At 51.3% G+C, this 57671-nt stretch carries 40 protein-coding genes and 1 riboswitch (2 of these 41 only partly in view); of the genes, 32 read left to right on the top strand and 8 right to left on the bottom strand.

The window, feature by feature from the left end:
- The 9 genes from tssG to DHN43_RS13825 form a co-directional block, all read left to right on the top strand.
- A protein-coding gene (gene tssG / locus DHN43_RS13865) for a type VI secretion system baseplate subunit TssG (RefSeq protein WP_108818976.1) crosses the window boundary here: on the top strand, positions 1 to 161 show its 3' end. Its footprint begins 874 nt before the window's first position; only the last 161 of its 1035 coding nucleotides appear in the window; its start codon lies off the left edge, out of view; it ends in the stop codon at positions 159 to 161.
- 9 nt (positions 162 to 170) lie between these two features.
- Positions 171 to 1670, top strand: coding sequence for a type VI secretion system-associated FHA domain protein TagH (gene tagH, locus DHN43_RS13860; RefSeq protein ID WP_108818975.1), 1500 nt, complete (start codon positions 171 to 173; stop codon positions 1668 to 1670).
- 65 nt (positions 1671 to 1735) lie between these two features.
- A complete protein-coding gene (gene tssJ, locus DHN43_RS13855; RefSeq protein ID WP_057462090.1) occupies positions 1736 to 2296 on the top strand; it encodes a type VI secretion system lipoprotein TssJ in 561 nt (186 codons plus the stop codon).
- A 29-nt stretch (positions 2297 to 2325) separates the two neighbouring features.
- Positions 2326 to 3675, top strand: coding sequence for a type VI secretion system baseplate subunit TssK (tssK, locus tag DHN43_RS13850; protein WP_082596636.1), 1350 nt, complete (start codon positions 2326 to 2328; stop codon positions 3673 to 3675).
- Complete coding sequence (gene icmH, locus DHN43_RS13845; RefSeq protein ID WP_208980635.1) at positions 3675 to 4493, top strand: type IVB secretion system protein IcmH/DotU; 819 nt, start codon at positions 3675 to 3677, stop codon at positions 4491 to 4493. Before tssK ends, icmH begins: the two co-directional genes overlap by 1 nt.
- 15 nt (positions 4494 to 4508) lie before the next feature.
- Positions 4509 to 7211, top strand: coding sequence for a type VI secretion system ATPase TssH (gene tssH / locus DHN43_RS13840; RefSeq protein WP_108818974.1), 2703 nt, complete (start codon positions 4509 to 4511; stop codon positions 7209 to 7211).
- 37 nt (positions 7212 to 7248) lie between these two features.
- Positions 7249 to 8820, top strand: coding sequence for a sigma 54-interacting transcriptional regulator (locus DHN43_RS13835; protein ID WP_108819050.1), 1572 nt, complete (start codon positions 7249 to 7251; stop codon positions 8818 to 8820).
- Positions 8810 to 9685: a type VI secretion system-associated protein TagO gene (locus DHN43_RS13830; RefSeq protein ID WP_108818973.1), complete on the top strand. Its 876-nt coding sequence runs from the start codon at positions 8810 to 8812 to the stop codon at positions 9683 to 9685. The genes DHN43_RS13835 and DHN43_RS13830 overlap by 11 nt, the downstream gene beginning before the upstream one ends.
- Before the next feature lie 32 nt (positions 9686 to 9717).
- Positions 9718 to 10617 (top strand): pentapeptide repeat-containing protein, encoded by a 900-nt coding sequence (locus DHN43_RS13825; protein ID WP_108818972.1) that lies wholly within the window; start codon positions 9718 to 9720, stop codon positions 10615 to 10617.
- A gap of 70 nt (positions 10618 to 10687) precedes the next feature.
- Here the strand turns inward: DHN43_RS13825 and torT are convergent, their stop codons facing one another.
- Entirely contained in the window at positions 10688 to 11761 is a 1074-nt protein-coding gene (torT, locus tag DHN43_RS13820) for a TMAO reductase system periplasmic protein TorT (RefSeq protein WP_108818971.1), read from the bottom strand.
- A 19-nt stretch (positions 11762 to 11780) separates the two neighbouring features.
- Here torT and DHN43_RS13815 point away from each other — a divergent pair, with 19 nt between their 5' ends.
- Positions 11781 to 14627: an ATP-binding protein gene (locus DHN43_RS13815; RefSeq protein ID WP_108818970.1), complete on the top strand. Its 2847-nt coding sequence runs from the start codon at positions 11781 to 11783 to the stop codon at positions 14625 to 14627.
- A gap of 12 nt (positions 14628 to 14639) precedes the next feature.
- Here the strand turns inward: DHN43_RS13815 and DHN43_RS13810 are convergent, their stop codons facing one another.
- The gene (locus DHN43_RS13810) at positions 14640 to 15353 is read right to left on the bottom strand and encodes a response regulator (RefSeq protein ID WP_108818969.1); all 714 of its coding nucleotides are present in this window, start codon (positions 15351 to 15353) and stop codon (positions 14640 to 14642) included.
- 152 nt (positions 15354 to 15505) lie between these two features.
- On the opposite strand from DHN43_RS13810, the gene DHN43_RS13805 reads away from it, so the two are divergent.
- Complete coding sequence (locus DHN43_RS13805; protein WP_108818968.1) at positions 15506 to 18166, top strand: molybdopterin-dependent oxidoreductase; 2661 nt, start codon at positions 15506 to 15508, stop codon at positions 18164 to 18166.
- A gap of 550 nt (positions 18167 to 18716) precedes the next feature.
- The gene (locus DHN43_RS13800) at positions 18717 to 21554 is read left to right on the top strand and encodes a valine--tRNA ligase (RefSeq protein WP_108818967.1); all 2838 of its coding nucleotides are present in this window, start codon (positions 18717 to 18719) and stop codon (positions 21552 to 21554) included.
- A 73-nt stretch (positions 21555 to 21627) separates the two neighbouring features.
- Here DHN43_RS13800 and DHN43_RS13795 read toward each other — a convergent pair whose 3' ends face one another.
- Positions 21628 to 26937 carry an autotransporter domain-containing protein gene (locus DHN43_RS13795; protein WP_108818966.1) on the bottom strand — a complete coding sequence of 1770 codons (5310 nt, stop codon included), beginning with the start codon at positions 26935 to 26937 and terminating at the stop codon, positions 21628 to 21630.
- Positions 26938 to 27278: 341 nt separating this feature from the next.
- The gene (locus DHN43_RS13790) at positions 27279 to 27725 is read right to left on the bottom strand and encodes an RrF2 family transcriptional regulator (protein WP_108818965.1); all 447 of its coding nucleotides are present in this window, start codon (positions 27723 to 27725) and stop codon (positions 27279 to 27281) included.
- A gap of 352 nt (positions 27726 to 28077) precedes the next feature.
- Between DHN43_RS13790 and DHN43_RS13785 the strand changes: the two genes are divergently transcribed.
- Positions 28078 to 28299: a hypothetical protein gene (locus tag DHN43_RS13785; RefSeq protein WP_063287743.1), complete on the top strand. Its 222-nt coding sequence runs from the start codon at positions 28078 to 28080 to the stop codon at positions 28297 to 28299.
- A 445-nt stretch (positions 28300 to 28744) separates the two neighbouring features.
- Here the strand turns inward: DHN43_RS13785 and DHN43_RS13780 are convergent, their stop codons facing one another.
- The gene (locus DHN43_RS13780; RefSeq protein WP_108818964.1) at positions 28745 to 30304 is read right to left on the bottom strand and encodes an L-serine ammonia-lyase, iron-sulfur-dependent, subunit alpha; all 1560 of its coding nucleotides are present in this window, start codon (positions 30302 to 30304) and stop codon (positions 28745 to 28747) included.
- 326 nt (positions 30305 to 30630) lie between these two features.
- On the opposite strand from DHN43_RS13780, the gene katG reads away from it, so the two are divergent.
- The 4 genes from katG (at position 30631) to DHN43_RS13760 (ending at position 36247) form a co-directional block, all read left to right on the top strand.
- Positions 30631 to 32808, top strand: a complete 2178-nt coding sequence (gene katG / locus DHN43_RS13775) for a catalase/peroxidase HPI (RefSeq protein ID WP_108818963.1) — start codon at positions 30631 to 30633, stop codon at positions 32806 to 32808.
- Positions 32809 to 32924: 116 nt separating this feature from the next.
- Positions 32925 to 33031, top strand: a riboswitch (TPP riboswitch).
- Between the two features lie 21 nt (positions 33032 to 33052).
- Entirely contained in the window at positions 33053 to 34045 is a 993-nt protein-coding gene (gene thiB, locus DHN43_RS13770) for a thiamine ABC transporter substrate binding subunit (protein ID WP_208995409.1), read from the top strand.
- On the top strand, positions 34021 to 35568 hold the full coding sequence (locus tag DHN43_RS13765; RefSeq protein WP_108818962.1) for an ABC transporter permease subunit: 1548 nt from the start codon (positions 34021 to 34023) through the stop codon (positions 35566 to 35568). The genes thiB and DHN43_RS13765 overlap by 25 nt, the downstream gene beginning before the upstream one ends.
- The gene (locus DHN43_RS13760) at positions 35555 to 36247 is read left to right on the top strand and encodes a thiamine ABC transporter ATP-binding protein (RefSeq protein WP_108818961.1); all 693 of its coding nucleotides are present in this window, start codon (positions 35555 to 35557) and stop codon (positions 36245 to 36247) included. Before DHN43_RS13765 ends, DHN43_RS13760 begins: the two co-directional genes overlap by 14 nt.
- A 6-nt stretch (positions 36248 to 36253) precedes the next feature.
- On the opposite strand, the gene DHN43_RS13755 is transcribed toward DHN43_RS13760, so the two are convergent.
- On the bottom strand, positions 36254 to 36544 hold the full coding sequence (locus DHN43_RS13755) for a DUF1330 domain-containing protein (protein ID WP_108818960.1): 291 nt from the start codon (positions 36542 to 36544) through the stop codon (positions 36254 to 36256).
- Entirely contained in the window at positions 36544 to 37242 is a 699-nt protein-coding gene (locus tag DHN43_RS13750; RefSeq protein ID WP_063292218.1) for a GntR family transcriptional regulator, read from the bottom strand. The genes DHN43_RS13755 and DHN43_RS13750 overlap by 1 nt, the downstream gene beginning before the upstream one ends.
- A gap of 111 nt (positions 37243 to 37353) precedes the next feature.
- Between DHN43_RS13750 and DHN43_RS13745 the strand changes: the two genes are divergently transcribed.
- The 15 genes from DHN43_RS13745 (at position 37354) to DHN43_RS13680 (ending at position 56842) form a co-directional block, all read left to right on the top strand.
- Positions 37354 to 37962 carry an amino acid synthesis family protein gene (locus tag DHN43_RS13745; protein ID WP_057464621.1) on the top strand — a complete coding sequence of 203 codons (609 nt, stop codon included), beginning with the start codon at positions 37354 to 37356 and terminating at the stop codon, positions 37960 to 37962.
- A complete protein-coding gene (locus tag DHN43_RS13740) occupies positions 37928 to 38734 on the top strand; it encodes an alpha/beta fold hydrolase (RefSeq protein WP_063287747.1) in 807 nt (268 codons plus the stop codon). The genes DHN43_RS13745 and DHN43_RS13740 overlap by 35 nt, the downstream gene beginning before the upstream one ends.
- Before the next feature lie 17 nt (positions 38735 to 38751).
- A complete protein-coding gene (locus DHN43_RS13735; RefSeq protein WP_108818959.1) occupies positions 38752 to 39669 on the top strand; it encodes a flavin reductase family protein in 918 nt (305 codons plus the stop codon).
- Between the two features lie 3 nt (positions 39670 to 39672).
- Positions 39673 to 40719, top strand: a complete 1047-nt coding sequence (locus DHN43_RS13730) for an LLM class flavin-dependent oxidoreductase (RefSeq protein ID WP_108818958.1) — start codon at positions 39673 to 39675, stop codon at positions 40717 to 40719.
- Positions 40719 to 42185: an aldehyde dehydrogenase gene (locus DHN43_RS13725; RefSeq protein ID WP_108818957.1), complete on the top strand. Its 1467-nt coding sequence runs from the start codon at positions 40719 to 40721 to the stop codon at positions 42183 to 42185. The genes DHN43_RS13730 and DHN43_RS13725 overlap by 1 nt, the downstream gene beginning before the upstream one ends.
- 110 nt (positions 42186 to 42295) lie before the next feature.
- Complete coding sequence (locus DHN43_RS13720; RefSeq protein WP_063287751.1) at positions 42296 to 43969, top strand: BCCT family transporter; 1674 nt, start codon at positions 42296 to 42298, stop codon at positions 43967 to 43969.
- 108 nt (positions 43970 to 44077) lie between these two features.
- Complete coding sequence (locus DHN43_RS13715) at positions 44078 to 45529, top strand: NAD-dependent succinate-semialdehyde dehydrogenase (RefSeq protein WP_108818956.1); 1452 nt, start codon at positions 44078 to 44080, stop codon at positions 45527 to 45529.
- Positions 45530 to 45543: 14 nt separating this feature from the next.
- Positions 45544 to 45921 carry a carboxymuconolactone decarboxylase family protein gene (locus DHN43_RS13710; protein WP_108818955.1) on the top strand — a complete coding sequence of 126 codons (378 nt, stop codon included), beginning with the start codon at positions 45544 to 45546 and terminating at the stop codon, positions 45919 to 45921.
- Between the two features lie 123 nt (positions 45922 to 46044).
- Positions 46045 to 46182, top strand: coding sequence for a hypothetical protein (locus DHN43_RS27045; protein WP_159096855.1), 138 nt, complete (start codon positions 46045 to 46047; stop codon positions 46180 to 46182).
- A gap of 15 nt (positions 46183 to 46197) precedes the next feature.
- Complete coding sequence (locus DHN43_RS13705; RefSeq protein ID WP_108818954.1) at positions 46198 to 47706, top strand: efflux RND transporter periplasmic adaptor subunit; 1509 nt, start codon at positions 46198 to 46200, stop codon at positions 47704 to 47706.
- A complete protein-coding gene (locus tag DHN43_RS13700; protein ID WP_108818953.1) occupies positions 47703 to 50882 on the top strand; it encodes an efflux RND transporter permease subunit in 3180 nt (1059 codons plus the stop codon). The genes DHN43_RS13705 and DHN43_RS13700 overlap by 4 nt, the downstream gene beginning before the upstream one ends.
- A gap of 120 nt (positions 50883 to 51002) precedes the next feature.
- Positions 51003 to 53462: a heavy metal translocating P-type ATPase gene (locus DHN43_RS13695; RefSeq protein WP_208995408.1), complete on the top strand. Its 2460-nt coding sequence runs from the start codon at positions 51003 to 51005 to the stop codon at positions 53460 to 53462.
- 16 nt (positions 53463 to 53478) lie between these two features.
- Positions 53479 to 53880, top strand: a complete 402-nt coding sequence (cueR, locus tag DHN43_RS13690) for a Cu(I)-responsive transcriptional regulator (protein ID WP_108818952.1) — start codon at positions 53479 to 53481, stop codon at positions 53878 to 53880.
- Between the two features lie 108 nt (positions 53881 to 53988).
- Complete coding sequence (locus DHN43_RS13685) at positions 53989 to 54537, top strand: thioredoxin family protein (protein WP_108818951.1); 549 nt, start codon at positions 53989 to 53991, stop codon at positions 54535 to 54537.
- A 172-nt stretch (positions 54538 to 54709) separates the two neighbouring features.
- The gene (locus DHN43_RS13680) at positions 54710 to 56842 is read left to right on the top strand and encodes a protein kinase domain-containing protein (protein ID WP_159096853.1); all 2133 of its coding nucleotides are present in this window, start codon (positions 54710 to 54712) and stop codon (positions 56840 to 56842) included.
- Between the two features lie 119 nt (positions 56843 to 56961).
- On the opposite strand, the gene DHN43_RS13675 is transcribed toward DHN43_RS13680, so the two are convergent.
- Positions 56962 to 57671, bottom strand: partial view of a TRAP transporter large permease gene (locus tag DHN43_RS13675; RefSeq protein WP_057462465.1) — the 3' portion only. Its footprint extends 619 nt past the window's final position; only the last 710 of its 1329 coding nucleotides appear in the window; its start codon lies beyond the right edge, outside the window; its stop codon occupies positions 56962 to 56964.

The following is a 57671-nucleotide window of genomic DNA, read 5'->3' as shown; positions in this document are numbered from 1 at the left end:
TGCGTGATCAACATGCCTACGACATCAAGTTGGAACTGGCGGAAAACCAAGCTTCACCGGTCATGCTTACCGACGAATATGAAGGACGACTGGGTTGGTCAACCTTTCTTGACAAGGGTGATGGACGCTCGCGCGAAGTCCTGATCTCTGCGCGGTTGTAGGAGGGTGGTATGAAACTTGTCCTGGTCATCAACAACACGTCTACGCTTGAAAACGGCAGTAAAGCCACTGCCACATTTGACAAGGCAGGCGGAAATATCGGTTCTGGTGAACAGTGTCACTGGCAGCTGCTGGATAGGCGCAACTCTGTTTCTCGCGAGCATGTACGCGTGTTTTTTCAAGACGGTGTTTATTGTGCCGAAGCCGTGAGTGATGAAGGCATCATCGTAAATGGTTCCAATCGGCCAATCCCGACGGGTCAGAGATTTCGTGTCTCTGACGGTGATGTCTGGAAGGTTGGGGCATTCAAGTTGACCACTTATGTGGTTGCTGAAGGCAGCGAACTGGAAGACCAAAGCGAGCAGTGGGCTGGTCGCTTTGCAGCCATAGACACAATTGTGTCCGGACGCTTGCAGGATGAAGACGAGCACACACAAGATAACATCGAATACATCCTCGCGGACCGATTAGAAAGTGACCTCAGTGAGGATTTCTTCGCAGGCAATCAGCGGGCAGGGGTCCTTGCATGCGATCCTGTAGAGGTTCTTGACCAGCAGGATGATGAAGGCCTGCCAGGCAATCAAGATCCGCTCTCTCAATTAAATCATGACAGCAAGCCCGACCAACAAGAGTTGGACGAGGACTTATTGAGCACTCTGGGGCTACAGCCTGAAAACAGCGGTAAGGCACTGGGTGTGGATGATCCTCAAGCACATCACCGTTTGATGATCATGCCCCAAGCAAAAGGAAACCATACTATGACCAATACAGGTACAGAGCCGGTTGATCCGGATATGGACAGCTATCTTGAGTCTCTGACGAACTCGGGCGGGCAAGAAATGTTGGTCAGCGATATTCAGGAGACCGAAAGTTGGCATGGTTCCGTTGCTCTTTCTGAATCCGGAGAAGAGGGCATGGTAGATCATGTGGTGCTGCGACCTCTTCTGACTGCACTGGGACTACCGGCCGGCAATATGAGTTTGCCTGAAGCGAACCGTATCACTCAGGATGTTGGTGCTGCCTTGAAAACGGCAATTGCTGGGTTGATGGCCATTCATACGCAGCAGTGGGAAGACCGTTCGTCAATGAACGACACTCACCTGCATCCGGTGGAAGATAATCCGATCCGACTGGCTCAAAGCCCTGAGCAGGCGATTGAGGACCTTTTGCTTGTTCAAAGCCCTGTTCATTTGAATGCTCCCTCTGCCATTGAAGAGAGTCTGATGCAGATTGAACTGCATGAGAAGGCAAGCCGTATTGCGGCGGATGAAGCTCTGGAAGCGGTTCTTCTCGGCCTTTCTCCTGAGAACCTGAAAAACCGGTTTGCACGCTACAAAGGACATGCCCCGCGGACAGGCGATCTGGATGGCTGGAATTGGCAGATGTACGAGCATTACTACCAAGAAATGCGCTCTGGTCGCCAACGCGGATTGACGCGCATGTTCTGGGAGATTTTCCGGCAAGTCTATGACCGCGAAATGCGGAGCCAGCACTTGTATGCAGCTGAGTGACGTTTGATGGCTAGCGAAGATTTGAAAGTGTCCAGCTTTGAGAAGAATGAGGCGGTAGGCATACGATGAACTGGGGTTGGACACTAAACGCGCTCCTGCAAAAGGGCTTCCATCTTGCCTTTGCACTAGTTGCACTGCTGGCGTTGAGTGCATGCGAAGCACAGAAAATTCCTGAGAAGGTTTTCAAGGTTGTCATGGACCCAGGCATTCCGGTTGGAGAGCCTAAGGACCAGCCGACACTGATTGATGTGACCATTTTCTCAGAGCCAGGATCGAACAAGAATGATCTGGGTGAGAGCGTGCCGATTGATGTCTGGGTCTTCCAATTGGGTGACGATGGCAAGTTACTGCAATCCTCTTTTGAAGAGGCAACCGAAGACTATGAAAACGCTCTTGGAACCACTTTCATTGATGTGAAGGAAGTTCAAGTCATGCCCGGTGAATCCAAGGTCGTGAGCGAACTGGAGCTGGACGAAGACACTGTTTTCATTGGTCTTGTGGGTGGCTATGCGAAGCCTGAAAAAGTCGATTGGCGCGTCGTCGAGCAGGTCAAGCCCAAGGGAGAAACTTACAAGCTGCTTGCTGTCATCAGCAGAAAAAAAATTATCACGAACCTTCATCGGTAGGTTTGAGAGCAAATAGGTTTATTTAGATTATGTCACTGCGAAACCATGTAATTTGGCGGGATGGTCTGTTTTTGAAGCCCCACCATTTTCAGCAGCAACAACGATATTTAGAGCATCTTATCCGCTCTCGCAGCGAGGCGATTGATCCTTATCAGCACGGGGTGAGCCGGTTGGAGATCAATAAGGAAAGCCTGCTGCACGGTAAGTTGCTGGTTGACTATGCGCTGGGAATTTTCCCCGACGGTACAACGATTGATGTGCCTGGCGAAACAATGGCGCCTGCACCTTTAGATGTGAGCGGTGAAAACGTCGTCGGGCAGATGGTGTATCTGGCTTTGCCATTGCGCTCAAACGGTGTTCCCGAAGTAGAAGACCCGCTCAACCCTCAGGATGCGACGCGGATGCGTGCGTTCTCTCAGGATGTGCGCAACAACACCAGTTCAGATTCAGAGGCGTTTCTGGTGGATGTGGCTCAGTACCGCCTGCGATTGATGCTCGAACGTGAAGACCGTTCTGCTTTCACGTGTCTGCCCCTAACGCGTATCCGGAACAAGAACTCAGACGGCAGCGTGGTGCTGGATGATGAGTTTCTACCAATGGCCTCAACCATTGATGCTCAACCCCGCCTGCGTAAAACCCTTGATGATCTCGTAGGACTGCTGCGCCAGCGTGCCTCACACATTTCAAGCCGCATGGGTACACCGGGTCAGCGAGGCGTCTCGGATGTTTCTGACTTCCTGATGCTGCAAACAATCAACCGTTTATGGCCGGAATTCCGGCACATGTCCTCCCTCAAAGGCGTGCACCCAAAAGAGCTCTATAAGATGTTCTCTGGGGCGGCCGGAGAGTTGGCAACGTTTACGCATGAACAACGCATGCCAACAACGTGGCCGGCCTACCATCACGAGGAACCGCAGATTTGTTTTGACCCTGTGATTAGCTCTTTACGCCAGTCGCTATCGACGATCTTTGAAGCAAACGCAATCGCACTACCGTTGAACAAGCAGAAGTACGGCATCATCACGTCACCGCTCAGTGATCGGTCGCTTCTGAACTCAGCAATTTTTGTTGTTGCAGTGAAAGCCAGTATGGAGCTGGAAGAACTGGCAAAGTCGTTCCCGGCGCAAACCAAGGTGTCGTCCATTGAGCGAATTCGCGAGTTGATCCATCTGCATTTGCCCGGGGTCGTGCTTCAAAGGCTTCCTTCTCCGCCACGGCAACTGCCGTATCATGCAGGGTTCTCCTACTTCCAGCTGGATGCCAACTCCGCAGGTTGGCAATACATTGAAAACGCGAGTGGTTTTGCCTTCCACATCGCGGGTGAATTTGCTGATTTGCAGCTGCAGTTCTGGGCTATCCGCAATGAAAGGACGACATGATGAGTGAAGTTGCAAATCTGTTTGACTCTGGTGATCCTGAAGTTGTTGAAGACGCGCCAATTGCAAGTGCTGAAACAGTGCCTCAGAATTTGAAGGATGTTTCCCCAAGGCCAGTGCAGCACATCAGCTTCCCCATGCGTGGACACAGCATCAATAAAATCATTGATGCAAGCCAGTCCTTGCTTGCCTTGATTTCACGCATTCCGGAAGTCTCTGAAAACAACAAGTTGGACTACCTGCACAAAGATGTTCGGGCTGAGATTGAATCCCTTGAGCTGGAGCTTCAACGTGAGGGTTTTGATCGTGCCACCATTCTGGCGCACCGCTATTGCCTGTGTTCTGCAATTGACGAAGCGGTGATGTGCTCTCCCTGGGGGCAGAATTCCGACTGGTCCGAGCGCAGTTTGCTGGCATTGTTTCATAGCGAAACCTGGGGCGGTGAGAAATTTTTTATAGTTCTCAGCCGTCTGATGAGGGATCCAGTTCGTTACATTGAGTTGATTGAGTTCCTGTATTTGCTGCTCGGGCTTGGTTTCGAAGGCAAGTATCGAGTGATGCACAATGGCAAGCTGCAGCTCGAAGAAATCATGCGTGATGTTCACCACGTCATCCGGCAGGAGCGGGGTGAGGGGAATTTCGAACTTGGTCAATCAGAGAACAAAGTGATTGAGAAAGCGCATGTCGTTCATTGGCATACACCTGTTTCTCTTGTTTGGATTAGCCTTTTTATTTTATGCGCGCTGACCTACGCCGGGTTTTATTGGCAGATAGACCAATACACCGATGGGGTCGTCACTCAGCTGCGTGAAATGCTTTAATTTTGGAGATCGAGTATGGCTCGACTGGAAATCAAGGCGCTGATTGAGCGTCTCAACTCATGCTGTCGTCAGGCAATTGAAGAAGCTGCCAGCCTTTGCGTTTCGAACTCGCATCAGGAAGTGACAATTGAGCATTTCCTCATTTCACTTGTTTCACAACCTGCGGTGGATATTAGATTACTGGTACAAAGCCAGAATGTAGATGCAGACAAGTTGAACGAGGCCCTTCGTGCAACGTTCAACCGATATCGCAGAGTTGAAGCTGATCGCACGCCAACGTTCTCACCGCTGCTTCAGGACCTCTTGCAGGATGCATGGTTGATTGCCTCCGTTGAGCAAGGTGAGAAAACCGTCCGCTCTGGTGCTGTTCTCATTGCCCTGCTCAATGAGCGTGGCCGCTATATGCAGATGGACTACTACCCGCTGCTAGAGCGCGTCTCATCTGATGTTTTGCTGCGCGATTTCGAAGCGTTGACGGCTGGCTCTTTCGAAAAAGATCATCGTGCCATGCCGGGGACAGCATCAGGTGCAGGAGAGGGGGCAGACGGCTTCCTTCAAAAATACGGCACCAACTTCACTCAGCTGGCGAAAGATGGAAAGATTGATCCGATCTTCTGCCGCGATAATGAGATCCGCCAGATTATCGAAATCTTGTGCCGCCGCCGAAAGAACAATCCAATTTGTGTTGGTGAAGCTGGTGTAGGTAAAACCGCACTGGCCGAAGGTCTTGCCCTGCGCATTGCGAATGGTGACGTCCCTGCAGATTTCGCCAACGTTTCCCTTTGGGGGCTGGATATCGGAGCGCTGCAAGCTGGTGCGTCTATGAAGGGTGAATTTGAAAAGCGCCTGAAAGGTGTCATCGACGAAGTCCGCTCCAGTCCTGAACCGATTATCTTGTTTATTGATGAAGCACACACTCTGATTGGAGCTGGTGGTGATCAAGGTGGTTCTGATGCTGCGAACCTACTGAAGCCTGCTCTAGCCAGAGGTGAGCTGAAAACAATTGCCGCAACAACATGGTCTGAGTACAAAAAGTACTTTGAGAAAGACCCTGCACTGACCCGTCGCTTCCAATTGGTGAAGTTGGATGAACCGACCATTGATGAAGCGATCATCATCATGCGTGGGCTCAAAAAAGCCTACGAAGATGCGCATGGTGTTTACATCACCGAAGAAGCGATTGGCGCTTCTGTCCGTCTGGCAGCGCGTTACATCACTGGCCGTCAGCTTCCAGACAAAGCGATTGATGTGCTGGATACGGCCTGTGCCCGCGTTCGAGCTGGGGCCAATACGCCTCCTGTCGAACTACAAGATGTTGAGCAAAGCCTCCAAACCTTGAGCTGGGAAAGAGAAGGCCTGGAGCGCGACCAGCACACAGGCCCATTGGAGCCTGAGCAATTAGAGCGTCTCAAAGCCATCGCAGACCAGTTGAATGAGCTTGAAGCACGTAAGGCGGAGCTTTCGCAACGTCTGGAAACACAAGTTTCCTTAGCTGAAAACTTCATTTCTGCCCGCGAAGATCTGTTCCAGAAGCAACCTGAAACACTCGACGAAGACGCCTTGGATGAAGTCCGTGCGAGTCTTGCAAACCACAAGAATGCGCTGATTGAAGAAGCTGGGGCAGAGCCTCTGATTTCGGTAGAAGTTGGACCTTCAGAGATTGCTGCAATCATAAGCGATTGGACAGGTATTCCGATCAACTCCATGGTGCAGGATGATTACCATCGTCTACTGACCCTTGCTGAAACCATGAAGAAAGCAATCAAAGGTCAGGACCACGCCATTGATGCAATTGAAGCACGCTTGCGGGCATCGAGGCTTGATCTTCACAAAAAAGGCCAACCGCTTGGTGTGTTTTTCCTTGCTGGACCTTCTGGGGTAGGAAAGACAGAGACAGCCCTTGAGGTCTCGCGCCGATTATTCGGTGGCGAAGAGTTCATTACCACCATCAACATGTCTGAGTATCAGGAGCGTCACACGGTTTCCCGGTTGATCGGCTCGCCTCCGGGTTATGTCGGTTATGGAGAGGGTGGTGTGCTTACAGAGGCCATTCGCAAGAAGCCTTATTCTGTCGTGCTGCTTGATGAAGTTGAAAAAGCCGACCCGAACGTGCTTAACCTGTTTTATCAGGCGTTTGATAAGGGAGAGCTTGCTGATGGGGAAGGGCGCCTTATCGATTGCCGCAACGTGGTGTTTTTCCTGACCAGTAATCTTGGTTCAGACCAGATTGAGAACTGGGTTGCAAGTGCCGAAGATGGTCAGGTTCCAAGCCATGGCTCGATGCTGAAATCTCTTACACCGCTCTTTGCGCAGCACTTTAAACCCGCACTCCTCGCGCGGATGGAACCATTGGTTTACCTGCCACTATCTGAAGAAGTACTGGCAGACATTGTGCAAATGCGTCTTGCTGATCTCATCCAGCTCTTGAAGGACACACAGAAGGTTGCGCTTTCCATTAGTGAAGAGGCCTATGAACGTGTAACGCAAATGTGCCGAGTGGCCTCTAATGGTGCCCGGCTTGTCGATCAGGTTATTCAACGCCAGCTATTGCCTACGTTGTCTATTGAGCTGTTAGAAGCTGGCCATCGCGGTGAACAGATTTCCGCGATTGCCATTGACAGCCCGGAAGGTGAAGACGGCTTCACTTTCGCAGCGGCCTACGAGGCAGATGCTGACGAGGAACCAGCCGAAGACCTCGCTTTGGAAGAGGCGCATTAGTATTGATATGGAGGCATCTTCTACAACAGACGCTCTGATGACATTGATGACGTGCAGGTCAGAAAATGAACTGCGCGCCATGATGTTGAAGACTGTGTTGGCGTCAACCAGAGCACAAGCTATCGCTGTTTACTTGCCAGATATTACTGGCCGCAAGTTGATACCTTTTGCATGTGATGGCGGGCTACCGGTAGCCCGCCTTCCACAGCTTGACAATGAAGTCGGCACCGAGCGCTTCCGTGAGCTGGATGTCTTGCAGACTGAGCCATTCTATTTTGGGAAGACGCCATCTTCTGCGAAGACACAAGATCTGAGCTCAGCTCTGTTCTGTCGTCATGGCTCTCTCGTTGCCCATCGGATACTGTTGGAAACGTCAGAAGGTCATAACGCATACAATCAAGTCTACATTTTCCTGCTCACTTCAACAGGTAGTACTCCAAGACTTCAGGAGGAGCACCACACGCTGCATGTGTTATGGCGCTCATATTTCCACCTGTCCCCTTTGCTTGTCTCTCTGGAGAACCTGCTGAAAACCGAAGAAACGCAGGTTGAAAAGTCGAAGCACCAAAAAGGGCAGGTCGACTCCATGCTCTCAGATAACCTCGTGGGACGCTCACCGCAGATAACCCAGGTCAGAGAGAAAATCGCCCAATACGCACAGAACAAGTACGCGGTTTTGGTGCAAGGGGAGACCGGGACGGGCAAAGAAGTCGTTGCGCGATCCTTACACCGGCTCTCACAATTTTCTGATGGACCTTTCATTGCAGAAAATATTGCAGCTCTGCCAGAGAACCTTATTGAGAGCGAGTTGTTTGGCTATAAAAAGGGTGCTTTCACCGGGGCAACTGAAAATAGAGACGGTCTTGTCAAAAGAGCTTCTGGCGGGACGTTGTTTCTTGATGAGATTGGTGATCTGTCGATTGATCTTCAAGTCAAACTGCTTCGTATTCTTCAAGAGAAAAAGCTTCGTCCACTGGGAGGAAGTAAAGATGAGCCTGTCGATTTTCGCCTCATCTGCGCCACCCATGTTGACCTGAAAAAAGCGATTGAGAGCGGAAAGGTCCGGGCCGATCTTTTCTACCGTATTACGCAGCTCACCATAGACGTACCACCATTGCGTAGCCGCGAAGGCGATAGAGTTCATCTCGCACGCCACTTCCTGCAGGAGATTGCTGTTAGTAACGCAGACACCTCCAAAGCACTGAGTGAAGAAGCCGTCTCCCTGTTGGAAACAGCAGAGCTGAAAGGCAATGTCCGTGAGCTGCAGAACTGCATGATCAAGGCCGTCTTTCTCGCTTATGACACTGACGAAATTTCAGGAAGTATTCTCAAACAAGCCATGAATGAGCAACTCGATACTGCTGCTGTGTCCGGGGCTCAGAGCAATTCTGTTGTAGGTGAGAACGGATACGATGATCTGTTACTGGCAGAAAAAGGACTTCGCACGGTTGTCTCGAACTTCGAGCTAGACTTGATACGGAGCGCGTATTCCCAGTTCAAAGGGGATCGGAGCAAAATGGCGGATTTCCTACAAATACCAAAACGTACCCTTGCCAACAAACTCAGCAAATTCAATTGTCCAACGATGGAATTCGACCATGAGAACTAGCAGGTTTGCTCACCCGATTTTTTCAGCAGCGCTGGCCGGCCTGATCGCGGCTCCTACCAGTATTTCTCTATCATCGACCTCTTATGCAGAAACGATCACCTTGGAAAAGCAGGTGGTTGAAAAATGCACTCTCACCATTGGTCGGGTTAATCGTTTGTCGTGCTTTGACCAGTTGCTTAAGACCCCGCTTGAGGTCTTATCTGCAGGAGAACCCAATCCAGAGTTCGTTGAGAATGTGAATGCACCTGCGGGCCGTTTAGAACGGCAGGCGAAAGCGATGGAACGAACGCGATCTTCAGGGGATTTAACCTGGCAGTTTCGCTTTGGCGCAGTCGGACATCCCGCGATATTCAGGTGGGATGAGATCCAGGAAGAGAGCATCCCTGCTCAACCACTGGAGCAACGTGATGGGGCAATCCCTGAGAAGGCACAGGCACTGCAAACTGAACAAGGACAGCAACCGGTCATTCAGCCAGGTGAAACCAATGTCTACCTCAGCATGAAAGCGGTGCAGTCTGTTGATGCTGGTATCGAGGAAAAGCCTGCGATCTTGCTGCTATCCTGTGTTGAAGACATCACAACAGTTGCCTTGGTGCTTAATGAGCCACACGTTAAACGCCGGGTTCCAATCCGCGTTATGCTGCGCGATCAGCGTGTCGACAACGATGTCTGGCAGAGCGCGGAAAGCAAACGCATTCTTATCAGCCCGCGTGGATTGACCAGCATCGCACACATTAATCGTTGGGCCAACGTGGATCGGGTGCAACTTGATGTTGTGTCAGATGAGGGCTCGCGTGCCTACCTATTCGACTTGGCAAACCTTCAGGAGATGCTGCCGCCTCTTCGCAAGGCGTGTCACTGGTAGGAATTTGATTTTTTGAGACAGGCATTTTTCCAATGAAGCATAGTTTCCGTATTGCTGTGATACTGGTAACCCTCGGGTTTCTGACAATTCCAGCCTATTTGATTTGCGACTATCTCAATCTCATTCCCGATGAGTATTCCATGGTGCGTAACCTTGTCGTACTTGCGGGTGGTAAGATTGAAACGTTTAGAAGTCAGTTACCCATCCCCAAAGGCGTGCCTTACACCCCAATTGAGCAAACATCGGTATTTTACAATGTTGCAGCTGGTCTGAGTGCACTCTTCACTGTTTTTGTTGCAATTCCAGCGTTTTTATTGCTCGCATATATCGCCAGTTCAGCTTTCGCAGCAGTTAAGGCAACACGTCGTAACTACGTTTTGGGACAGTTCACCAAAGCCGCAGAACTCCTTGAATCCGGGAATGGCGCTTTGCGTGAAGCCGGTGTTGTGATCCTTTCAGAAATCGCAAAGTCCAATCCAAATGAACACTTTCAGGACGTCCTGCAACTTCTGGCCGCTCACATTCGCAGCACAAGCTCTGCACAACGCTCAAACTTGATGGCCGGCAAAGAACATGCTCGTGCCCGTGGGGAGTTGATTGCATCAGTGCAGAAGGTGTCTGAACTAAGAAAGCTACTCAGAAAGAAAGACAGAAGCATTCAGCTGGATCTAACCGGAGCATATTTCCGGGGCATGAAGAGCAGTGGTGGCCTGATTGGGAAATCAAGCACACACGGCCCTGACCTGAGCTATTGCCTGTTAACTGACAGTGTCTTCGACGATGCCGACCTCACCAACGCAAACTTCTCGCAAGCAAACGTAAACCGTGCCCGCATAGAAGAAAAGTGGAAAGCTTTATTCTCCGTAGAACAATGGGCCAGCGTCCAAGTCATCAACGAAAAAGGAAAAGTCATCCGCCCACCCATCACTTGATAGGTGGGCGTTTTGATGAGCACTAACAGCATCATGAGTTAACGTCAATGGCATTAATAGTACACCTAAACTACCTAAAAGCTTCAGAAACAATAGCCCACCTGTCTGCTGGAAGCGTTTTGGGTGTCGTAATTTGAATTGTTGGGCCTACTTGCTTGTTTTTTAGAGAGCCAGTCAGCAATTTTGTTGCTTGGTCGGCGGCGAGCCAGCCTTGGAGGACGGGGAAATCTACGACTGATGCGGCGATTTTGCTTGAGCGGAGGCCGCGTTTTACTGCGTGAGAGTAATAGGTTGCGTAGATTTTTGGCTTCGATGCGCAGGGGATAAGGTTGATGAGGGACATGGCAGCTTCTGCGGCAGGGGCGCTGCCAACGAGGATGTCGTTGGGGCCGCACTCTGCAACAGCAGCTTCTACTTGTTGGAACTGATTGTGGTAGTCGCTGTCTGCTTCAAAGTTTTTGATGACGGTGATGCGATCAGATTTCAACCCTTCTCTAAGGCCTCTTTCTAGAATAGGAGCCCAACCAGAAGATGAGGGGCCTGACACCATTCTGACCGTGAACTGACGGTCTGGTCCTTTGGGCAAGTCGCTGACGATCTTCTCTCCCAGCATCTGTCCCATACGTTCCCAGGAAACAGCTATTTTTGCAGTCAAATCAGGAGAGGCAAGATCGTTCACAAGGGCGATAACCGGTACTTGTTGGCTAGCCTTTGAAACAGCTTTAAGAAGTTTAGGCGCTTTTGCACTGACAGCACCAATTACAATTGCATCGTGTCCTTTGGAAACACAGGTGCGGATTTGTTCTACCTGACGGTCTAGATTTAGGTAGCCACCTGCTTCATGCCAATCAAAGTTCAGCTGTAGTTGCTTTGCCTTCTCCTGAAATCCAGAGTGAACGCTTATCCAGTACTCATCTTTCATATGAGGGACGAGAACGCAAACGGAGAAGCCTTTTCCAGAAGCCTTGGAGGGAGTGTATGTAGCCGATTGGGCAGGGCTTGAAAAATCAAACGGTATTTTGTGGGCTTCGATAGGTAAATCAAAGTCCTGTGCTGTACTTTGGCCTACAAATGAGAGGAGGCACAGCAATAGTATTGCAGTCGCGATGATGCACTGGCCAAATTGAGTTACTGGAAACTTCATTGAATATCAGGAGCCTAAGGTGAGATTTGATAGACAGATTAAGCTGATCTTCTCAACACTTGCAGGCCTCTCCCTTCTTACCGCCATTCTGGCTTTTGGAAGTGTACTGTATCTGAGCCAAACCTATCAGGCGTTGATGCAAAGCAATATTCGTCTGACCACGGCGAGTGGTGCATTGGGGCGTTCATCAGAAACAGTGGCCCAGCTGTCTCGCGAGTTTTCGCTTGCACAACATGAAGGTGAGATTATTCGCCTTGGCGGTGAGCTTGAAAGTGAAGTGGTTACCATACAGCAAGATCTGACCTCTGTTTCTGCTTTGGAGGCGACGAAGTTCAATACAACGGTTGTTCGTGATAACGCACTAGCTCTTGTTAAAGAAACACAAAACCTTCTTGGATTGTCCCGCCAAATCAAAGCGTTCGATGTCCGGCTACAAACCCTGAGCCGGGAGGGGCTTGAAGCACTGTCTGAACTGACAGTCATTGGTGATAATCTGGTTTCCAATGCGCGAGTGGGTGTTTCGATCGATATTACGTCTCTTTATGACCAGCAAAGTCAGGAAAAAAAAGAGCAGAAGCTTGATAAGCTGGTTGATGAAGATTTCTTTCTTTTGGAACGAATGATCGAATTCAGACAGGCCGCAATCACGCTTCAGAGCCTTTTGCAGACCGTACGCTTTTCTCTTGCTAAGGAGGAGCGCGAACAATTCCTGAAAGACGCAACTGCACAATTGAAGCGGCTTGAAGGGCGTGCCTTGCTCATTCGCGGTCCGGATTGGGCCGCTCAGGTTGAGCGACGATTGAGTGAACTCAATGATATTTTCTCTCCCTCTGAACTTACAGAGATTCTGATGGGTGAGATCGATTTGCGGCAAAAGGCGCTCGATACAAGTAGAAGCGTGAGCATCAGGTCTCAGGAGCTGTCCCACAGTTTGGGATCTCTGATTGTTCTCAATCAGGAATACGCAGAAAGCCAACAAAAGAGCCTGAGCTATAAGGTGGAATGGATCCTGATTGGTTTTTCGGGCCTTGTGCTGATTGTGCTTGGCGTCGCAGCTTCCATATTCATTTTTGCCAATCGAAGAATTGTTGCACGTTTGCGATCCATCGCTTCTGGAATTGTTGCACTTGCGAGAGATGATTTCACGCAGGCGATTCACAGAACCTCCCGAGATGATCTTGGGGGACTGGAGCGTGCTGTGGAAATTCTCTATGGCAAGGTACGTCATAACCATCAGTTGAAGTTAGACCTGCAAACGAGCAAACGCGAGCTGGAAGACAAAGTTGAAGAACGCACCCAGCAATACTTAGAGGAAGCTCGACAAAGTGATGAAGCACGGGCGCAGGCGGAGCAGGCAACACGGTCTAAATCTGAATTTCTTGCAGTGATGAGCCATGAGATCCGAACACCGCTGAATGGTGTGATTGGCATGCTGCGCCTTATCGAACATGACGTATCTGATCCAATCAAAGGTCGCATGACTATCGCACGAAAATCTGCGCAAGATCTTCTGGCTATTGCTAATGATCTTCTGAACTACGAGCGATACCGAGAAGAGCGCGTTGATATCAACAAACTACACTTTTCACTGGATGACTTTATTGCGCAGGTGGCTGATCTGGCAAAAACGGATGCGATAGAGAAAGGCCTGCACCTAGATATCAAAATCTCTCCGCTCGTCCCACGCGTTGTCTTTGGGGATGCATCCAAGTTGAGGCAGATATTGATTAACCTTCTTTCCAATGCAGTCAAGTACACTGAGACTGGCCGGGTTTTTTGGGAGATAGATCAACGACCTAGTGAAGAAGAAGGCACATTCCTACTCATCTTCTCAATTACAGATACTGGCATCGGCATTGCAGCAGACCAGCTGGAGCACATCTTCGATGTTTATGAGCATCAACCAAACAGCTACGGCAATAAACGCTTCAGCGCAGGGTTAGGGCTCACAGTTTGCCGCCGTTTAACCGAAGCGCTTTCGGGTATTCTGACCGTTGAAAGCGAACCTGAAGTCGGGTCTTGTTTTAAACTGATCGTGCCTGTTGAAGAAGGAGCACTTTCAGAAATTGCCAGTGACCAGGAGAATGAGATTGATCAAAATTTGGGGCTGAGCGTGCTGGTCGTAGAAGACCACTCTGTCAGCCGCATGGTTGCCCGTGGCTATCTGGAAAAGATGGGATGTGAAGTCACCGAAGCGCAAGATGGAGCTGCAGCTTTGAAGGCTTATGAGGAAAAGCAGTTTGATGCTGTGCTGCTTGATCTGGACCTGCCTGATATCACTGGTGTTGAGACCGCCCGCAGAATGCATGAGCTTACAAGCGCCAATCAAAAACTCCCTCGATTAATTGCGGTTACGGCTCATAAACTCAGAGATATGAGTGCGCTGGAAGCAGCAAACATCACACAGTTTGTTCAAAAGCCAATATCTCCGAGCAATCTTGTTGCGGCTCTTCAAAACGTCAGTGCGGATAAACGGCTCTCAGAAGATATTGGTGACGCAGCTCCTTCTATCGATGCCGTGAAAACCGGTCTGATAGAGGACATTCGATACATGGGCGAGGACAATGTTATGGCCATTCTTGCCGACTTCTTCGCAAAGACACCCCAGGATGTTGAAGAGCTAAAGCAGGCTTTCGCAGCTGGAGACATGAAGATGTTAGCGCACCTCGCTCACCGCTTGAAAGGAGCTGTCTCCAACTTCAATCTTACTCGAAGCGTGCAATTACTTGGAGATCTTGAAATGATGGCCGGAGACCTATCTGCCGATCAAATCAAGCTTACTCCGGTATTGTCAATGCTGGATGAGGAGCTGAGCCATTTACAGGAGACGGCTTTACATCTCGGACTTAAACCCTTGGAAGACTGATCTTCTGATTGCTTATGGATCATCCCCGATGAACAAGTAACCCTCTCCATGAACGGTAATAATATGCTCTGGGTGAGGTGGATCTTGTTCTATTTTACGCCTTAAGCGGCCAACAAGCACATCAACGATACGAGTGTCAGACACGAATTGTCGATGCGTCACGGATTGGAGGAGACGTGACCGGGAGAGGACTTGCCCTGAATGCTGAGTGAAGGCATTTAACAGCTCAAACTCGCCGCGTGTCAGAACAACAGCTGTTCCATCTTCCTGAACAATCCGCCGGCGTTTGGGATCAAAAGTCCAGTTACCAAACATCGTACATGGCTCAAGTTGCTGTGCCTGTGTTTTGCGGTGCAGCCCCACACGATAAAGCAGCACTTTCACTCTGGCCAACAACTCGCGTGCATCAAATGGCTTGGTTACATAATCATCCGCGCCCATCTCAAGTCCGATAATCCGATCGACCTGATCGCTGCGGCTTGTCAGCAAAATTATCGCGATATCAGATCGAGCGCGTTGCTCGCGCGTAATCTGCAAGCCATCTTTTCCATCAAGATTGATATCAACGAGCAGCAAGTCCGGATTGTCTCGTTCGATAATCCGTTCCATCTGATCAGCGTCTTCTGCTTCGCTCACAGTGTACCGCTGCTGACGTAACAACGCGCCAAGGCGCTTACGGGTCACCAAATCATCTTCAACAATCACGATATGAAAAGTGTCACTCATGAGAGGACTTTACCGAACTCATTCTGATTACGATAGGCGGATTTACATTCTGTTACAAAATCGAACCATCCATTCATGAGCTGCGTGGGACCTGTTCAATCAAATTTGCGATGCTTTTGAAAACACAGTCATTCAAATCGTAGGGAAGAAAAATGACTACTTTCAACGTCAGTCGCCGGTCAGTTCTCAAAGGTGGTTCTGCTCTGTTTGCATCAAGCTTGCTCAGCAGTTCCGCATTGGCTTCAATTGATCCAAATTCTCACAGCCGCCGCGTGTTCCATGCAACGCACTACGGTCCATTCGAGGCCATTGTAAGAGATGGCAAGATCTCTGGCATGGCGCCAATGATCGAACTGGATGCTCGTCCCACTGAAATGCTGACATACGGCGTGATTGACCGGACCTATGATAAGACCCGAGTTCTTTATCCAATGGTGCGTAAATCCTATCTGGAAGGCTGGGAGACTGGCGAAATCAGACCAGAACTACGGGGCAAGGAAGAGTTTGTCCGTGTAGATTGGGACACGGCTCTCCGTCTCACTTCCAAAGCTATTCTTGACACCATCGAGCACTATGGCAACGAAGGTATCTTCTCTTCATCTTACGGTGGTTGGTCTCATGCGGGTGTGATGCGGCCAAACGTATTGCAAGGTCGCTTCTTCAATCTGTTCGGTGGTTGCTCCATGACCGCAGGCGATTACTCCGGTGGCGCCTCTCAGATCAGCCTGCCGCATGTGATTGGCGACATGGAAGTGTATTCCGCACAAACTTCCTGGGAAGTCATCCGGGATGAAACCGAGATCTTCCTGCTTGTTGGCTGTGATCCGATTAAAAACAACCGTGTTGAATTCCGTGTTGCTGACCATGGCATGTATGCACATTGGGAAGAAATTCGCGACAACGGTGTGAAGTTCATCTCCATCAACCCGCAGCGCACTGCATCTGATGAATTCTTCGATGCGGAATGGCTCAAGATCATTCCAAACACAGATGTCGCCCTGTTCAACGCCATGTCTTACCACGTGGTGAAAAAGGATCTGCACGACAAAGCCTATCTTGCAAAATATGCAGAAGGCTCAGACAAGTTCATCCACTACCTGATGGGTACGGATGATGGCGTTGAAAAATCACCTGAATGGGCTTCCGAGATCACAGGCATTTCTGCTGATAAAATCAGAGAGCTTGCAGAACTCTTCGCTTCCAAGAAAGTCGAAATTGCCGGTGCATGGTCACTCCAGCGTGCTCACCATGGTGAAATGACACACTGGGCGATCATTAACTTTGCAGCACTGACTGGTAAAATCGGTAAGCCAGGCCAAGGCGTAGGTTTCTCCTGGCATTACGGCAATGGCGGTATGCCAACCTCTGGTAAATCGACACCATCCGGCTTGGCTCAAGGCCGCAATCTGGTCAGCGCAATTTGCCCGGCATCTCGTATTTCTGAAATGCTGAAGAACCCAGGCAAGGAGTTCACGCACAACGGTTCTGTGCGCACGTTCCCAACTGTTAAGATGATCTATAACGCTGGTAACAACTTCATGTCTCACCAGCAGGATACAAACGAACTGATCAATGCACTTCAAACAGTGAATACGGTTGTTTGTCAGGATCCATGGTGGTGCGCATCCACACGTTGGTCAGACATTGTGTTGCCTGCATCTACGTCTCTTGAGCGTGATGACATCACATCCGGCGGCACTTATTCAAATGACCGCGTTTACGCCATGAAAAAGGTGATTGAGCCACTTGGGGAGAGCCTGAGCGATTACGAGATCTTCGCCCGCCTCGCTGAGAACTTTGTGCTCGACACTCAGTTTACTGAGAGCCTTGAATACATGGATCATATCAAAGCGGCCTACGCACGCAGTTCTGCGACCGAGAGCTTTGAAGAGTTCTGGGAAAAAGGCTATGCACGGATGGATGTTCCTGTAGAAGCTCGCAAATGGGTTCGTCATGGCGATTTCTATGAGGATCCAGAAGGACATCCACTGCACACCACATCTGGCAAGGTGGAAATGTTCTGTAAGAGCATTGCTGAAATGGAGCTGGATGACTGCCCTGGCATGCCTGTGTGGATGGAACCTGCAGAGTATCTTGGCAACGCCAAAGAAGGTCAGCTGCATGTTGTGAGTCCGCACCCATGGTATCGCCTACACTCACAGATGGGCAACTCCGAGCGCCTGCGTGAACTTTACATGGTGCAAGGCCGCGAACCTGTCCGCATTAGCGCTAAGGATGCAGAAGAACGCGGTATTGCTGATGGTGACTTGGTAGAGCTTTACAATGATCGCGGAACAGTGATTGCGGGCGCGGTGGTTTCCGATGAAATTATGCCGGGTGTTGTCTCAATCTATGAAGGTGGCTGGCCGCAGGTCGATTCCAAAGGTCGCTGTAACTCTGGCTTGATCAACTTTGTAACCTCGTCCCGGCGCTCAAGTGGCCTCAGTCAGGCAACTACAGCAAACACCTGTCTGGTATCTTTGCGCAAATGCGAAGACCCTGAAGGTCCAAACCGTGCCTATGAACCACCTGCAATTCTGGAGGACGTGACTTTCTCTGCAGTATCAGAAGAAGCAGTGAATTCTGATCGCATCGATGGTCTCGTGGAAGCTCTTTACGAAGACATGAGTGAAGGTGAAAAACTCTTCTATCAACGCTGCACTGTGTGCCACGGCCCTCGCGATCCATCTCAATTCACACAGCTCCAGTGGAAAGGCATCACCCAATCCATGTTCCCACGCGCAGGACTAGAAGACACGGAAAAAGCCCAAGTCCTAGACTTCCTCCTAAAAAACGCTAAGGATGCCGGTTAGGCTTTAAAGCGTATCGAGAAACGAAGGGCCGGAGTTTCTCCGGCCTTTTTTCGCTCGAATTCCAGTGCTCTTTCTTTCACTTCAGATGCAGTTTTTGATGTATCTCACTTCGTGACATTGATGTTTGCAAACGAAATTGAGCTTCAGTAGAAGTTTCTGGATTGACATTCTTCCACAAAATCGATCGCAACCCAGATAGCTAAAATCCTAAGTGAAATCTTAAAATGAGAGAACACCGATGCCCATGCTGTGGATTGCTGCTTGGCATCATTCAGGTATACCGCTAGTTCCATTCTTTTCGACTATAAGATCCTTACATAAAGATGCTGCAAGTCCTGCCGAGTCGGCAGTTTGCGTTAATCCATTAGTACGCTCTTTATGAACGTTTCAACTCTTGGGAACTTCGCAAACACGCACGTGGTCATGGTGGAACAGTGCACAACATAAGTCTGATGCGGAATTTGCATCCTTCAGTGGCATGAAAGGTTGACTTAGGCGAGTGCATCCGATTTACACCAGACAAACTCCATAAGTGGAAGAGCTTTTAGGTATGCTGGATAAAACATATGAGGCGGCCTCTGTTGAGCCGCGGATTTACGACGCTTGGGAACAGGCAGGGGCCTTTAAGGCAGGTGCGGGCGCAGAAGATGGAGCTGCGACCTACTCAATCGTGATTCCGCCGCCAAATGTGACAGGCTCTCTGCATATGGGCCATGCTCTCAACAACACTTTGCAGGACATTATGGTTCGCTACCAGCGTATGCGCGGTCGCGACGTTTTGTGGCAGCCGGGTATGGACCACGCAGGTATTGCGACACAAATGGTCGTTGAGCGCCAGATGGCAGCTGACGGCGGCAATATCACGCGTCGTGACCTTGGCCGTGAGGCGTTTATTGAACGTGTGTGGAAATGGAAAGGTGAGTCCGGCGGGATGATCTTTAACCAGCTTAAGCGCCTTGGTGCGTCTTGTGACTGGTCCCGTGAGCGTTTTACCATGGACGAAGGCCTTTCCAAGGCTGTTCTGGAAGTGTTTGTTTCTCTTTACAAAGAGGACCTGATTTACAAAGACAAGCGCCTTGTGAACTGGGATCCTAAACTTTTGACTGCGATTTCCGATCTGGAAGTTGAGCAGAAGGAAATGCAGGGCAATATGTGGCATTTCCGCTATCCGCTGGCGGATGGTGTGACGTACCAGCACCCTGTTGCGTTTGATGAAGACGGCAAGGCGACCGAGTTTGAGGCGCGTGATTACATCGTGATTGCGACCACTCGCCCGGAAACTATGTTGGGTGATACGGCTGTTATCGTTCATCCTGATGATGAGCGCTTTAAGGAGCTGCAGGGCAAAGACATTATCCTGCCGTTGGTTGGCCGCCGTATTCCAATCCTTGCTGATGACTATGTTGATCTTGAAACCGGCACAGGCGCGATGAAGGTTACGCCTGCGCATGATTTCAATGACTTTGACATTGGTAAGCGTCATTCTCTGCGTCAGATTTCCATCATGGACCGTGAAGCCAACATTGTTCTGCGTGAAGCAGAAGGCTTTATGGATGGTCTGGAACTGACCGATGAGCTGAGCAAAACACTGGAAACACTTGAAGGTGTTGAGCGCTTTGCGGCACGCAAGCTGATCGTTTCCATGCTGGAAGAGCGCGGTCTGCTGGATGAGGTTGTTGATCACGTCAACATGGTTCCACATGGCGACCGTGGCGGCGTTCCGATTGAGCCTATGCTGACTGACCAGTGGTATGTTGATGCCAAGACCATGGCACAGCCTGCTATTGCATCTGTTCGTGAAGGTCGTACCAAGTTCGTTCCTGCCAACTGGGACAAGACTTATTACGAGTGGATGGAAAACATCCAGCCGTGGTGTATTTCCCGTCAGTTGTGGTGGGGACACCGTATTCCTGCGTGGTATGGCCCGGAAGGTAAGTTCTTCGTTGAAAAGAGCGAAGAAGAAGCACTGGCTGCGGCTGCAGAATTTTACGGTAAGCCTGTTAAGCTGATGGAACAGAACGATGCTCTTGCTGCGCATGATGCAGGCGAGGCTGACTTTGTTGCCATGTACCGCGATGAAGACGTTCTGGATACCTGGTTCTCTTCTGCCTTGTGGCCGTTCTCGACTATGGGCTGGCCGGATAAAACTGCTGAGCTTGCACGTTATTACCCAACGTCTGTTCTTGTGACCGGCTTTGACATCATCTTCTTCTGGGTTGCCCGCATGATGATGATGGGCAAGCACTATATGAAGACTGAGCCATTCGACACGGTTTACATTCACGCCCTCGTCCGTGACGAGAAGGGCGCGAAGATGTCCAAGTCCAAGGGCAATGTGATTGATCCGCTGGCGCTGATTGAAGAATACAGTGCCGATGCGCTGCGCTTCACGCTTGCTGCCATGGCGGCACAGGGACGCGATATCAAGCTGGCGACCTCTCGCGTTGCTGGTTATCGCAACTTTACCACCAAGCTCTGGAACGTTTGCCGCTTTGCGGAAATGAACGAGTGTCATGCTGTCGATGGCTTTGACCCTGCGCTTGTTAAGCAGACCGTGAACCGCTGGATCGTGACTGAAACCAGCCGCGCTATTCGTGAAGTTTCTGAAGCGATTGATACATACCGCTTTAACGATGCGGCTGGTGGTGCATACCGCTTTGTCTGGAATACATTCTGTGACTGGTATGTTGAACTGACCAAGCCGATCTTCTACAGCGATGATGAAGCGGCTAAGGAAGAAGTTCGTGCCACAACAGCCTGGGCTCGTGATGAGATCCTGAAGCTTCTGCACCCGTTCATGCCGTTCATCACGGAAGAGCTTTGGATGCGTACGGTTGAAGATGGCGAGAACAAGCGCGAGAAGCTTCTGGCGCTTTCTGCCTGGCCGACCTCCATTGGTGAAGATGGCGAGGCTGCTGCTGAGATCAACTGGCTGATCGACATGATTGTCCAGATCCGCTCTGTTCGTTCTGAAATGAACGTTCCGGCTGGAGCGAAGGTTCCTGTTGTTCTGTGTGGTGCTTCCGAGCAGACCAAAGCCCGTCTGGAAATCCACGAAGCGGCGATCATGAAGAACGCGCGTGCTGAAACAGTCACCACTGCTGATGAGATCCCACAGGGCTCTGCTCAGATTGTTGTTGGCGAAGCGACCGTTTGCCTGCCTCTGGCAGGTGTTATCGATCTGGACGCGGAAAAGGCACGTCTTGGCAAGTCTTTGGACAAGATCGTTGGTGAACTCACCAAGATCTCCAAGAAGCTTGAAAACGAGCGCTTCCTTGCAAAAGCTCCAGAAGACGTTGTTGCTGCTGAAAAAGAAAAAGTGGCTGAACTTGCTGAGCGCAAGGAAAAGATGGATGCCGCTTTGGAGCGCCTCGCGGCTCTGGGTTAAGGCTCGTTCATCCTTTGATTTTGCAAAACGCGGCTCTTCGGGGCCGCGTTTTTTGCTTAGGCTTTCTCTTCCCTCAATACTGCACGAATAGTCTTGCGTTGGCGCCGTGGTCTAGGGTTTGGTCGGCGAGGAGGCCGTAGTAGTTGATGTTGAGTTGGATGTGCTCGGCCAGCCGGGATTCAAGGCCRGTTTCGATCAGGGCCACGTTGCGGGCGATTGGGACGCTGGCGACGGTGAAAGGGTTGCCGCTGTCGATGAAGCTTTGGGTGTAGTCGAGCGTATCAGCGGAAGAGTATTGCCATGCAGCCAAGCCAACAAAGCTTGTGTCCCCATAAAGGTAGTTGGAAAGGTCAAACTCGCCGCGTGTTCCCAGTGTCAGGAAAGTGAGGGAGTTGGATTGTCCATCTGCTTTGAGTGCTGCTGCGCCGCCGGTTTCGTTGAAGCCGGGGCCGGAGAGATAAGCATAGGCAACCCCTGCGAAAGGCTCCAGATTGCCATAAGCGCTTTCCAGCGTATACCCAAGCTCACCAAACACTTGCACAGAACCGGCGAACTGGTCAGATGACAGTGTTTCTTCCGGGAAGAGGCTTACATCGCGATCAGTTGCAATGTTGTACCATGTACCGGCAACACCTCCGCGCAGTTTGACGTTGTCGACCGGATTGGCACTGGCGTAGCCGCCGACACTGTAGCTGTCACTGTCAGATGAGGCATCGATGGAGCTGATGTCGATGGATGTTCTGCCAAAGCCTGCAACCACACCCAGCTGCACCATGTCAAAGTAGGTTGCATCAACACCAACCAGAACGCCGCCGACGCTTCTGCCTGTGGTGCGGGCATTGCCATCGGAGAAGAATTGACCCCAGCTGCCGTAGACCTGTCCCCACATCGCAAAGTTACTGACCGTGCGGGAAACGGTGTTGTCATCCACGTCTGCAGCAAAAGCGCTGTGGGCCTTGTAAAGGCGGTCATTCACCGCTTGTCTCAGGAAGCGGCTGTCGGCAAGAAGGATTGCACGGGTTGAAGCGTTGATTTCACCGGCAAGGGGATCGAGAAGAGCTTTAATCTGAGCGTTGTTCATGGGCGCAAGCTGTGTGAAGAGATCGCCGCTCTCATTGATAGTATCAAGCGCCAGAGTGACTGAATGTTCGTTGCGCGTATCTGCCAGGCCATTGAAGTTGTTGGAGCTTCGGATGAACTGGATTGCAACGTCGTTACCGTCATCGGGAATGCCGTAGAGCACGTTCACATCTAACATGAACATGTCATGGCTAACTGAACTGAACGTGCCTGTCGGCGGCTCTGTCCCTGGTGCGGAGAGATTGTCGATAATGACGAACTCATCGCCGATTTTGACTGGTGTTGGGCCCATGACGTTGACGAGATCAAGCGCAACGTCGTTCAGGTCCACGCTGCCACCTGCGAGGATCTGGATCTGATCCGCGTTTGCCATTCCAGATACCGGATCAGAGCCGATTTCCATTTCCAGCGTGCCGCCAGTGCCAGTCGCATCCAGACTGCCGAGCGTAATTGTACCGAAGGATGCTCCGGGTGCGATGATGCCGCCGTTAAGTGTCACACTGCCGCTGGCTGTGCCGTACCCTTCGAGCCGACCATCGGCGTTCACGGTCAGATCACCTGAAAGAGTAGAGCTATCCGTTAAGGACGTACCAATCCGCATGGTGCCGCCGTTGATGGTGGAGCTGACCAGAGATTTGGTGCCGTCTGACAGGATAAGCGTACCTGCACCGTTCTTTAGGAAGGTACCTCCACCGGGAGTGGCATCTCCGGTCCAGGTGAGGGTTGCCCCTGCGTTTGCCATGTCGATGGTATTATCATTGCTGTTCACTTGCAGCTTGGTCGCATCAACAGTTTCGCTACCAGTGCCCAGATAGAAAAGAGTTCCACCGTTTACGATCACGTTGCCGGACCCAATGGCCGAGGTAGAAAAGCCTTCCAGACCAAGCGTGCCGGTGTCGATTTCAATATCTGCTGTGTAGCCTGAGTTGTCGCCAAGCAGATTGACTTCACCCGGGCCGGTGAAGGTAACCTGATCTGAACCAGTCAGCCCGGACATGATGTTGATCTGGCCAACGATGTCGGTCGTTCCAACCACGTTCCCGGCGCCGGAAAACGCCAGCTCATTGATGGTGACCGTGCTGCCGCCGGTGTAGGTCAGGGTTGAGGAGTTCAGCGTGATGCCGACATTGCCGTTGCCGATGTTGGTGCCGTCACTGAAGATCAACTCGGTATCGGTTATGCCAAGATCACCAGTCCATGAGCTGTTGGTGCCGGTTAGGGTGGTTGTTTGGCCACCATCGATGGACAAGCTGCCAGAGCCGGAAAGGTTGGAGGAGATTTCCAGATTGACCGTATTGTCATCAATATCGATTGTGTTGCTTGTGCCACTGGCGATGGCAATCCTTGAGAGATTGACGTCTGTGGAGCCCTGATAGAGCAGGTTACCATTGTTGAGGGTGGTTGTGCCAAGCCCAAGACGGTCCGGGTCAGTAAATTCGATAGAACTGTTTTCCTGAACAATGAGACCACCAGAGAAACTGTTGTCGCCCTGCAGGTTGACCGTGCCGCCAGACCCAATGGTGAGAGCCCCCGGTGTGCCGCCGCCATCTGTGATGTCACCAGTCAGTGTCAGGGTGCGTCCGGATTGCACATCAAGCGTACCGTCATCGTGCATCTTGAAATCGTTGGCGATGGTCGCATCTGCACCGGAAATATAACTCAGATCACCGCCGTAAAAGAGAACTTCACCTGTGCCGATGTTGGCTGCCGCTCCAAACTCCACAGTACCGGCTGCCAGATCCAAGCCGCCGCTGAAGCTGCTGCCCGCTCCACCCAGAACCAGCGTTCCTGCTCCGAGTTTCTTCAGTAGGCCAGTACCACTGATGGTATTGCTTGCGGTGAGGGTATCACCAGAGCCCACTGTCACGGATGATGTTCCATCCAGATCAATCAGATTGGCAATCGTCGTGGTTGTTCCGGTGAAATTGAGGTTACCGCTGTCGAGTTCAATCGCACCTGTGCCCAGATCATCGGAGTCTGCAAAGCCAACCGTGCTGTTTTCCTGAACGATCAGACCGCCTGAGAACGTGTTGGTTCCTCGCAGATTGGCTGTGCCGCCAGAGCCGATGGTGAAGGAGCCCGGTGTGCCGTCACCGTCAACGATGTTGCCTGTGATTGTCAGAGTACGCCCGGATTGCAGGTCAAGACTACTATCATCATACAGTTCAATCGTATTTGCGATTGTTGCGGAGGTTCCGGTGAAGTTGAGGTTACCGTTATCGAGTGCAACTGTGCCAGTGCTCAGATCATTGGAATCTGAGAAACCGACAGTGCTGTTTTCCTGAATGACAAGGCCTGCCGAGAATGTGTTGGTCCCTTGCAGATTGACTGTCCCACCGGAACCGATGGTCAGCGTGCCGGGTGAGCCGCCGCCGTCAACGATGTTGCCGGTGATTGTGAGCGTGCGGCCTGATTGCACGTCAAGGGTACCGTCATTGTGCATTTCAAACGTATTTGAGACGGTCGCATCCGAGCCGGACACGTAGCTCAGATCACCACCGTAATAGATGATGTTTCCGCTGCCGATGTTGGCAGCTGCTCCAAACTGTACAGTTCCGTCTGCCAGATCCAGCCCACCGCTGAAGCTGCTGCCCGCTCCACCAAGAACCAGCGTTCCATCACCAAACTTTTTCAGCCGGCCCGACCCGCTGATATCATTGCTGACGGTGAGCGTGTCACCGGACCCAACTGTCATGGATGATATCCCGTCCAGATCAATCAGGTTACTAATCGTTGCAGTGGTTCCGTTAAAGGTGAGGTTGCCGTTGTCGAGCTCAACAGTGCCACTGCCAAGATCGTCAGAGTCCGAGAAGCCAACTGTGCTGTTTTCGTGAACGACCAGACCGGCTGAGAATGTGTTGGTGCCTTGCAGGTCTACTGTACCGCCGGAGCCGATGGTCAGTTTGCCGGGTGAACCGCCGCCATCAACGATGTTGCCTGTAATCGTCAAAGTACGACCTGATTGCACGTCAAGATTGCCGTTATTATGCATCTCAAACGTGTTTGATATGGTTGCATCCGAGCCAGAAATATAGCTTAGATCACCACCGTAATAGATGATGTTTCCGCTGCCGATGTTGGCAGCTGCTCCAAACTCTACGATGCCGTCTGCCAGATCCAGCCCACCGCTGAAGTTGCTACCCGCTCCATCAAGAACGAGCGTTCCGTTGCCCAGTTTCTTTAAGCGACCAGACCCGCTGATATCATTGCTGACAGTGAGGGTGTCGTTCGTGCCAACCTCAATTGAGGAGGTTCCATCCAGATCGATGAGGTTGTTGATTGTTGCTGAAGAGCCGGTAAATGTGAGGTGGCCGCTGTTCAGTTCAATCGCGCTGTTGCCCAGATTGGACGCGTTTGAAAACTGAACTTCTGTGCCATCAATGTCCGTTCCGCCGGTCCAGGAATTGTTGCCCGACAGAATGGTTACGCCATTGCCTTCAAACCTGACTTTACCGTTGCCAAACATATCCCCTGCAAGGGTGAGGTTGCCTGACGAGGTTGCAAAGGTTGCATCGTTTGTAGCGCCCACATTGGTGACTTCAATGTCGCCTTCTACGGTTAGGCTGCTATTTGAAACAAAAGTGCCGCCGATAAAGTCTAGCTGTGCATTTCCAACCGCATTGGTGCTTGTGAACGAGACGGTTGCACCTTCATCAAAGAACATTTTTCCTGAAAACTGGCTGTTGTTTCCAATCAGGCGAGTGGAGCCATTTTCAAAAAGGACTTCGCCAGCGCCCGAAGTGACTGAAGTTAGATCTGCGACAAGGTGATCGCCTCCCGAGCTCGTGGTGTTGATCACAATTTTTGAGCCGTTCAGCATGTAAAGGTCGTCGACTTCCAGGAAACCGGTGGCAAGAGCACCAGCGCCTTCCTGTCCACCTATATTGATGGTGCCTTTACCTTCTAAAACCATGTCGGATGTGGGAGCAAAAATTTGGCCGTTATTGTAAAGGTTTATGGTGCCCTCGTTGACGCCGTTTGCAACCTCTATGAACGCGAACGAGCCTGATTGGAAAACCACAGCACTATCAAAAACATTCAATGTGCCGTTCGCGTTCACAACGCCAATCTCTACAAGTTGCCCGATGGGGACTGTGGTTCCAGCGAATACATTCAATGTTCCATCAGAACCGTTTTGGCCAATGCGTAAACCATTTGAGCCATTGATTGTGAAGGGAGGGTTATTAATGGTACCGGTAATAACCGTCTGTGCATCTGCCCGTTCCACCTGAAGGCTGAACAGACAGGCAAACGCGAGGCCTGCAAGTGCAGTTGTTCCCAGAAGACGCTCACTATGCCACATTTCAACCCTCACACATTTGCCAGTTACAGCAGTTCTGAGACAGTTGTTCAGTCGAGCACAGCCGTTACCGAAGGCTGCGCAGAGCAAAACGCAGCTTCAGTGTGAGTAATCACATTAGTAATCCGTTAAGATTTCTTCGCGCTACACAATTATGCTGTATTCGACTGAGGAGCTATGAAGTGATACGCAATACTCTTCTCATGAGCTATAGATTAACTGAATCGAATATAGTCATTAATAGAGTTTTTATTTGTTAAATTAGATTTAATTGTGAACTCAATATAGGATTGGTCAAAAATACATATGAGAAGATCAATAGAGTTTCAGAAGTATTCTTCCTGCTAGCTTTGTTGTGCCGCCAAAGCCGCTGGTACTGGCAAATCGATAACTGCACTCTCAATTGTCATTTCATCGAGCACGCTCAGGAAGGCGCTGGATGCTCTTTGCATCAACGGTTTGAGGCGGCAAGAGGGGAGGAAGCAGCATTGGATTTCTCCACATTCGCTCTGTCGCAGGCACTCGACTACGGCAAAATCATTCTCTACCGCGCGGACAACATCTCCAACGCTGATGTCTTGTGCGAGACGGCCCAGTTTAAACCCTCCACCACGACCGCGCATGGTCTCCAGAATACCGGCACGGGAGAGTTGGTTGACGAGTTTCATTACATGGCCCCGTGAGAAACCTTGCTGCAAAACGACCTGATCGATGCGCTGAAGAATGTCTGGTTGCATGGCGCATTGCATAACGAGTCGCAAAGCAAAATCGCTTGCCTGATTTAAACGCATAGTGCTGCTCCAAAGATATATCGTGCGTATATCATAAAATCAGAGAGTGCTGAACACCGAAAGCGATGTGGTGCTGTGTATATTTTAAGTGTATGAAATAACACATTATTTATCACTAGTTCAGCTCTTTCTAAGAAAAGATGCAAATAATATATGTCTTTTGTTATGTGCGATGATAAAGATATATATGAAATAGATATTATGAGTCGGAAAGTTGTCACGATAGAGGGCAGGGGTTGTCTCACCAGTGCTTGGCATCGAATAAAGCTGTCAATTTCTTCCCCGTAAAGAACACTGATTGCTCTGATGTGCCACCGCCTGCTCTGAAACTTTTAAACTACGGAGACCTGTTATGTTGCCCGCCATTGTCTTGATCGCAGAAGGATTGGTTGCTCTCTGGTTCCTGCTGTTTTTGACCATGATCACAAGCATCTACCTGGATGGCAGAGGATATGGCTCCGGCGTGAAACCCAAGGCAGAGCTAGCTTTCTTCAAACACATTCGTGTCTTCGTAACACTCGGCATATCAGTCGCCTGCGTTGTGACTCTGGCAGAAGCATTTGAATTGATCTGACGGAATTCGGAAGAGCTCCATGAAAATCTACGAGTACCTCCCCGCCATCTTCATCTGGGCCATAGTCCCAGCCCCCCTCTGGATCTGGCTCGGCCTGATCTGGTTTGTTTGAGAAGGGTGAGAGGAGCTCCCTCTTCACCTCAAAGTCCGATCTATGAATGTCCTTCTCACCCGGTTTGTAGGTGAAGAGATCGCCGGAGAGGGAAGCTTTGGGTAGGCAGGCGCTGGTGATGTAGAGGGTGTCCAGCTTCTTGCTATCGAAGGTGGCACGGTTGAGCGTGGAGCTGGAAGTCAATGACGCGGATTAACGCGCCGTCCGGCAGATGGTGGTTGATGCGCTAGCTGTCTTAGGTGGCAACCTGGACAACGCTGAGATGATGAAGCTCCTAAGTAGACGGTTGAGGGGAGTATTAGCGGTTAAGGAATTGATATCTATGGATCAACCTCATCCGCACATTGCACAGGCGGTCGGTGTTGCCGCACATCCACCGCGAGCTGTACAGCGCAAGTCAGAGTTCATCTGTTTGCCTACTTTTTGTGTGCTGATGACCATCTCATCAAATGGCAAAACAGCGTCAAAACCAGAAAGGCTAGCAACCGCAGACGATTGCGCATGCGCGATCCCAGCGATATTGCGCGCATGACAGGGAATTTCCACTTCCCCACCAACTGGGTCGCAAACCAAACCAAGTGTATTCATCAGACAAAGTGATGCCGCATTAAAGGCTTGTTGTGCTGTTCCTCCAAACAGATGGACCAATCCAGCTGAGATCATTGCGGCTGAAGCACCAGTCTCCACTGAGCATCCTCCCGTTTCAGCGGCAAAACTTCCGTGCTCAGCAAAAACAGCTCCCACAAGTGCTGTGACTTGAAGGGCGTCGATAATCCTTTCACGATCAACACCTTGTTGTTTCAAGGAATATAGCGTGCCCGGTACGATGCCAGAACTTCCAGCTGTTGGAGCAGCAACAACCACTCCCCGATTTGCGTTTGCATCCATAACTGCAAGAGAAGCACTAAGCGCATCCTGCAAGAATGGTGAGCCGATAATCTCCACGGGATTTGCTGCACCAACCTGTTTTGCGCTCGGTTTCAGGAACTTCATAGTGGATGATTGATTGGTAAGCGCTAGGCCTGCCTGAACTGCGTCCATCATCACATCATACCGGTCTGCAAAGGCTTTTCGCGTTTGGGGCTCAGTCAAGCCTAACCGCTTGGCTTCCAGGGACAAAGCAAGATCTGCAAGACTGTGTCCTCTGCTGGTTTGTTGGACCAAAGCCTTTGGGCTGGCAAAAAGAGGGGCCTCATCGTGGACAGAGAATTGGACAGGTGTGCAGGACCTGACCTTCCAGCTCTGTTCTATCATGTCTTTCAACTCTGGTTGTTGAGGTGATAGTGGCGAACTGGATTTGATCTCAATAAGTTGGTGGCTATTCTTTGAACCTGCACAGACACGAGCTTGTACCTTTGCATTTGAGGGAAGCTGCTGAAGAGGTGAATTGTCTCCACATTCCAGCAGAAGTATAAAATCGCTCCCAGTCACATCAATTGCGAAAGAGTTAAAGCTATCGAGCTTGAACATCCCGCCGCCTATTGAAAGGCCTTTGAAGTGATCTTCCCGAAGTGTGCCTTCGCTGTCTTCAACCGTGACTGCAATTTCCACTCGGTTTGGATGATCGTTGGTGTCTAAATTTCTAATGTTGATCTCTAGCGTAAATGGCTTGCCGTTCATCAGATCAGATAGAGCTTGTCGATACTTAGGTGAGGTGACCTCTTCTCCCATCAAGCCTGCAGCAAAGCCTTCGTCACTGCCTTGGTTGGTATAGACTTGGGCAAACGAGCCCTCTGGATCGAACGCATTTTCAACATTCACAATTTTATCGCCATCACAAAGGGAAAGTTGGCGAACAGTCTTTCCTATGAAGTATGGCGCTGCAGAGTGAGAGCTCGAGGGTCCTCTCATCACCGGACCAATTATGGAATTGAGAAGACTGATGGTGCTCATGCAAATTTCTCCGCGAAAATCAATGTGATATTTTACATGGATTGTTGCTGCATTGAAGGGCAGACCTGATGCTTTCCTCACCTCGCGAAAAGCATCTTCGTGTGTGATGAGGAGAGCTCAGAGGAGCAATCTAAGCACCTTCGTTTATCTTCAAATTTATACGATAAGAAAAACTTATTGATATGTGTAGAAGATGCAATTTCACTTAATGCGTTTGGCGACCTATATTCAGTCTAGAATTTGCTGGATGCATCGTTTCGTCTCACCGCTTAAGGTAAACGCTACGTCAAAACCAGCAAGAGCCAAATTAGATAGTGGAGACAGCAATGCACGGTAACGATGTCAAGACAGCCGGTGTTTGTCCGGTGGTACATGGCGCGAACACATCGATGGATAAGCCGGTTACCCGATGGTGGCCTGATGCTTTGAATCTCGACATCCTCCATCAACATGGTGCGCGTACCAACCCGATGGACCCAGGCTTCAACTATCATGATGCTGTTAAATCACTCGACTTCGAAGCGGTGAAGGCAGACGTTCATGCGCTCATGACCGACAGTCAGGACTGGTGGCCAGCGGATTGGGGGCATTATGGTGGCCTGATGATCCGCCTTTCGTGGCACACAGCTGGCTCTTATCGTCTTGCAGATGGTCGCGGTGGCGGCGGTTCCGGCAACATTCGTTTCGCTCCGCTTAACTCCTGGCCTGATAACGCAAGCCTTGATAAAGCCCGCCGTTTGCTTTGGCCTATCAAGAAAAAGTACGGCAACGCTCTCTCCTGGGCTGATCTGATTATTCTCGCAGGCACCATTGCCTATGACTCCATGGGTCTGAAAACCTTTGGCTTCGGATTTGGCCGTGAGGATATCTGGGGTCCGGAGATCGACACCTATTGGGGATCTGAGAAAGAATGGCTTGCGCGCAGTGAAGAGCGTTATGACGATCTGGATGATCCTTCAACGCTCGAAAATCCGCTTGCAGCAACCCATATGGGTTTGATCTACGTGAACCCGGAAGGCGTAAATGGCGTTCCCGGTCCGCAAAAAACAGCTGATCAGATCCGCGAAACCTTTGCTCGTATGGCAATGAATGACGAGGAAACTGCTGCGCTGACTTGCGGTGGTCATACCGTTGGTAAGACCCATGGACGCGGTGCTGTCGATAACATCGGCGTCGCACCGGAAGCCGCAGGTCTTGAAGAACAGGGATTTGGCTGGTCTAACCCCGGACAGGATGGCAAAGCAACGAATGCCTTTACTTCTGGCATTGAAGGTGCGTGGACCACACACCCAACCACATTCGATATGGGCTTTTTCGATATGCTGTTCGGCCATGAATGGGAGCAGGTAAAATCGCCTGCCGGCGCATGGCAATGGGAACCGGTGTCCATCAAGGAAGAAGACAAACCTGTTGATCCAACAGACTCGTCTGTTCGTCACAATCCAATCATGACGGATGCGGACATGGCGATGAAGGTTGACCCGATCTACAACGAGTACTGTCAGAAATTCATAGCAGATCCTGAGTACTTCAGAGATACGTTTGCGCGTGCATGGTTCAAGCTGACACACCGCGACATGGGACCGAGAGCCAATTATCTTGGCCCGGATGTGCCGAAAGAAGACCTTATCTGGCAGGATCCTGTTCCAGCAGGCAACACCAACTATGATGTTACTGCGCTGAAAGCAAAAATTGCGGCAAGTGGTTTGAGCAATGAAGACCTGATCAAAACCGCCTGGGACAGCGCACGAACTTATCGCGGTTCTGATATGCGCGGTGGTGCCAACGGTGCTCGTATCCGCCTTGCTCCTCAAAAGGATTGGGTTGGCAATGAGCCAGACCGGCTTGCCAAAGTTCTGGCTGTGCTTGAACCAATTGCAGCGCAGGCAGGAGCCTCAGTCGCAGATGTGATCGTGCTGGCAGGCAACGTTGGTGTAGAAAATGCCATCAAGGCAGCTGGTTTCAACATGGAAGTTCCATTTGCTTCTGGTCGCGGTGATGCAACAGATGCGATGACTGATGCGACATCCTTCTCAGTGTTGGAGCCTATTTCTGATGGCTTCCGTAACTGGCAGAAGCAAGAGTACGCTGTTAGCCCGGAAGAAATGATGCTGGATCGTGCTCAGCTCCTCCGCCTGACTGGCTGGGAAATGACTGCACTTGTTGGTGGTCTGCGCGTTCTTGGTGCCAATTATGGCGGATCAAAGCATGGTGTCTTCACGGACCGCGAAGGCCAGTTGACAACGGACTTCTTCGTCAACCTGACCGATATGGACAACAGCTGGCATCCACTCAAGGATGGCACCTATGAGATCCGCGACCGCAAATCTGGCAAGCTTAAGTGGACTGCAACCAGTGCAGACCTTGTGTTTGGCTCCAACTCAATCCTGCGCGCTTATGCTGAAGTGTATGCTCAGGATGACAACCACGAAAAGTTCGTCCGCGATTTCGTGGCAACATGGACCAAGGTCATGAACGCCGACCGCTTCGACCTGACAGCCTAATAAATGCGACCAGTCCGGGCAGGAAACTGCCCGGGCTTTTTATTGCAACTTCCTACAGGTGCTCTCCAGACGTTGGCTATATCCAGTTGCGCTTCTGTGTTTTTCCGGTTAAGAACCGCTTGACCTCGGGGTGCGCGTAATTGTCGTGCTGAGATGCTTTAGTGGCGAACCCGTTGAACCTGAACCGGCTAGAACCGGCGGAGGGAAGGGTACCGGTTTCATCCATCCTTGCCCTCTCGCCGCAATGGAGGATGACTTGAAACATCTGTTAATTGCTGCGGGATTACTCACTGCAACATCAGCGATGGCTGCTGAGAAGCCTCAACTGACAGTTTACACATACGACAGCTTCGTTTCTGACTGGGGCCCAGGCCCAAAAGTGGAAGAAGCGTTTGAGGCTGTATGTGAATGTGACCTGAAACTTATTGGCGTCGAAGATGGCGCAGCACTGCTTTCCCGCATTCGTCTTGAAGGTAAAAACTCGGATGCCGATGTGGTGCTGGGTCTGGACACCAATCTGGTTGAGACTGCCAAGAAAACTGGCCTGTTTGCACCACACACTGTTGAAGCCCAATATACACTGCCAGTGGAGTGGGCTGACGAAACCTTTGTGCCGTACGACTGGGGCTACTTTGCCTTCGTACACAAGGCTGGCGAAACCGTACCAACCAACTTCCGCGAGCTTGCGAAGAGTGATGCCAAGATCCTTATTCAGGATCCACGCTCCTCAACGCCTGGCCTCGGGCTGTTGCTTTGGGTGAAAGCGGCTTACGGAGATGAAGCTGCCGATGTCTGGGCGGACCTTTCCGACAACATCGTGACGGTTACAAAAGGTTGGTCTGAAGCCTACGGTCTTTTCCTTGATGGGGAAGCGGACATGGTGCTCAGCTACACCACGTCTCCGGCTTACCACCTGATTGCCGAGGAAGATAACAGCAAGACCACTGCCGCGTTTGAAGAAGGCCATTACATGCAGGTTGAAGTAGCGGCAAAGCTTGCCGGGACTGATCAGCCAGAGTTGGCAGACAAGTTCCTGAACTTCATGGTTTCAGATGCTTTCCAGACAATCATTCCAACAACCAACTGGATGTATCCAGCTGTGCCCCCAAAAGGTGGCTTGCCTGCGGGCTTTGACACACTGCAGGTGCCTGAAAAAGCTTTGTTCTTTAAGCCTGAAGAAGCTGCTGCTGCAAGACGTGAGGCTCTGCCGGAATGGCTAGAAGCGCTCAGCCAGTAAGTTCGCTTCCCGGTGTTGCCGCGGCATTTCTTGTCGCGGCACTCATACTTGGCACGTTGGCCGCGGTTGCTCTGCGAACCGAAGCGGGTCACGGCTTTTCCTCTTCCGATTGGGCCGCTCTCAAGTTTACGCTTACGCAGGCTGTGCTTTCTGCCGTGATCAGTGTTGCACTGGCTGTGCCGGTTGCGCGCGCGCTGGCGCGACGGCGGTTTCCGGGCCGCAGTTTGCTTATTGCCCTGCTTGGTGCCCCCTTCATTCTTCCAGTTATTGTCGCCATTCTTGGGTTACTGCAGGTGTTTGGCCGTGCGGGCTGGATATCTGATGTGCTTGTTTATTTTGGTGCTTCACCCATTCGCATTTATGGCCTCCACGGTGTTGTGCTGGCTCATGTTTTCTTCAACCTTCCGCTGGCAACCCGATTGATCTTGCAGGGGTGGCAAGAGGTTCCTTCAGAGCGCTTTCGCCTTGCAGCGCAACTTGGGTGTGATGGAAAAGCCCTGTTTCGGCTGATTGAACTCCCCATGCTTGCGCGCATTTTACCCGGAGCACTGGCTGTGATCTTTGCGATCTGCCTGACAAGCTTTGCTGTTGCTCTGACGCTTGGTGGTGGGCCACGGGCGACAACTATTGAGCTGGCGATCTACCAGGCTTTTACATACGATTTTGATCTTGGCCGTGCCGCGCTGCTTTCTGCATTGCAACTCACGCTTACCGCTGCTGCTGCCTTTGCAGCACTGAAGCTTTCACGCGGTGAAGGGTTTGGTGCAGGACTGGACAGAGCGATCCAGCGCTGGGATGGCGGTGCACCTGTTGCAGACATCCTCTGGATTTCACTTGCGACGCTGTTTTTGCTTTTGCCGCTTAGTGCCGTTGTTCTGTCAGGGTTTAGCGGTCTGTTTCTGGTGCCGTTTATTGTGTTGAAGGCGGCACTCGTTTCTGTTGCTGTCGCCGTAGCCAGCACAGTGATCTTGTTGCTGCTCGCGTTGCCTATGGCAGCCGCAATCGCCGTTCGTCGGCATAGTGTGGTTGAACTTGCTGGAATTTTGGGATTAGCGGCATCCCCGCTGGTGATTGGAACGGGTTTGTTTATCATTATACGTCCATGGGCAAACCCGTCAGACCTTGCTCTTCCTGTGACGGCACTCGTCAATGCGGCGATGGCATTGCCGTTTGCACTTCGCATTCTTGTCCCTGCTGCGCGAGATACGGTTTCACGTCATGGACGGTTGGCCTTGTCTCTGAATATGGAAGGCTGGGTGTTCTTCTCACGTGTCCTCATTCCACGTATGCGGCCACAGATCGGGTTTGCTGCGGGGCTTGCTGCGGCACTTTCTATGGGTGACCTTGGCGTGATTGCCCTGTTTGCAGATCCGGAAATTGCAACGCTGCCTTTACAGATTTACCGTTTGATGGGGGCATACAAAATGCAGGCAGCAGCCGGCGGAGCTCTTTTACTGCTTGTGCTTTCAATGGCACTGTTCTGGATTTTAGACCGGGGAGGTCGCTGGCATGCTGAAGCTTAGCTCTTGTCTCATCGAAAATGGCCGGTTCCAGTTGCAGGCCAACTTGCATGTTGAAGCTGGCAGCAGCGTTGCCGTCATTGGCCCATCTGGCGCAGGAAAATCAACCTTGCTTGAGGCTATTGCCGGGTTCCGTGAATTATCGCAAGGACGCATTTTCTGGAAGGAACAAGAGCTCACCAAGCAGGCTCCGGGAAAACGCCCAATCGCCATGTTGTTTCAAGATGGCAATCTGTTTCCGCACTTAACCGCGGCCCAAAACGCAGCCCTCGGTTTGCGGCCTAACGGAAAGCTCTCAAAACCTGAGCATGAGCAAGTTGAAGCAGCCCTTGCGCGGGTCGGTCTGGCGGGGATGGGAGCACGCAAACCAGCTGAACTGTCTGGTGGTCAACAAAGCCGTGTCGCGCTTGCCCGTGTATTGGTTCAGCACCGTGATCTGCTGTTACTCGATGAACCCTTCGCTGCCCTTGGTCCAGCGCTTAAAGCCGAGATGCTGGACCTGGTCGCAGACCTCGTTGCAGAAACAGGCACGACGCTTCTCATGGTCAGTCATGACCCACAAGATGCCCGTCGCATCACGAACAAAGCAATCCTCGTCGCCGACGGATCAGCGCACCCACCTGCTGAAACCCAACAACTGCTCAACAACCCACCGCAAGCATTGCGGGAGTATTTGGGGTAGGGGAGCTTACGCCATTCCCTCAACGATCATGATATCCGCCAGAGCTGCGGTTTTGCGGTGGGTTTTGGCTTCTTGGTATTCTGGGGAGTGGTAGCAGGCCAGGGCTTGTTCCATGGTGTCGAATTCGATGACGACGTTACGGGGATGTGTGGTGCCTTCCAGGTGTTCGGTTTTTCCGCCGCGGGCGAGGAAGCGGGCGCCGTATTTTTGGAAGGCGGCAGGAGCGGCCTGGGTGTAATTTGTGTAGGCGTCAGCGTCCGTGACTGTGACGTGGGCAATCCAGTAGGCTTTAGGCATTATTTTTCGCTTTTGCTCAGCTCTGCAGTCAGAAGGGTTTTGGCAATATTTGCAGCTTCCGTCAGATGTAACTGAATGGCAGCTGCAGCGGCCTGAGGGTCGTTGGTTTCGATTGCGGAGTAGATTTTTTCGATCCGTTTGTATCCAGCATCATGGCGATCACGAGTACCCAAAGTCATTGCGCGTAGGCGGCTGATGCGACCGTTGAGTCGCTGTACCACTTCCCATGCAACATTCTGGCCGCTGATATCAAAAATGCACTGATAGAATAATGTTGTTGCTTCAAACAGGTCGTTTGTTTCGCCGCTGCTGTAGGCTAACTTGAGCTGAGCGAGCGCTTTACCAAGTTTTTTCTTATCCCCATCTTTGGCCAGTTCAGCGCATTTTTGTGCAGCACTGGTCTCCAAAAGCATGCGGATTTCGTAGATCTGCTGCGCGTTTTCCCAATCCAGTTTGGCAACGATCGGGCCTTTGTTTGGCAGAATTTCAACAAGGCCTTCTGCTTCAAGGTATCGGATTGTTTCCCTTACAACTGAACGGCTTACTCCAAGCTGGTCGCAAAGTGGCCGCTCGACCAGGCGGTCTCCTGACTGGAAGTGCCCGGCAATGATAGCGGCTCTCATCTTCTCAAGAGCCATATCGCGAAGCGTCATGGTGGGACGCTCAATTTTCAAAGGATTATTTGCAGTAGAGATCATGGCCGCAATCTAGCTTGCGTTGACTTCATTCGCAAGAAGGTATTGACATTCGGTATTATGGTATACCATCTTATCACCATTGAATTTGACAGTGGAATGAACGGAAGACCAATGCCAGCAGAGATACGCAAGACACTTCTTCACGTGGAAGACACGCTGATTGAAGGTGGCAAAAAAGCAGAGACCCCATTGCGGATGATTGCGGCCGTTGCTGTGATCAAGAACCCATGGGCTGGGCAGGGCTTTGTTGAAGATCTGCGTCCGGGCATCCATGATGTTGCACCAGATGTTGGCAGTTTGCTGACGGATATGATCATCAACTTTGCAGGTTCTGGTGAAGCTGTTGAGGGTTACGGTAAAGCAGCTGTTGTTGGTGTGAACGGTGAAGTCGAGCATGCCTCTGCGCTCATTCACACGCTGCAATTTGGTAATTTTTACCGTGAAGCTGTTGGCGCTAAAACCTATCTGGCGTTTTGTAACACCCGCGCTGGTGCAAACGCTCCGATCATGATTCCGCTGATGGACAAGAATGACGGTGGTCGCCGTTCACACTATCTCACCATTCAGCTTGCTATTCCCGATGCTCCGGGCCCAGATGAAATCGTCATCGCACTGGGAGCTTCACTCTCAGGACGCCCGCACCACCGGATTGGTGATCGCTATCAGGACCTTAAGGAGCTGGGACATGACGTTGACAACCCTGCAGCTGTCACATCCTAAGGGCACTGTTTGCTACCGTGAGGTTGGTGAAGGTGAGCCGCTTGTGCTGGTCCACGGGGTTGGCATGCAGGATGCTTCCTGGGAACCGCAAATCGAGCACTTTGCAAAAACACATCGTGTTATCGCGGTAAACATGCCGGGGCATGGAGGAAGCACTGCGCTTCCTCAAGGCTCTCAGCTGGAAGACTATGTGGCGTGGCTGCATGCAGCGATCTCAGCGCTTGGATTTGAGCAGGTGAATCTTGCCGGTCATTCCATGGGCGCGCTGATCAGCGGTGGTTACGCAGCAACGTACCCGGAACGCGTAAAACGCGTTGCTTTGTTGAACGGCGTTTACCGCAGATCTCCAGAAGCTCGCAGTGCTGTGGAGGCGCGGGCTAAGGAAATCGCAGAGGGTCACATCAACATCGACGGACCTTTAAGCCGTTGGTTTAGTGAGAGCATTGCGGATCAGCAGGCGAAAGAAAAAGTCGGCAACTGGCTCCGGGAGGTTGATCCGGTTGGCTATGCGGTCACTTACAACGCATTTGCACATGGGGACGCGACCTATGCTGACAAATGGGAGGAGATCAGATGCCCGGCGCTTTTGTTGACGGGTGATGGTGATCCGAACTCCACCAAGGAAATGGCGGTGGATATGGCCAAGGCAGCGCAGGACGGCATGGTCTGTATCATTGAAGGCCATCGTCATATGGTCAATCTGACAGCACCGGAACAAGTCAACGCCGCAATGGCAAGCTGGTTAAAACAGCCAATAAGAACAAACGGATAGAAAGGGAGATCTACCCGATGACAGCGATGGACCCACGTACATTGAGGAATGCATTTGGTACATTCCTTACCGGTGTTACGGTTGTGACAGCCCATGGGCAGGATGGTGAGCCGCTCGGCTTTACAGCAAATTCCTTTTCAAGCGTTTCTCTCGACCCACCATTGTTGCTGGTATGTCTTGCGAAAAGCTCCAGCAATTATGATGCGTTGACTGAGGCATCCGGTTTCGCCGTTAATATTCTGGCAGAAACCCAAAAGGATGTGTCCAACACCTTTGCCAGCCGTGTCGAAGACCGTTTTGCGACGGTTGACTGGAAAGTCGGTCCAAATGGCTCTCCGGTTCTTTCTGATGTAGCTGCGTGGTTTGATTGCTCAATGCACAATGTGGTGGACGCGGGTGACCATGCAATTCTGATTGGTGAAGTAAAGGCTTTTGAGACCGGTGTTGCTAACGGTCTGGGTTACGCGCGCGGTGCGTATTTTACTGCCACACAAGAAGTCAGTTCCATTCAGGTAGATAGCGAAACCGTTGTTAGCGCTCTCCTGGAACGAGACAAAAAAGTGCTGTTTTTTGAAGATGATGCAGGCCAACTGCGGTTGCCAACGCGCAATGTCAGCAAAGGTACTCCAACCAAAGAACTTGCAGCATTACTGGAAGAGGTCGGTGTCCCGTCTTCTGTCGGCTTCATTTACTCCGTCTATGAAGATGAAGAGGCGAATGCCCAGCATCTGGCTTTCCATTGCTCAGCCGGTGAAGGGGCCAGCCAGTCTGGAAACTTCCTCGCGCTGACAGATGATGTGCTGGCGCGCGTGCAGGATGCTGCCACACAGAAAATGCTGGGCCGGTTTGCGAAGGAGACGCAGAAGGGCAATTTCGGCATCTATTTTGGAAATCATGAAAACGGCGAAGTGCGCAAAATCGCACTGGGAGAGTAAGCCATGAAATTTTCACTTTTCATCCATCTTGAGCGCATTTCCGCTGATGAAAGCCAGCAAAAACTCTATGACGAGTTTCTGCAGCTTTGTGAGATTGCAGACAAAGGCGGCATGCATGCGATCTGGACTGGTGAGCATCATGGCATGAACTTCACCATTGCGCCGAACCCTTTCATCAACCTTGTAGATCTGGCACGGCGGACCGAAAATGTACGTCTTGGAACAGGAACCGTCATCGCGCCTTTCTGGCATCCAATCAAGTTGGCTGGCGAAGCAGCTATGGCGGATATCATTATGGATGGCCGTCTTGAGCTGGGTATTGCTCGTGGTGCCTACAGTTTTGAATATGAGCGCATGATCCCGGGTCTTGACGCTTGGGAAGCTGGCCAGCGCATGCGTGAGCTGGTGCCTGCCGTCAAGAAGCTCTGGGATGGTGATTATACTCATGAAGGTGAGTATTGGCAGTTCCCGAAAACGACGTCTGCACCACAACCAATGCAGGATCCGCACCCGCCTGTCTGGGTTGCTGCACGTGATCCAAACTCCCATGATTTTGCGGTGGCAAATGGCTGTAATGTTCAGGTAACGCCGCTCTGGAACGGGGATGATGAAGTTGAGAGCCTCATGGAGCGCTTCAACGATGCTTGTGAGAAAAGCCCATCCGTTCCACGTCCAAAGATTATGCTGCTGCGTCACACCTATGTTGGTGGTGATGAGGCGGATGTTCAGCAGGGCGCTGAAGAGGTCAACCGTTTCTACAACTACTTTGGTGCATGGTTCAAAAACGAACGCCCAATCAATCAGGGTCTTATTGAGCCGCTCAGCGACGAAGATATCGCGAACCATCCATTCTACAGCGCAGAGCAGATGCGCACCAACAATGTGATCGGTACGTCTGACAAAGTCATCGAGCGCCTGAAGCACTACGAAGACCTTGGCTACGATGAATACTCATTCTGGATTGATAGCGGCATGACGTTTGAGCGCAAGAAAGCCTCTCTTGAACGCTTCATCAACGAAGTGATGCCTGCTTTCCAAAAGGATGCATGATGAAACGCTTCCAGCACTATATCGATGGTCGTTTTGAAGATGGCTCAGCACAGTTTCAAAGTCTGGACCCGGCAACGGGTCAGCCTTGGGCAGAAATGCCCGAGGCGCGGACTGAGGATGTAAACCGTGCTGTTGCTGCAGCTGAGCGGGCTTTCTTTGATCCTGCCTGGAGCAGCCTGACAGCCACACAGCGCGGCAAGTTGCTTTACAAACTGGCAGATCTGGTTGAGGCGAACGCGCCAAAGCTGGCACAGTTGGAAACGCAGGACACCGGGAAGATCATCCGCGAAACATCTGCCCAGGTGGCGTATGTGGCGGATTACTATCGGTATTATGCTGGCCTGGCAGATAAGATTGAAGGGGCGCACCTTCCGATTGACAAGCAGGACATGGAAGTCTGGCTGCGCCGTGAACCTGTTGGTGTTGTGGCAGCGATTGTTCCTTGGAATAATCAGCTGTTCCTGTCTGCTGTTAAGATCGGCCCTGCATTGGCTGCTGGCTGTACGTTGATTGTGAAAGCGTCTGAAGAAGGACCTTCACCGCTTTTGGAGTTTGCCAAGCTGATTGAAGAAGCTGGCTTCCCGAAAGGTGTGGTCAACATCATCACTGGATTTGGTGCTGAATGTGGACAGGTGCTGACATCGCATCCATCAGTGGCTCACGTTGCCTTTACTGGTGGACCGGAAACAGCAAAGCACATCGTGCGCAACTCCGCGGAAAACCTTGCCAGTACCTCGCTTGAGCTGGGCGGTAAATCTCCATTTATCGTGTTTGAAGATGCAGATATCGACAGCGCCGTAAATGCGCAGATATCCGGCATTTTTGCAGCAACAGGCCAAAGCTGTGTTGCAGGTTCTCGCCTGATCATCGCAAAGAGCATCAAGGATGAGTTTCTTACCCGTTTGAAGGCCAAAGCTGAAGCCGTCGTCATCGGGCATCCGCAGGATATGGCAACAGAGGTCGGCCCTTTGTGCAGCCAGCGCCAGAGCGACCACATCAATGCAGTCATCAAAGCTTCTGTTGAGGCTGGTGCCAAGGTCCTGACAGGCGGCGTGGATTGCGACCGTGATGGTTTCTACTTCCCGCCAACCATTCTGGATTGCTCCGATGTGCCAAATGCTCCTTGTGTGACAACCGAGCTGTTTGGCCCAGTCCTTTCTGTTCTCACTTTTGAGACAGAGGCTGAGGCCCTGCAGATGGCGAATGATACAAAATTTGGCCTGGCTTCCGGCATCTTCACACAAAGCCTGACGCGGGCACACCGCATGATAAAGGGCATTCGCTCCGGCATCGTGTGGGTGAACACCTACCGCGCAGTTTCCCCCGTTGCTCCGTTTGGCGGACAGGGACTTTCCGGCCATGGCCGCGAAGGCGGACTGCAGGCAGCTTTGGACTACACAACAGTCAAAACAGTTTGGCTGCGCATCTCTGACGATCCGATTCCGGATCCATTCGTTATGCGCTGAGAACAGGGAGAACCCCATCCGTAGCTCCTGTTCAGCAGGGGCTGGAGATAAGCCGGCGGTGAAACCCGGCACGGACACAATGTCCGATTAATTTAGCCTGGGAGGGAACTATGGCTATCGAAAAAGAGCACATTCAGAAAGATCTGAATGTTGCCGAAACGGGGCTCTTTAAGGGCCTGCACAACGGAATGTCTATCGCAGCCAAGGCTATGGTTGCTGCATTTGTTGTGTTCACGATTTTGAATGTTGATTATGCTGGTGAGCTGTACGGGGCGGTACGCAGCTGGGTCGAAACAGCGCTGAGCTGGTACTACATCTCCTCAGTCATGATCATCTTCTTCATTTGCATTGGCTTGATGGTCAGCCGGTTTGGCTCCATCCGTCTGGGCGATGATGATGCACGTCCGGAATTCAGCAACTTTGCATGGTTTGCAATGCTGTTTTCCGCAAGTGTATCCATTGGCATCATGTTCTTTGGTGTTGCTGAGCCGTTGTTCTACTTCGACAATTCCGCGGGCTGGGGTTATCCAAACAACCCGTTTGCGGATATGGCTGGCCACAATGAGATGAACATGGATCGTGCAGTTGATGCGGTTCGCGTGACCAACTTCCACTGGGGTCTGCATGGCTGGGCGATTTACACCATCACCGGACTTTGCCTTGCGTACTTCTCATTCCGCAAAAAACTGCCACTGACGTTCCGTAGTGCTCTTTACCCGATCCTCGGCGAGCGCATCTACGGTCCAGCTGGTCATGCGGTTGATCTGCTTGCCGTGTTTGGCACCGTGTTCGGCATCGCGACATCCATGGGGCTTGGCGTTAACCAGATGGCACAGGGCTTGAACGTGCTGTTCGGTGTTGATCCGGGCACGCTTACTCAGATCGCTTTGGTTATCGGTATTTCCATTGTGGCGACACTGTCTGCTGTCTCTGGCATTGGTAAGGGTATTCGTATTCTTTCCGAGTGGAACATCGCTCTCACACTGCTGTTAATCCTGTTCTTTGTGGTAGCGGGTCCATCTCAGTGGCTCGCAAGCTTCTTCCTCACATCCGTTGGCGATTACATGTCCAACTTCCTGTCCATGGGCTTCTGGACCGCAAGTGAACCGGGCGATGTGAAATGGCAGGGTGGCTGGACCATGTTCTACTGGGGCTGGTGGCTGTCCTGGGCACCATTCGTGGGCATGTTCATCGCACGCATCAGCCGTGGTCGTACCATTCGTGAATTCATGTTCGGCGCTATGCTGGTACCAACTGTGATGGCTTTCCTCTGGATCACCATTTTCGGCGGAAATGCACTGTTCATTGAAATGAATGCACCGGGCGGTGTTGGTACTGCAGGCCTGATTGACACCGTCAACAGCTGGAACCTTGGTGGCGCGCTCTATGGCACCATTGAGCAGATGACCTCTAATGGCACAATCAGCTGGTTGATTGCAGCACTCACCACCTTCTTGCTGGCGACATGGTTTATCACGTCATCCGACTCCGGCACTTTGGTTATCACGACCATCCTGTCTATGGGCAATGCACACCCACCTAAACAGCACCGTGTGATCTGGGGTGTTGCTCAAGGTGTTGTTGCTGCGGCGCTCTTGTTGGCTGGTGGACTATCCGCTCTGCAAACTGCTGCTATTGCGGCTGCCTTGCCGATCAGTGCTCTTGTGGTTCTCATGTCATGGGGAATTGTGAAATCGCTCATGCAAGATTCAAGTGCGGTGAGAGACCCTCATGAGGAAGTCGCTCCTGACGGAACGGCTCTGGATCGCGAACTGCGGGCGTAATCCGATTTAACGGAAAATGAACGGAATGGGGGCCACATCTGGTCCCCATTCTTTTCCGGCGTGATGACTATGCCGATGTGACAACAATGAAAGACAAAGGGTGTCGCCATGGACCTGAAGCTGAACAACCCAAGCCTGTTGCAATCCGGTGCATATATCGATGGTAGCTTTGTTTCGCGCCAGAAAACCTTTGCAGTCAATAACCCTTCTACAGGTGAACTGATTGCCAATGTTGCCGATTGCTCGCGCTCTGATGTGGTCGATGCCATCACCGCCGCGAAGACTGCGCAAAAAGCATGGGGCAAGCGCACAGGCAAGGACCGTGCACAGGTTCTAAGGCGCTGGTTCGACCTGCTGGTCGAAAATGCAGATGATCTTGCAACCATACTGACCGCAGAAATGGGTAAACCGGTTGCAGAAGCAAAAGGTGAGATCCTTTACGGTGCCAGCTTCATTGAATGGTTTTCGGAAGAAGCAAAGCGTGTTTACGGCGACACTATTCCGGGCCATCAGGAAGACAAACGCATCATGGTGATCAAGCAGCCAGTCGGGGTTGTTGGAGCGATCACACCATGGAACTTTCCAAATGCGATGATCACCCGCAAAGCTGCGCCTGCACTGGCTGCTGGCTGTGCGATGATCGTAAAACCGGCTGCAGAAACACCTCTTTCCGCATTGGCACTAGCTTTGCTGGCGGAGCAGGCAGGCATCCCGAAAGGCGTGCTGAGCATCCTTCCATCAACGGATGCCGTTGCAGTCGGTGAAGAGCTGTGCACCAACGACATTGTTCAGAAGATCAGCTTCACTGGCTCCACAAATGTTGGCCGCATTCTCATGCGCCAAAGTGCTGACCAGATTAAGAAGCTCTCCCTGGAATTGGGTGGGAATGCACCATTTATTGTGTTCAATGATGCAGATCTGGACAAGGCCGTTGAAGGGGCACTGATTTCCAAGTTCCGTAATGCCGGCCAAACCTGCGTTTGCTCCAACCGTATCTATGTACAAGATGGTGTTTACGACGCCTTCGCCAAAAAACTTGCGGATGCTGTTCGTAACCTGAGTGTTGGTGATGGCTTCCAATCCGGTGTGACTATCGGACCGCTCATCACAGAAGCTGCCGTTCAAAAGGTGGAATCCCACATCAAGAATGCACTTGAGAACGGCGCGAGAATTGTGTGCGGTGGTGAACGCAGCGACAAAGGCGGCACCTTCTTTGAGCCAACCGTTCTTGCCAATGTGACCGGTGAGATGGACGTGGCAAGAGAAGAAACGTTCGGTCCGCTTGCTCCACTGTTCCGCTTCAAGGAAGTTGATGAAGCCATTGCAGCAGCGAACGATACCGAATTCGGCCTAGCCTCTTACTTCTACAGCAATGATCTCTCCACGGTCTACAAAGTGGCGGAAGAGCTGGAGTACGGCATGGTAGGCGTCAACACCGGCCTGATCTCCACTGAAGTTGCACCATTTGGAGGCGTCAAACAATCCGGACTTGGCCGCGAAGGCTCCAAGTACGGCATCGAAGATTATGTTGAAATGAAATACATCTGCATCAGCGTTTAAGAGAGAAAACAAGAATGTCTGACCGGTTTGAAAAAGGCCTGAAACAGCGTAAATCTACCCTTGGCGCTGACTATGTAGAGGCCAACCTGGCAAAGGCGGACGACTTCAATCGTCCGTTTCAGGAAGCCATGACCGAATGGTGCTGGGGTTTCGGCTGGGGAGATGACGCTATCGATGCACCAACCCGCAGCCTGATGAATCTGGCGATGATTGGCGCACTTGGCAAAATGCACGAATGGGAACTGCACTGCAAAGGTGCACTGCGCAACGGGGTCACCAAAGAGCAAATCCGCGCCGCCTGCCACATCGTCGCCATCTACGCCGGCGTCCCCGCCGGAGTAGAATGCTTCCGCAGCGCAAGAAAAGTGCTGGAAGAGGCGGGGGAATTGTAGAGCCTCTGTTACTAAGAAGTCTTTTGGGGAGCCCTGCTGATGATATCGGCAGGGCTTTTTTGATTACGGCAAGCACTAGGCTTCAGTATTAGACTTGACCTTCCAGTCACTGGAAGGATTAGAATGACGGACACTAAGTTGGACAGTGCCAGAAGGAATAAGGAAAGTGGTGCTGTTTTATTGGGCTTGGAGGGATTTGGTTGGGATGGTGAGTATCCCGGCGTTAGCAAAGTCCCTTCTGGTCTGAATGGTGTTTTGTAAATCAGGACAGGACCGATGCGTCGTGGATACGCGGTTGTGGCTGGGCTTGCGATTGTAGCAAGTGTTTCGGCTGGGCTAGGGATCTTTATTGGAAGTTCGATAGACCGGACTTCTGCTGGATCAGGCAGTGCTGAAAGTGAAGTTCTATACTGGGTTGCGCCGATGGACCCGAGTTTCCGGCGTGATGCACCTGGAAAGTCTCCTATGGGGATGGATCTTGTTCCTGTTTATGCAGGACAGGATGCTGAGCAATCTGGGAGTTCTGTTGTGTTGTCTCCAAATGTGATTAACAGCATCGGTGTACGCACGGCCACCGCCAGCGTTGAGCCTATCTCAGAGAAAATCGAAAGTGTTGGGTTTGTTGGCTATGACGAGCATCGTTCTAGCCAGGTTCACTTACGTACGGAAGGGTGGATCAAGAAGCTCAACATCCGTGCAATTGGTGATCCCGTTGAGAAGGGAGATTTGCTTTTCACTGTCTATGCGCCAGAGGTGACAGTTGCGAGTGCTGATCTGATCCGGGCCGTCCGCCGGAATGATAAGCAAACTGAGCAAAACATCCGAATCCAGCTTCAAAATTATGGTATTGATGACGCCCAGATTGATGAGATGGCTCGGGCGAATACTCCGGCCAGGGTCTTCAAGGTGTATGCTCCCCAATCCGGCGTGGTGACCACGTTGGAAGCGGCGGATGGCATGTACCTGCAGCCGGATTCCATAGCACTTACCTTGTCTGATATGTCCTCTGTGTGGTTGATGGTGGATGTATTTGAGCAGGACATTGCCCGCCTGAGCAAAAACAGCGATGTGCTTGCGAGCTTTGAGCATCTGCCCGGGCAAGTGCTTGAGGGTCGTATCGATTATATCTACCCGGAATTGGATGCGGTGACGCGCACTCTGCCGGTCCGTCTGCATTTTGACAACTCAGAGGGTGTTTTACGTCCGAACATGTTTGGCCGCGTAACCATCATCCCATCTGAAACGCGACGTGCATTGACAATTCCAGCCAGCGCGCTGATCCGCACAGGTTCATCTGATCGGGTTATCCTGCAAACTGAGGAGGGCACGTTTCAGCCACGCATGGTGACGCCGGGCCTGACAGGGCGTTTTGGAGGAGGAAGCAGGACCGAGATCTTACAGGGGCTTGAAGCAGGGGAAGAAGTTGTAACCTCCGCTCAGTTTCTGATTGATAGTGAGAGTTCTCTTTCGGCGGGCATGGCCCGCATGTCTTCTGCGCAAGACGGCCCCATCTGGGTTAATGGCACAGTGATCAACTTTGATGCAGAGACAAACTCCGTCACCATTCGACATGATGCCATTGAGGAGTTGCAGTGGCCAGCGATGGAAACAACGTTTGCGGTCCGTGCAAACCTGAAGAGCCACGCATTCCAATATGATAGGCCTATTGAGTTTGCTATCTCAAAGGGGTCTGACAAGCGCTTCAGCCTTGTCGATCTGCGAGATATCAAAGATCAAGCTTCAAAAACAGCACCTGCTGACACGGTGGGGGCCGATGAAAAATGATTGGCTCTATCATACGTGCATCCATCAAGAACCGCGTGATCGTGCTCATGGCCGCTGTGATGTTGACACTTGGTGGCATCTGGGCGCTGAAAGAAACACCGGTTGATGCAATTCCGGATCTGTCTGATGTGCAGGTCATTATCAAAACCCCTTATGACGGACAGGCCCCTCAGGTCATTGAGGATCAAGTAACCTATCCGATCGCCACAGCCATGCTGTCAGTGCCAGACGTGATCGACGTGCGCGGGTTCTCGTTTTATGGCGATTCCTATGTCTATGTGGTTTTTAAGGACGGTACGGATCTTTATTGGGCCAGAAGCCGGGTGCTGGAATACCTTGCTCAGGTTAGAGCCCAGCTACCTGAAGGCGTTACGCCTGAACTGGGTCCGGATGCGACAGGAGTTGGCTGGATTTTTCAGTACGCCCTGATTGACCGAAGCGGTCAACACGATCTGGCACAGCTGCGCTCTTTACAGGACTGGTGGTTGAAGTATGAGCTTCAAACTGTCAGCGGCGTGTCGGAAGTGGCAACCATCGGCGGTATGGTCAAGCAGTATCAGGTGGTCGTTGACCCCAACAAACTACGAGCCTATGGCGTGACATTGCCTGCTCTCATGAGCACGATCCAGAACGCGAACCGCGAGACCAGCGGCAGTGTGATTGAGATGGCAGAAGCGGAGTACATGGTCCGAGCGACCGGGTACATCCAATCTATTGAGGACCTGGAGCAAATCCCGATCAAGGTGAATGAGCGCGGTGCAGCTCTCACCCTGAGCGATGTGGCAGACATCCGCCTTGGTCCGCAAATGCGCCGTGGTGTGGCTGACCTGAACGGCGAAGGCGACTCCGTTGGGGCCGTCGTCATCATGCGCTGGGGCGAAAACCCGCTGAGAACACTAGAAGGTGTGCATGCCAAGCTGGAGGAGCTGAAACCGAACCTGCCTGAAGGCGTGGAGATTGTGACCACCTATGACCGGGCTGGGGTGATTGAGCGAGCAATTGATAACCTGACCACCAAACTCTCTGAGGAGTTTCTGGTTGTGGTTCTGGTGTGCGCAGTGTTTCTCCTACACCTCAGGTCTTCATTGGTCATTTTGATTTCGCTTCCTCTTGGCATTTTGACGGCACTGCTGGTGATGCGTCTGCAAGGGGTGAATGCGAACATCATGTCCCTTGGCGGGATCGCAATCGCTATTGGAGCGATGGTTGATGCGGCCATTGTGATGATTGAGGCCATGCATCGACGGCTTGAGAAGGAACCAAACCCCGATAAGAACCGCTGGAAGATTGTCGCCGAATGCTGTTCCGAGGTTGGACCAGCTCTGTTCTATTCACTGGCGATTATCACCATCAGTTTTATTCCGGTGTTCGTGCTGGAAGCGCAGGAAGGTCGTCTGTTCAAACCGCTTGCGTTCACCAAAACCTATGCCATGGCGGCTGCGTCTATTCTCAGCATCACGCTTGTGCCAGTATTGATGGGATATTTTGTGCGAGGACGCATTCATCCTGAGGCCAAGAACCCGGTCAATCGGTTGTGCATCGCCTTGTACCGGCCCGCGCTTGCAGGCGTTATTGCCTGGCCTAAAACAACGATCATCTTTGCGCTGGTTCTGGTTGCATCCATTCTTGTGCCGCTGAACCGGATTGGGTCTGAGTTCATGCCGGAGTTGAAGGAAGGTGACTTCCTTTACATGCCGTCGCTGTATACCGGTGTCTCTATTGGTAAGGCGCGTGAGGTGCTTCAGCAGACGGACCGTATGATCATGCAGGTGCCTGAAGTAAAGACCGTTCACGGCAAACTTGGACGCGCTGAAACAGCAACAGATCCAGCTCCACTGACCATGTTTGAGACCACCATTCAGCTCAAACCGCAAGATCAGTGGCGTGAAGGGATGACGCTTGAAAAGATCCGTCAGGAGCTGGACAAGTCAGTTCAGGTTCCGGGCCTTACAAACGTCTGGATCCAACCGATCAAGAACCGCATAGATATGCTTGCAACGGGTATGAAAACACCTGTCGGTGTCAAAGTGTCTGGACCTGACTTACAAGTCATTCAAGACATTGCAGTGAAGATTGAGGGCCTTGTGAAAGGCGTTGAGGGGACGTTGTCCTCCTACGCAGAGCGCCCAAGAGGTGCGCGCTTTATTGAGATCGACATCGATCGCAATGCAGCCGCTCGCTATATGCTGAATATCAAGGATGTTCAGGATGTGGTGCAAACCGCGATTGGTGGAATGGATATTGCTGAAAGCGTTGAGGGTTTGGAGCGATACCCCATCAATCTGCGCTATCCTCAGGATTGGAGAAGCAGCCCGGATCAACTTGAGAAACTCCCTGTTGTGACGCCATCGGGTGCGCATATTCCGCTTGGAGCTGTCTCTGATATCAACATTGTTGACGGCCCCGGTATGATCCGCTCAGAGAATGCGCGACCAACAGGTTTTGTTTTCATTGATATCGAGGGACGAGACCTTGGCGGTTATGTCAGCGAAGCACAAGAACTGGTCGCTTCCGAAGTTAAAATCCCTGCTGGCTACTCGATCACATGGTCAGGACAGTATGAGTATATCGAGCGTGTTCAGGAACGCTTGCAACTGGTTGCACCGGTAACATTGTTGATCATTACCCTGATGCTTTTCCTCGCATTCAACCGCGTGGGTGAAGTGGCAATTATTCTAACATCCCTGCCAGTCGCGCTGACAGGCGGTGTCTGGTTTGTCTACACCTTAGGGTTTGACTTATCGGTTGCCGTACTGGTCGGCTTCATTGCTCTGGCAGGTGTGGCTGTCGAAACAGCCATCGTGATGCTGTTGTACCTGAACCTTTCCTGGGACAAGCGCGTGGCGTTTGCCCGGAAAGAACACAAGGTCCTCACCGCAAAAGATATCCTTGATGCTGTTGTCGAGGGTGCCCTGTTACGATTGCGGCCAAAAGTGATGACCGTGGCAACCATCTTTGCCGGGTTGATACCGATCATGCTGGGCAGTGCAACAGGCTCAGAGATCATGAAACGGATTGCAGCCCCAATGGTTGGCGGCATGATCACCGCAACACTGCTGACTCTCTTCGTTATTCCGGCAATTTATGTGCTTTGGAAGAGAGCCCGACTATCTTCCTTGAATAAAATCACCGCAGAAGAAGCCAATGAAAATCTGGAGAAAACAAAGACTAAGTGATGTTTGGCTGTCATTCACCTGATGGCCAAAGTCTTTTCATATTCCTGATGATTTTAGTCTTGACCTTCCAGTCGCTGGAACCCTTAGGGTGCCTTCAACAGACAATGAAATGGTGAAATTATGTCCCACAGTTCAACACTGAAAATGCAAGTCGAAGGCATGAATTGTGCGTCTTGCGTTGGTCGCGTCGAGAAGGCACTCAAGAGTATTTCCGGTGTGGCGAACGCCTCTGTCAATCTTGCAACAGAAAGCGTGCAGGTCAATTATGATGAGACCCTCACGCCGCAAGATGTGGCCGACGCGCTTCAGAAAGCTGGCTATCCAGCGCTCACAGAAAACATCACTTTTGGTGTTGGGAACCTGAGCTGCGCGTCTTGTGTGGGACGAGCTGAAAAGGCTTTGCGAGCCGGAAATGGAGTTCTGGAAGCCAATGTTAATCTGGCAACAGAAAGTGCGACAGTGCATTACGCAGTGGGGGCGACAACACCCTCTGCGATTGCTGAACTGGTCACCTCAGCAGGGTATCCTGCTACATTGGACAAGACCGAGCCTGCTGAAGCGGCTCACCGCAAAACAGATGAAATCCGTCTGCTCAAGAGCAAGGTATTTCTCGCTGCCGTGCTGGCACTTCCAGTTTTTCTGATCGAAATGGGAAGTCACTTCATACCCGGCGTCCATATGCTGGTTGAGAACTCACTTGGTTTGCAGAACAGTTATTACTTGCAGTTCGTCCTGACGACTGTTGTGCTCTTTGGACCGGGCCGACATTTCTACACCAAGGGCTTCCCGTCGCTCTTAAAAGGCGCACCGGATATGAATTCTCTGGTCGCACTTGGGACCTCCGCCGCTTATGTATTCTCTCTCGTTTCAACTTTTGCGCCGCAGTTGCTCCCTGCGGGAACCGTAAACGTCTATTACGAGGCCGCTGCTGTAATTGTCGTCCTCATCTTGCTGGGCCGCTTTCTGGAGGCACGCGCCAAAGGCAGGACTGGTGAGGCTATCCAGAAGCTCGTTGGCATGCAGGCTAAAACCGCGCGTGTTGAGCGCGATGGCGTGGTGACAGAGGTCCCGATTGAAGAGATCATTGTCGGTGATGTCATTCAGGTGCGCCCAGGTGAAAAGATCGCCGTGGATGGTGCCGTTGTCTCAGGTTCCTCCTTCGTGGATGAGAGCATGATTACAGGTGAGCCAATCCCGGTTGAAAAGGCCTCTGGTGATGATGTTGTCGGCGCGACAATCAACGGCACTGGTGCCTTAAGCGTGCGTGCAAGCAAAGTTGGCAATGATACCGTTCTCTCACAAATCATTCAGATGGTGGAACAGGCTCAGGGTGCCAAGCTGCCAATTCAGGGATTGGTCGACAAAATCACATCGTGGTTTGTGCCAGCTGTGATTACCATTGCGATCCTCACCGTTGCGGTGTGGTTCCTGTTTGGTCCCGATCCCGCGCTTAGTCTTGCTTTGGTCGCCGGTGTTGCTGTGCTTATCATCGCTTGTCCATGTGCCATGGGGCTTGCAACGCCAACATCCATTATGGTTGGTACAGGTCGCGCAGCCGAACTTGGCGTCCTGTTCCGCAAAGGCGATGCGTTGCAGATGCTTCAGGAAACCAAGGTGGTTGCCTTGGACAAGACTGGCACGCTCACAGCCGGACATCCGGAACTAACAGACATTATCCTGCATGAAGGTTTTGAGGAGGAAGATGTTCTGCGATTGGTCGCAGCTGTTGAGCAAAGCTCCGAACACCCCATTGCAAAGGCGATCGTGCAGGCCGTCGAAGAGCGTGGCATAGCGCTTCCCAAACCAGAGAGCTTTAACTCTCTGACTGGATTTGGTGTCAGTGCGGTTGTGCAAGGGCACGATGTTCTGGTTGGTGCAGATCGCTTGATGGACCGTGAAGGAATTGCACTGGAACAGCTTTCTGTTGATGCAACCGTACTTGCAACTAGAGGAAAAACCCCACTTTACGTCGCTATTGATGGAAAAATTGCAGCGGTAATTGCTGTTGCTGACCCAATCAAGAAAACGACTCCAGATGCGATCAAGTCCCTTCATGGGCTTGGCTTGAAAGTTGTGATGATCACAGGTGATAACCAGAAGACGGCCAATGCCATTGCAGCCGAACTTGGTATCGACAGTGTGGTTGCCGAAGTTCTGCCTGACGGCAAAGTCCGTGCGCTGGAAGACTTGCGTAAGAACGCTTCTGGTAAACTGGCTTTCGTGGGCGACGGCATCAATGATGCGCCTGCTCTGGCAGCAGCAGATGTTGGTATTGCCATTGGCACCGGCACTGATGTGGCAATTGAAGCTGCGGATGTCGTTCTGATGGCAGGAGACCTGAACGGTGTGGTCAATGCGTTCCACATCAGCCAGCAAACCATGCGTAACATCCGCCAGAACCTGTTCTGGGCATTCAGTTACAATACACTGCTGATCCCGGTTGCTGCTGGCGTGTTATATCCATTCGGTGGCCCGCTTCTGTCTCCTGTTCTGGCAGCTGGTGCTATGGCACTTTCAAGCGTGTTTGTCTTAACCAACGCATTGCGGTTACGCTGGATCAAAGCAACAACTGCGTATTAAGAGGGATGGAACGACGATGAATATTGGTGAAGTAGCAGAACGCTCCGGCATCCCGACCAAGACCATCCGTTATTATGAGGATATTGGGTTCCTTCATCCCAAACGGAATGAAAACGGCTACCGGATCTTTGAGGAAACGGAGCTGCACAAGCTGACATTCATCGGCCGCGCCCGTTCCCTCGGGTTCAACATCGAAGAGTGCCGGGCCTTGCTGGCACTCTATGAAGACAAAGAGCGCGGCAGTTCTGACGTTAAAAAGATTGCGCAACAACACGTCAAAGAGATCGAAGCCAAAATTGCCGACCTCATCGCCATGCGCGACACACTCACCCACCTCATAACCGCCTGCGCCGGCGACCACCGCCCCGACTGCCCAATCCTTGATAATTTGAGTAACGGGAAGAGGGAGCAGGGGTGATCAGGAAATCGTGACCATAGGCCTGGACATTTTGATCCAGTTTTTATGGACAGCTCAACCTTTCTTATGACAACCTCTAGGCAGATCAATTAGTTAAAGGGTGGCATTGTGCTTCTGAATACTCCTGTTTGTGACTTTGGTTGGAAAGCACCGGATTTTGCGCTTAAGGACCCTGATGGAAATAGTTTCACCATGTCGGAGTGTATTGGTGAAAAGGGGCTCCTGATTGCGTTTATTTGCAACCATTGTCCTTATGTGCAGGCGATTGGAGATCGTTTGGCGGCAGATACCAGCTTGCTCATCTCTGAAGGCTTTGGGGTTTTAGCAGTGATGTCCAATGACTATCACTCGGTTCCCGCAGATGCTCCGCGCAAGATGAAATACTTTTCGCAACTGTATGGCTTTGAATTTCCTTATCTGGTTGATGAAAACCAAACAGTAGGAAAGAAATATGGTGCAGTTTGCACGCCAGACTTCTTTGGTCTCAACAGTAAAGGTGAGCTACAATACCGTGGCCGCTTAGATGATGCAGGATTTAACGACCCGACCGGACGCAAAACAGAGCTTTTGGACGCTATGCAGTTAATTGCTGAAACAGGTCGAGGACCTGAAGAACAGATCCCAAGCATGGGATGTTCGATCAAGTGGTCAAATTAGTTCCATAAGGTTGGTTCTGCGAAATTGGGTGTTTGGTTGCATTGAACTGCCTGGAACATCTGCGTTTTAAGATGTGTGGCTATTATTGAAGTGTTCGTTAGTGTGGGTTGCATGTATCGATTGATACAGCAGAGGTTGTCTCTCTGATTTATGCAAGTGGTGTGTCCATTTTTTGAAAGACAGGCCATTGCCCAGCCCTAGTATTGTATCTCAGCCGATTTCTCCGATCCTTCATACACCTGTTGAGGCTGAAGCAGCCGCGCAAAATGAGTCGGTTAAGCTCTATACATCTGATAAAGGCTCCTCCCTTGGTGTTGAAACGCAAGAGCAGTTTCTGAGTTTCAAGGGAAACCGGGAGCAGCAACTTGAGCAGCTTCGAAAGGAGCTGCCGCAAGAGACGCTGAAATCGCCCTTACTGAATGGCACTGCTGCATTAAAAGCAGTCCCAGAAACTCTCCCTAAATCATATGACTGGGTTGGGGAGCCTGTAGTGGGAGATGCGCCAGATCTATCGACATTAAAGCCAAATATTACTGAGAAGTTTGCAGAGGGTGAGAGCCATATCTCAACTTATACGACAGCAGATGGTCACAATCTTGTCGGCAAAATTGAAAGAACTGTCGCCGCCGGGCACCTGAAGGCTGAACTGAGTGCTTATAAGACAATCTATGAAAATGCAGGTGAGCACCCAAACCTAGGGAAAGTTTATGGGATGGCCTCGGTACCCTACGGTAGTTTGGTCAAAGAAGCCTTGGTGATGGATGAAGTTGTTGGTGATCGTGGCAGTGTCACCATGCGCAAATTGAATCTAGCGTGGAAGGCGGGGGATATCTCCAGCGCGCAATATTGGGGCAGTGTTCAATATATCGGGCAGAAACTGTTGGATGTTACCGGTCATATCAGTAAGGCTGGTTTAGTTCACAATGACATCAAACCAGACAATTATGTAGTGAGCGCAGAAACTGGTGAGCCTGTAATAATTGACCTTGGTTTACACTCCAAAGCTGGAGAGACCGCTAAAGGGTTTACCGAGGACTATAAAGCCCCTGAGGTACACCCGAGACATCCTCAAACTTCTGAAAAGAGCGATGTGTTCTCAGTTGGTGCGACCCTTCTTTCTGGCGTTGAACAAGGGCTTCGTGATCAAAACCACATGCCAAATGCTGGATTATGGCATTCAACGAAAATTAGCAGGGATGATGAAGGAAACGCAGTTAAGATCCCGGGGCTCGCGGCGGTTGAAACAGATTATTCCCGCTTTATGGACGGACTGCAAAACTCTGTTAATCAGCGACCTGATGCCGCTGAAGCAGGTTCTCTTTCTTTCATCCAGGATAGTCTGATTGAGGAAAGTGAAGCCCGGTCTGTACTGAAAGATGTGGTTTCAAATCCAAAATATGATGACCGAGGTGCGCGCTCTGAGCGGCAAGTGACCGAAAAAGACATTCGAAACTCTTTTGGTGATGTGCGTAACGTCTTGGTGCAGCGTGCAAAAAATGAATCGCAAGGTGATGCTGCATTTGCGATTATCGAGCTGGGTAAGCAATGTAAAACGGTCATTAGAGCTGAAAAACAGGGCAACGCTGACAGTTCTGTCCTTGGGAGGCTACGTGAACTGGTTTCTAAGACTTATCACACACTCTCTCAGTTCTCTGCTCATCACAATACAAGTGCGCGAAAGTCTGAAGCCTATGAGGTTTCAAGGATTCTATCGCATGAAGTTTCTGAGTTTAAGCAGTTTGATCCTCAGTTGATGACTGAGCCCAAGCTAAAGAATTTGCATGAGTTGGAGCTGCTGGAGACCCGCCTTTCCGCCGTTTTAGACTTAACTATTCCTGCTGGCAAGCAGTCTACAATGCCGCCAGACGATGTGTTGGTGAGCCTTTATTATTTGACTGGTAAACAGATTGAAGTGCGAGATGCTATTTCTCAACTGAAAGAAAGCCAGGGAAAAATAGAAGCTTATCAGCAAGCTCATAGCGAGCAGGATATCTCTTGGTTACCTGTGGCAGAAGATGCCTTGCAAACTTTTGAGGCGACGCACCCGCGAGTTGTAAGCAGCTGGGGTCATGAAGCTGAATTGCATGCCAAAGTTAATTCAGAAAATGCCCAGAAGGCTTGGGAGAAAGTTGAACATCTGCAGCCTGAGCTGGAACGTTTGTCTGAGGACTTGAAATCTGTGCTCTCTTTGCTTGGCCCGGGTCCCTACCCGACAGATCGCTTGGGCGCTTTGAGAGAAGACTATACTCAGAAATTGGGCACTGTCGATACGTTGCTTCGTTTAGAACGAGAGTGGGTGATCTAGCATAATACTGCAGATAAAGATTGTGTAGCAGTGGGTCACTGCCAAAAGCGCATAGGCTTAAACAACAAAAGAGCCTGCGGTGGTCGCAGGCTCTTTCTTCAGCTTGGTTATTGTTTTTGTTAGCTGACTGCGATGCCGGGGAAGATGATCAGCAGGGCGACTGCTACGATCTGGATCATGATGAATGGCAGTAATGCTCTGAAAATCTCGCCCAGACTTATATCGGGTGGCGCCACACTCTTCAGGTAGAAGGCCGCGGGTCCGAATGGCGGTGACAGGAAGCTGACCTGCATGTTCATGGCAAAGACCACGCCGAACCAGATTGGATCGTAACCAAGCTGTGAGACGATTGGCACGAAGATCGGCATGGTAAGCAGTGCGATGCCAACCCAATCCAGGAACATGCCAAGCACGAACAGGATGAGCATCATGAACAGGATCACGACGGTTGGATCATCGGAGATACCTGTGATCAGCGCCTGAACAAAGCGGATACCACCCATCAAGTTGAACACGCCGACCAGTGCAGAGGCCCCTACTCCAATCCAGACGATCATGCCGACGGTTGAAAGTGTTTGCTTGGCCGCTCCCATGATGAGCTTCACTGAAAATTCACGGCGGATGATGGTTGAGATGGTTACACCGAGCACACCAATAGCAGAAGCTTCAGTCACACTCGCGATGCCGCCATAAATGGAGCCGAGAACGAACACCACAACGAGGATCGGAAGAAACAAGCCTTTCAGGAGGCGCATTTTTTCAGCGATTGGGATCTCGCCGGCTTCCGGAATTGGCGCGACTTCAGGGTTGGAATAGGCGCGGATCAGAA

The sequence above is a fragment of the Pseudovibrio sp. Alg231-02 genome, from assembly GCF_900143565.1.
GTDB lineage: Bacteria > Pseudomonadota > Alphaproteobacteria > Rhizobiales > Stappiaceae > Pseudovibrio.
The sequence above is the reverse complement of the archived record's forward strand: the minus strand, read 5'-3'. Positions and strand labels throughout refer to the sequence as shown.

Excerpts from the sequence above, each read along its gene's own strand:
- tssK (WP_082596636.1), top strand. The coding sequence starts at position 2,326 with ATGTCACTGCGAAACCATGTAATTTGGCGGGATGGTCTGTTTTTGAAG.
- DHN43_RS13700 (WP_108818953.1), top strand. The coding sequence starts at position 47,703 with ATGATTGGCTCTATCATACGTGCATCCATCAAGAACCGCGTGATCGTG.
- DHN43_RS13730 (WP_108818958.1), top strand. The coding sequence starts at position 39,673 with ATGAAATTTTCACTTTTCATCCATCTTGAGCGCATTTCCGCTGATGAA.
- DHN43_RS13720 (WP_063287751.1), top strand. The coding sequence starts at position 42,296 with ATGGCTATCGAAAAAGAGCACATTCAGAAAGATCTGAATGTTGCCGAA.
- DHN43_RS13755 (WP_108818960.1), bottom strand. The coding sequence starts at position 36,544 with ATGCCTAAAGCCTACTGGATTGCCCACGTCACAGTCACGGACGCTGAC.
- DHN43_RS13765 (WP_108818962.1), top strand. The coding sequence starts at position 34,021 with ATGGCTAGAAGCGCTCAGCCAGTAAGTTCGCTTCCCGGTGTTGCCGCG.
- DHN43_RS13800 (WP_108818967.1), top strand. The coding sequence starts at position 18,717 with ATGCTGGATAAAACATATGAGGCGGCCTCTGTTGAGCCGCGGATTTAC.
- DHN43_RS13825 (WP_108818972.1), top strand. The coding sequence starts at position 9,718 with ATGAAGCATAGTTTCCGTATTGCTGTGATACTGGTAACCCTCGGGTTT.
- DHN43_RS13810 (WP_108818969.1), bottom strand. The coding sequence starts at position 15,353 with ATGAGTGACACTTTTCATATCGTGATTGTTGAAGATGATTTGGTGACC.
- DHN43_RS13715 (WP_108818956.1), top strand. The coding sequence starts at position 44,078 with ATGGACCTGAAGCTGAACAACCCAAGCCTGTTGCAATCCGGTGCATAT.
- DHN43_RS13780 (WP_108818964.1), bottom strand. The coding sequence starts at position 30,304 with ATGAGCACCATCAGTCTTCTCAATTCCATAATTGGTCCGGTGATGAGA.
- katG (WP_108818963.1), top strand. The coding sequence starts at position 30,631 with ATGCACGGTAACGATGTCAAGACAGCCGGTGTTTGTCCGGTGGTACAT.
- DHN43_RS13805 (WP_108818968.1), top strand. The coding sequence starts at position 15,506 with ATGACTACTTTCAACGTCAGTCGCCGGTCAGTTCTCAAAGGTGGTTCT.
- DHN43_RS13830 (WP_108818973.1), top strand. The coding sequence starts at position 8,810 with ATGAGAACTAGCAGGTTTGCTCACCCGATTTTTTCAGCAGCGCTGGCC.
- icmH (WP_208980635.1), top strand. The coding sequence starts at position 3,675 with ATGAGTGAAGTTGCAAATCTGTTTGACTCTGGTGATCCTGAAGTTGTT.
- DHN43_RS13710 (WP_108818955.1), top strand. The coding sequence starts at position 45,544 with ATGTCTGACCGGTTTGAAAAAGGCCTGAAACAGCGTAAATCTACCCTT.
- DHN43_RS13705 (WP_108818954.1), top strand. The coding sequence starts at position 46,198 with ATGCGTCGTGGATACGCGGTTGTGGCTGGGCTTGCGATTGTAGCAAGT.
- tssJ (WP_057462090.1), top strand. The coding sequence starts at position 1,736 with ATGAACTGGGGTTGGACACTAAACGCGCTCCTGCAAAAGGGCTTCCAT.
- DHN43_RS13835 (WP_108819050.1), top strand. The coding sequence starts at position 7,249 with ATGACATTGATGACGTGCAGGTCAGAAAATGAACTGCGCGCCATGATG.
- thiB (WP_208995409.1), top strand. The coding sequence starts at position 33,053 with ATGGAGGATGACTTGAAACATCTGTTAATTGCTGCGGGATTACTCACT.
- DHN43_RS13695 (WP_208995408.1), top strand. The coding sequence starts at position 51,003 with ATGTCCCACAGTTCAACACTGAAAATGCAAGTCGAAGGCATGAATTGT.
- DHN43_RS13745 (WP_057464621.1), top strand. The coding sequence starts at position 37,354 with ATGCCAGCAGAGATACGCAAGACACTTCTTCACGTGGAAGACACGCTG.
- tssH (WP_108818974.1), top strand. The coding sequence starts at position 4,509 with ATGGCTCGACTGGAAATCAAGGCGCTGATTGAGCGTCTCAACTCATGC.
- DHN43_RS13760 (WP_108818961.1), top strand. The coding sequence starts at position 35,555 with ATGCTGAAGCTTAGCTCTTGTCTCATCGAAAATGGCCGGTTCCAGTTG.
- DHN43_RS13735 (WP_108818959.1), top strand. The coding sequence starts at position 38,752 with ATGACAGCGATGGACCCACGTACATTGAGGAATGCATTTGGTACATTC.
- DHN43_RS27045 (WP_159096855.1), top strand. The coding sequence starts at position 46,045 with ATGACGGACACTAAGTTGGACAGTGCCAGAAGGAATAAGGAAAGTGGT.
- DHN43_RS13790 (WP_108818965.1), bottom strand. The coding sequence starts at position 27,725 with ATGCGTTTAAATCAGGCAAGCGATTTTGCTTTGCGACTCGTTATGCAA.
- DHN43_RS13725 (WP_108818957.1), top strand. The coding sequence starts at position 40,719 with ATGAAACGCTTCCAGCACTATATCGATGGTCGTTTTGAAGATGGCTCA.
- DHN43_RS13740 (WP_063287747.1), top strand. The coding sequence starts at position 37,928 with ATGACGTTGACAACCCTGCAGCTGTCACATCCTAAGGGCACTGTTTGC.
- DHN43_RS13785 (WP_063287743.1), top strand. The coding sequence starts at position 28,078 with ATGTTGCCCGCCATTGTCTTGATCGCAGAAGGATTGGTTGCTCTCTGG.
- DHN43_RS13750 (WP_063292218.1), bottom strand. The coding sequence starts at position 37,242 with ATGATCTCTACTGCAAATAATCCTTTGAAAATTGAGCGTCCCACCATG.
- tagH (WP_108818975.1), top strand. The coding sequence starts at position 171 with ATGAAACTTGTCCTGGTCATCAACAACACGTCTACGCTTGAAAACGGC.
- torT (WP_108818971.1), bottom strand. The coding sequence starts at position 11,761 with ATGAAGTTTCCAGTAACTCAATTTGGCCAGTGCATCATCGCGACTGCA.
- cueR (WP_108818952.1), top strand. The coding sequence starts at position 53,479 with ATGAATATTGGTGAAGTAGCAGAACGCTCCGGCATCCCGACCAAGACC.